Here is a 57,671-nt window from a genome sequence, read left to right on the forward strand (position 1 = left end):
TGATTATTCGCCAGGATAGGCAGGGCTTACCGGTGGCCGTATTTAAGGCGCCGCCACACCCTGTACCGATAAAAAGGATAACCTGATGAAAAACCGTGATTATATCCAGCGGCGGGTACCCGCCGACCTGAGCCGCATAGACATCCGGGAGCAATGGCAGATCACCTTCTGGACGCTGGAGCTCCGTACGACTCAGGAGCGTCTCACCCGGGCCGTGCGGGAGGCGGGCCCGGAAGCCGACCGCGTGCGGGCGTGGCTGGAGAAAAATCCCCCGCCGCGCACCACACGTTAATGATGCCCGAAGGCCACCCACTCGCCTTTGGATGGCGGGATAGCCCGTCTTAAGCTGACCGGCGGGGCGGACGCTGCGGCAGCCGTGTAGCCCTCTTCTTCCAGCACCTTAAACGGGTAATGGCACCGCCCAGCGCGGTCGTCTGCCCACTCAGGTTGCCCGCGGTGGCGGAAACTTCCTGTACCGGGGCGGCGTTCTGCAGCGTGATGCGGTTAAGTTCCGCGACCGCCAGCATGACCTGCGCTATGGCTTTGCTCTTCTATTACGGGGCCAGATCTATCTAGCCAATCAGCGCGCGTTGACCCCGCCGAGGCCGTGCAGCACCTCGTTCATGGTGGCATCGCCGCTGTCGGCGAGGCGGTACATCTCACGCAGCGTCATCGCGCCGTAGCTGCCGGCCCGCGCCACTGCTGTCAGTGAGAGGATCATCATCCAAAGCACGACGCGGCGGATGGTAAAGTGTCTAAGCAGCTGCATAAGGTTTCCCCAGTGTTGTTATTATTTTTTAAAAAAAACATTATCATTTATTTTTAATTGCGCGCGTGATTAAATTGTACGCTACATTTATTTAACAGGAGTCTGGCAGGAATAATTAAAAAAGGACACCCCCCAACGATAAAATTAAAGAATCGCGTTACTTGAAATAATTTTCTAAACAAAATAAGCATGACATCAGACCAGACAACGCCTATAGTAAGCGCCATAAGAAAGTTTTTAATCGTGTTTTCCTTTCGCAGTTACTGCCTTTTGTAACGGTTCGTTACCGTCCACTTTACCTTTATAATTTCGCACCGGAACCAGGCCGGGGCGGAGGAACCCATGCTGATGAATCTTAACGGCGACGACGATCGCCGCGCGCGGGCGCTGAAAGCGCTGCGCAGTCCCGATGAAAGTCGCGATGACGTGCTGCGCAAGTTTGTCCGGCTGGCCAGCCAGGCGCTCGGCATCCCCGGAAGCTTTATTTCCGTGCTGGACGACGAGCACCAGCACGTGCAGGCCGCACACAACTTCACCCTCACGCAGTCCTCGCGTGAAGACTCCCTTTGCCGCCACGCGGTGGATAATGATTGCGCAGTGGTGGTGCCCGACACCTGGCTGGACGCCCGCTTTGTGACGCACCCGCTCATCACCGGCGCGCCCTACATCCGCTTCTATGCCGGCGTGCCACTCAAAAACCGGGAGGGGATCGTGCTCGGCACGCTGTGCGTCACGGACACCGCACCGCACCCGTTTGGCGCTGAGCAAGTCACCACCCTGAAGCTGCTGGCCGCGCTGGTGATGTCGTTTCTGGAGGCCTGGCACTCCGCCGGGTTTGCTGACCCGGTCACTGCCCTGCCTAACCGCCAGCGCCTTATCCGTGACCTTCAGTATCTGGCGGTGGCGGGGGACAATACGCCGCGCCGGCTGGTGCTGATTGACTGCATCGACATGCCGCGCGCCTATGAGCTCGCACGTTCAATGGGCATGGGTCCGGTGGAGAGCCTGCTGAAGGACGTAGCCACGCTGCTGCCGCTGCGGCTGCGTCCTGCCACTGGCGAGCTGCTCTACACCGTTGCCACCGGCCGCTTTGCCGTGCTGACGCGTGACGACAGCCGGCTCACCGCGGACTGGGTGGCAGGACGACTGGAGGGGATCAGCGCCGACCTGGGCGACGGCATCGCCGTGGCGCTCAGCACCCACACCGGCGAGGTGGCCTTTACCACGGGCAGCATTACGGCGCAGGAGGTGCTACGCCGCGCGGTCAGTGCCCTGCACGAAGCCATCGGGCGCGGCGTTCCCGCGATGCGCTTCAGCCCGGCATCCGATGCCCGTCACACCCAGGACTTTACCCTGATAAACGATCTGGCAGCTGCTCTGCAGGAAGACAAAGGTCTGTGGCTCGCCTACCAGCCCAAAATCTGCCTGCAGAGCGGCCGCCCTGTGGGCCTGGAGGTGCTAGCGCGCTGGCGTCACCCTCAGCGCGGCGAACTCTCTCCCGCGCTGTTTGTGCCGCTGGCTGAGCAGACTGAGCTGCTCAGCACGCTTACAGCCTGGGTAACCGATCGCGCGATCGCGCGCCTTGCCCGCCTGCGCAATAGCTGCATCCAGCTCCCGTTGACCATCAACGTCAGTTGCAGAGACTTTTCGCGTGAGGGTTTTGCCGACGCACTGGAAGCAAAAATGATCAGGGCAAAGCTGCCCACTTCGCTGCTGGGCATAGAGTGCCTGGAGACCGAGCGCATTATTGAAAGCCCGGCGGCGATGCAGGGTCTGGAGATGCTGAAGCTCAGGGGATTTGGCATTTCGCTGGACGACTTCGGCACCGGCTACAGCAATATCAGCTACCTGCGGCGCATGCCGCTGGACGTCATCAAACTGGACCGCACGCTCATCAGCGAAATCTCGTCAGACACCGCATCGCGCATCATCGCGCGTAGCATCATAGCGATGCTGAAGGAGCTGGATTACACGGTGCTGGCAGAGGGGGTGGAGGATGCAGAAACGGTTAACGCACTTACGCAGTACGGCTGCGACCAGGCGCAGGGCTTCTTCTACTCCCGACCGCTGCCGGAAGGTGAACTCGACGAGTGGCTGGGCTGGAAGCTGCGTGGTCAGTGCTGACAACGGCCGCGCAGGAATGAGCTACCCTGCTGACGGAAGGCTGCCCTGGAATGCACAATGACCTCATCAACATGCCCTGGCTGTGCATGCTGCGCAATGCCTCTTCAGGCGCCTAAAGCTCGGCAATGATACGGTTGCCGGTATTAAGCCGGTAAGCGCGGATGTAGGCAACCGTGCTGATGGCCATTGATGGCGCAACGCGTTATCAGAACAGTCAGTAACACCTACAAGGGGAGCTGGATCAGATTCTGCGGGCTACCGAAGTCCGGACTCAACTTGCGACGCCGTTAATAGGCAGCAAAAGCAAAAAAGGGGCACTGACTCAGGGAGATGATAAAAAAGTCCCGCAACCTGACCAGGTATGTCGGGCGGAAAAAAGCAAAGAAATTCGCGACAAGGATGATCGCGGGATGACGGTAACATAGATGAAAAAAACATTTAATGATTTGTTTCACTCCTGACGATTAGAGTCTTAACAGTCAGGAAGGTGATTATTAGCATAAAAAAAACCGCGCTGATGGGCGCGGCATAGCAATGCGGATTTCATACTGCAGTTGTTATTAGAATCAGGAAAAGCTTAGTTCGTGTGAACCCTTCGTCAAGGGTGATGACTAGCCTATCTGTAAACCGTGCAGACAGATAACTTTACTGACTGTCATCTGTGGATAAGCGTTGTAGCAGTGGTTCTCTCAGGGTTCAGAGATAATGACTTCTTCTGCTCGGGAAAAATGAAAAGAAAAACGATTTTTATAAAAAAAAAGTTATTTACGTGGGAGCATGTGTGCAGTCCGGAACAAAGTTCGGCCTGCTGACGTATACTGGCTTAATTGCTGCCAAATTTTACGTTTTGTCAGACTCAGGTTTTTTCTCGCACCGCCTGCTGCTTCCCTGACATTTACTGCGTTGCTGGTCCCGCTTAATCCTGGCATCGTACGCCATGAGAACCCTTTTTCCCCTCGCCGTCAGGCGGTAGCGCTCACTGACCCTTCGCCATTCCTCGCCGTAAAAAAATTCGGCCAGCCGCAGTCTTATCAGCGTCGCCATTACGGCAGGCATTATGTCTGCCGGTACCGATTCTCTTTCCTGCATCAGGGAAAGAAGCCGAAAATGCTTCGGAGCCAGTTTTATCATAACCTTTTTACAGTGCTGTTGCTTATCCGGCGAATCAGGTCTTAGAGATGCAGATTATAACCGCAAAGGCTCTCTCTGTTAATGTATGGCGCTGATTGCAGCAATGCAGTTAAAGAACAGAGTCACTCCTCACACTATTTCAGATTGCTGAGCATCAAACAACAAAAACAGCGCAGAGGGGGCCCTCACAAAGAATTTTACATTGCTCTGGACCTTAATCGCGGGCCCCCAGCGACAGAAATGTTGCCAAAAAAGAAGCGTGCTCATGATCCCTGCTCTTCACGACGTCAGACACTCCAGGGATCTGCTACAATCACCGCGTTACGCCCTGCGCTCTTCGCCTGATAGAGTGCTTCGTCTGCCCGGCGAAGCATCGTATCCCTGTCTCCGGCACTGTCTGCCAGCGCGGCTACTCCTGCAGAGACCGTCATGACCCCCACGTACGGGAACGTTGTGGAGCTGACTAATTCGCGGATGCGCTCCGCTGTCCGGGCCGCATCTTCCACTGACGTCCGGGGCTGAAGGACAATAAACTCTTCTCCACCAAAACGGCTGACCACGTCACCCGCGCGGCAGGTCTGCCGCAGCAGGCCGGCAAGGCTTACCAGTACCGCATCACCCGCTTCATGGCCGTACCAGTCGTTGATTTTTTTAAAGTGGTCGATGTCAATGGCTATGACGCACTGAGTTGCGTCATCACGGTTCCTGTCTGCCAGCAGCGTAAAGCCACGGCGGTTGCAGAGCCCGGTAAGCGGATCGCTCATGGCCTCGTCGCTGAGCGCAGCCATGCGAGCCGCCACCGCGTGACGGTGATACTGTACGGCTTCCTTCAGGCTGTCGGCTTCATAATACCAGGCCGGTACCGAATCGAACGACGCTTCACTGCCTTCATTTCGCACCATACCGGCCAGCTTCTCCAGCGGATAGGCAATACGCCCGGCCACCAGGATCACCAGAGCGACCGTCAGGACAATGATCCCCAGAAGGAACCACAGCGCATTTTTTGCGGTTCGCACCAGGATATCCCGGACTGTTTCAGAGGTTCCTGCAATGAAAATGTTCCAGTCGGTATTATGCAGGCTGGCGTAACCCGTCAGGAACTTCTGCCCGTCAACTTCCGTGCTGAACCGCCCGCTATCCGTTGTGGCCAGTCGCTTCTGCAACGCTGAGTTTAACGCCATTCTGCTTCCCACTCGAGCCGGGTCGTGACTGAATATAATGAGGCCGTCATTGCTGACGACGGTAACGCTGGATCCGCGGGCGTAAAAATGCAGGCTGAGAATGTCGCTCAGCATGCTCTGCTTTTTGAGGTAGATAGTGCCGCCTATGTAGCCCAGATAACTTCCGTCCGGTGTAAACAGAGGCTGAGACAGGAAGATCACGTAGTTACCTGTAGCAGAGGTAAAGGGCGATGAGATAAACGGCTTCTGCGTGGTGATGGCCTGTCTGCTGGCGTCGGAATGCAGCTTTATGCCGATGAGACTAAGGCTTTCCGGCGAGGTCGCGGCGATAACGGCGTCGCGGTTAACCACCACTACAGTATTAAAAAAGCCCGACTGCAGCCGCAAGCGCTCGGTCTCGTCCCGAAGGTGTCCCGGATCGTTAAGCCCCTTAATCTGCCCGGCGCTCCAGGCGAGCTCACGCTGCGCCGTGCTCAGATAACGATCGGTGGTGTCGGCGAGCTTGCGCGCATAGGCGATATTACTCTCAAGCAGGCTGTCCTCGATGTTGCCCTTCTGAAAAATCAGCAGCGATCCGAGCAGCAGGCAGGCGGTCAGTATCACTCCGCCGACGGAAAGTAATATGAGCAACGTACGGAGACGTAATTTACCAGGAAGCATAGCGACCAAAGTCCGCAGGAAGTATTTTTACAATATAACGATAAACCACCTGATTGAAGCCGCAAGTACACCAGTAAAAGGCTGCCGTTTAGAGTGTTAGATAGCATGACCTGTACGATATAAACTGCCTCATATGGAAGAAGCTGGCTTCCGGAAGCCATCTCTGAAACGGGCTGATTTCATGTCTGCAAGGTAACCGACCTGATCAAAAGCCCGGTTATCTTAATTTGCAGGAATTTGTCAGGGGCTCAAATCAATGAGATATTACTGACTGGTCTTCAGGCCGAACGTTATGCAACATTGCTGTCACACCTCCACTCCAACTCAAGAGTTGAACCCCGCTCACCGGCTTTGGCGCGCGTCTTTCTGAGAGAAAGCTTTCACTGACCACACAGAAAAACAGCCCGCGCAAACGGGACCTTAGACTAAAGTAGGGATCTTCGGGGGTCTATCTAATGCTAATAAGCGCGATGGCCACTAAGCTTATGAAGCGCCTGAATAGCCATCAAGTATGAGCCGTTCTTTTACCCGAACGGGATACAAGAGCATTTTGCTTGTAGGATTTTATCCTTGAAAGGGCAAACCGGATGACATTAATCCAGTGCGGGTCAGCAGAGATTAAAAGAGACCTCTTAAGAGAGGTGTGCAGCTCACTCCATGTCGCAACCCGGTCTCCGGGATCTAGACCAATCTCTCCGCTCAGATGCATTAGTGCTGCATTTATATCAGATTTGATGATTTGATATTCCTCTCCTGATTGATGCAGACAAGCCAGTCTTTTTATCTGAACTTCATATTCAACCGTAAGTAAACTGTTCATCTGTACCCTCATCTGAATCCCGGAATTAACGATAAGTATAGGTTAAAGAAACTGTATAAATTAAAATCCCCAATAGATCCTCTCAAGGCCAGATGTGGTCATTCCAGTAAACCCCGGATCGCAAGGCATGCTGCCTCATGCGCTGATGATGACATTACCTCCCCACGGGACACTTTGATGATCCAGCAACCGGATAAAGGATTTATCTGACCTAAAATCGACTCCGTACTATGTCAGCGATACGGTAATGCTGAACTGTCCGGTGAGAGTTCGCAAAATTCTCTGATGTCAGGATACCCAGCAGTTTCTCTTTTCGGTAAAGTGAGATTTCGTACGCTGACAGGATGCCTTCAGCGCAACGCTTATCAGAGCCAGCTCTCATGTAAATCGAATATCCATGACAGCACGTGAGTAAAAACGGTTAAGAAATAAAAGGAAAGCGAAGCCTGAACACAGACAAGGCGGTTTTCCTGATGCGGCCGTTGAAAGTGTGTGTAACAAGGAAACCTCCACCGTTACGTTCAACAGAGATAACCTGCGTCATGAGTTTCTTATAAGATGAAAAACTACCAGAGAAATATTTCCCTACCATTTCGCATGGAAGAACGTCATTATAGTTCATAGCTGTCTGATGTGACCTGAATTTCCAGTAATGGGAAATTAATTTTAGCGTAAAGCGGACTTTTTTCACTTCCCGCTCGCAATTTTCTAATTCAATCACATACGGAGTGCAAAAACTTCTTTCGGCTAACAGAGTCAGACTAAATCTTCTAGGTACAGTAAGGCCTCTCAGCGGGATCAAAAACAAATTGAGTTATCCAATCTGATATAATAACCCCCCCTAAAAGGGGCTGTGACATTCAGAATATGTGACCCGATGAATATATTTGAGAAAGAATATTTTAATTAATTCATGGCTGTCAGGCTTGATAGGTAGCAGAACCTGCAGCTTTCATGATAGGTATAATTATGTGCACTGGCCACAAAGAGCTACTGACCTATCCGAGTCAGGCTACCTGATGATGATCCTGTCGTGGCAACTTTTTGTTGGGATTTTTTCTTTAATGACACAGTTAATCGGCTTAAATCAATCAGGAATTTGTCGACCGGCAAATGACAACCCACCTTATTGCTGAGAATTGTGGTATTTTCAACATACAGAGTCGTCGACTGCTTCAGAGCTATCGTACAGACGGTACGACGGTCATGGCTGAAAGGTGACGCGGCTGGCCCAGCAAATATTAACCGCCTGCAGGCCTTCCTGAACGTGCGGTTCAGCTCATGCGCGAGCGCTAACCTGATTTGTTCCGACGCTTAATAGCGAGAAGCTTGCCGGGCTGTGCGGCGTTGTATTGTTTAAAGATATTGTGCGAATACTGCTGACGCAGTCATCCCTCTGGATCTGCAGACAATGCGCCCTTAAAATTCAGCAACCGCGATATCAGCGCGTATGTTTGTGAGTTGACTGACCTAAAGATTTGCGTCACTGATTGTACCGCTTCGCTGGAATTTTTACGGGCTCACCCTAATATCAAAATGTCGCTTCTACTTCTCTGTATTAACGGCATACTCCGATTGATCATGATTGGCACCCTATGTGCAGCACGGACGCCATCAGTGCCGGGATTTTTTAATTACGAAACTATCACTTCTGAAACCGTACCAAATCGGCTAATCCATCCAGTAAATTCTTATCATGGAACTTTTCAAAACGCTCAAGTTTATGTTGCTATAATAGCGACGTATTCATATACACACAGCAAGCGTTATGCGTACGAAAAGAGAATTTCCAGTTGAACGAATTTTTTACCCGCCTCTGCGCGGGTTTTTTTGTGACTAACGATTGGACTATTCAGGAACCACCTCTATCATAAGAGCGTTCCGGTTCTCCTCGGAATTACCAACATTCTATTGTTATATCAGGAATTTAATTATGCCGCCCGGACTCACTTGCCCGGGCTTTTTTTTTGCCTCCAAAACTGTCACATCTGTATTCAGGTATAATCGGGACTTACTGTCTTAAGGATTTCTGATATTTACAATAAGATCCAAGAGTTAACACTTTACATACGTGGTTAATTCTTAATGCTAAAAATCATACCATTACATTAAATTCAGGTTATATAACGATCTCAGTTTTTTCTAATAGCGTTCCATATCCCTTCAATATGAGTGATGTGATGTTGTACATCACAAACCGCAGTTGAACGCCCGATCCATTTTCAGAAGCGGTTTATTTTCTTCGTCCAGTCGGCTCAGATTGCAACTTTTGTTGCTGGAAAGTGCATGATGGTAACAAACCAGAGGGTTCGATAGTTACCCCCAAAGATTGCCCGCGCTTTAGCTCACTCGCTGTGCGGGCTTTTTTACTGCTATGGTTTACATTAATTACCGGCGTGAAAGAATCGCCGCATGGGGCGAGTACCTCCGGCGCCGGCATCATCCGGCGTATCGATGTCGCTGGGGTGCCTTTCTGCCGCCGGCGCGATCGCTGCTGCTCAGTCCGGGGACATCAGGGCTCAATATCCGCACATCGGATGACAGCATGTCTGGCAGTGAAAGGGTCACGGCAGTACTGCACCCAGGGTTTTACGTGCTCCCTGACGACCCGGATGCCATGGGGTATCAGCGTCAGGGCTGTCGCGACCAGAATGAATGCCAGGATCCATCCGGGTACATGCTTCATTTTCTGGCAGGTTCCGGCATTTTTTCTCCCCTGTACACCGCGTTCAGCCGCTGCTGAAAAAGACGGGGATCGTGCTCTGCGCGTATGCGCCTTAATGAACCTGCTGACTTACTCTCAAGCTGGGCCCTGTTTTTCATGATATCCATAATTATCCTTTTAAGCTGTTCTACCATGCTTATGCGCAGCCGTTGTTTCTCTTCCTCAGACTTTACGCTCAATTCGAACGATCCATTCAGCGGGCAGCGTATCATCCAGCCCGCTTCGTCCGGATTAATCTCCGGTAGCGCCCGGATGTTTGTGGTGATCACCGGACAGGCGCACGCCTGCATTTCAAGGACGGAAAATCCGTAGGTGTCCTGCCACGTGGGCAGCAGCCCGACGTCAGTGGACCGGATAAGCTGCAGTACCGCGTTGTTGGCCAGAGAGGTGAATGGCTGAAAGACCGGCGTTTCGCGGAGCGCTTTTTCAATACTTCCCCGAAACGTCGCGTCGTCCTGAAAATTTCCGTGCCCCACGTTGTGCGTCCTGCTCGTATCGCCCACGATATTGACACGCACATCGTTCGCGCTGAGCGCGCCTTCCCTGAGCAGCTGACTGAAAGCAAGCACGACTTCAGCGCCTCCCTTCCGGTAAAACTCATTTCCCACAAAGGTAAAGGTCAGCGGGCCTCCCACCGTCTTTGCGATCCTCTCCTGCAGAACCGGCTGAGGTGGATGCAGGACGTGCAGTTTAGGAAGGATAGCCGACCGCTCAGCCGGAAAGTGCTCAAGTAACTGCAACTGGATTTGCCGGGTGGCTTCGGATATAGCGATGATACCCCTGCAGCCCGGTGAGCTGACATGCCTGAGCTCCCGGGACAGTTCGGGATTGGTGAATTTATCAATCCCCCTGATCGGAAGGACGCGGGGCAGTTCGGTTTCAAAGGTTGCCACCCAGCTGCCCGCACCGGTTGCGACCTCATTGAACAGATGAATGATGTCTGCGTCATCTGAGGAGAAAAAGGGAAATGGACGAAAGATAAACAACTTGTTGCGGCGCAGTAACTTCTGTCTGACAGCGTTGGCCCAGGTCCAGACATTCCTGAGTCGGTAGTCCTGATAGTCATGTAAACCATCAGTCAGGATGTTTCTTTTTTCAGGGTAACCCGTACCCCCCACGATGATTTTCATATTTCCCCCGGCGTGATACAAATCGGCAAAAGATGAACGCAACGTAAATTAACTTCTTATAACGTAAAGATATCTAAATGCGACTTTTGATCAGATGACATTAATTTTCCAGCGGCGGTTTCACATTCAGGGAACATTCAGAGAAATGCCCGAGCAGTGCAGATTGCAGGACAACCCGGTTTAACCCGGGCTCCGGGCCTCTACCGCGCAGAAAGGTATTTCTTAGGAACAGAATTTTTCAGAAAGTTCTGGTACTGATACTTGTTTCTGGAGGAACACAGTTCAGGCATACAGCCACGACGCAGGGGCCGAAACGTAGTATTCGGGAGGAAGTGATAGCCGCGCACCGGGAGGGTGGCGTTGCCTGATGACAGAACAGGTGTTTCGCGCGGAAGCGGGTGGGCCAGTTATTTACAGGCGAAATAATGGTGCAGCAACTCAGGGATTAAAGGGTGATGCTACTCACCTGAAACATTGATGTTTCCACCCGCAGGGCACTGATGCGCTCTTCTGTACGGATACCATTTTTCCCATGCAGCTTTTCAGCGCTCCTGCCGGGCTGCATGCGCTGCAGTTGAGTCACCCGTACACTCATCCGCTTCATCTCTCTGACGGATGGCAGGCTGGATGGAGAGCCTGTCTGTGACCCGGCTGATGCAGATGGTCGCGCTGGCTGCCATCACCTTTGTTTCTGAGTCAGGGTGGCATCCTAAGTCAGGTAATGGCGCCGCGATTCGGAAGATGACGGGCTCCAAGCACCATCCCGCCGGTCGGATCCCTGAGCCCCGCACTCGTGGCTGCGCTGGGTAACGGACTGACCCGCGTCTGTGTGCCGGTCGTGCTGCTGGCCGAGGTCACACAATGGCGTGAATAACCCCTCCCATCTTTATGAAATCCTTAATGATTTTTACGATACCTTAGCGACTTCCCGCAGGAAAAGATTTTCAGTCCGTATAAGCTTTATTTTTTTACATGTGAGCTGATGAATTGAAAGCATTGACCTCAATGCGCGGCATTCCATTGTTTGCCCTGAGCCTTTTTTCGGCGGGGGCCCCGGCCAGCGTAGACATTTTTACCGTTCCTGATGATCCTTCCACGGCTGAAAGTGATTTTGCAGGTAACGTTCAGGGCAGCTACGCCCATCAGGGAGGTAATTCCCGTACGTCCACCCTTTCGGCTGATTCAACGCTGACCTGGTTTGATAGGGCGAACGCTTACAGCCTCTGGGGAGAAGCCTACAACTACAGCTCTGATGACACCCGCTCCTCCGAGAAATATCAGGCGGGCCTGCGCCTGCGGCATAACCTGGACGGCAAAAATTTCCTTTTCGGACAGAGCGGGTGGTCAGGCGACAGATTCAACGGGTACCGAGGCCGCTACACCACGGTAGCCGGATACGGCAGGCAGATATTCAGCGGGCCGCTTCATACTCTGCGCGCTGAGGTCGGCCCTGGCGTCAGGCATGATGAGTTCACTGACGGAAACGAAACGACCAATGCGCTTGCCTATACTGCCCTCAGCTATTCTTACAAACTCACTGACGATGCTTATTTTATACAGGGCGTTTCAGTGCTTGCTTCCAGGGATTCCACTCTCAATTCCGAAACCGGCCTGAGAGTCGACCTAAATAAAAGGTTCGCCCTGAAAGTGACGTATAACTACACGCACAATTCCATGCCGCCTTCCACGGCGCCGGATAAAACCGACACAAAAACGCAGGTTTCCATTGTTTATAACATTCCCTGATGCAGCGATATTGCATTCCGGAACCGGGACATCAATTTTCGCTCCCCCTGGAGATACCTTATCAAACCACGCGTTCTGCCTGACATCCTGTCTGATACGCTGATGGCTTCTGAGGAGATGAAGATGAGAAAAATGGTTCTGCTGCTAGTGGCGTTAAGCTGAACAGTACCACTTTCCGACGGGATATGGCCCTAGCGGCGGGTCCGGAGGCAGGTCAGGCTGACGTTCAGCATCTGCGTAATACAGACAGCAGGCGGAGTCAGCGGCCTGCCTGAGGATGGACGTTCGGCGGACCTCAGACAGTAAGATTGCTCCCTGAGGCCAGGTGAACTTCAGCAGGGGGAATGATGCAGTACGTTTGCCCGTCTTCCGGGGGCACCGCCGAAAACCTTCCACTCCAGGGGCTGACACACAGTCACATGAACGATGTCAGATTGTTTCCAGAGCATCACTACCGTCCCGGAAAGCAGGGAGTTTAGACGCGCTTCAGCGGTGGCCACCTTCCGCTCAGTCGGCTGACCTCAGCCAAAAAAGTCCGGATAATAACAGTAGCTCAATGCCGGACATACAGCGCGCCGGCGACCATGTATATGCGCATTGGTAATCGGCCCGTCAGCGCAGCTTCAAATAATGGCCAGTAAGACCGTTCTGACGCCGGGATGATTTCTGGTCTTAACAGCTTTAACCGTATACGGCCTTATGGCGACTGAGTAGTGTCTCAGAGAAAAGGTCAGACTTCATGCTTCACGCAAAACTCGGTGTCAGGAATATTGTTCTGAGAAAAAATTTATCCGCGACAGCGGAAGTTATGTCAATTGTAAGCCTAATGCACTGAATATGAAATTCGGTGAAAAACCTTCAGGCCTCCCTGAACGGAAATGATTACCCGGACTCTTACCCTTCGTTAATCATTTCAAAAAGGTAATTTAAGGTGAAGATACTGGTCATCTGCAGAGACAACATAGGCGACAGCATACTTGCCACGCCGCTCATTGCGCACCTGTCCGCCATCCACGGAGCGACCACAGATGTGCTGACAAACAGCTATGCATCGCCGGTGTTCAGCCATAATCCGCATATCCGTAAGGTGCATGAGTACAGCAAATCCAAACACTGTAAAAACCTGATCAGCGTTATCATGGCTGCCGCCGTACGAATAAAAACCATATTCAGGCTGAGAAAGGAAAAATATGACGCGGTGATTATCGCTAAATCGTCCTGGGATTCGCATTCGGTCAAGTGGGCTGCCGGCATAGGCGCTAAGCGCGTTATCGCATTCGGGGATGAAGCACATCCGCTGATTGACAGGCTTGTGTCCCGGGCTGAGGGCACCCTGCACGTTGCTGAAAGGCTTTTCAGGCTAGCTGCAGCCGTAACGGACGTACCGCCGCTGCGCCGGTTTAACCCCGGGAAGAGCAGCGTCTACCCGGCCCCTGATCTGGTAAAGAAGTTCAGGATGACCTGTGGCGTTACGCCGGATGAGCGAATTATCGCCCTGCAGATAAGCGCACGAAAACCGCGCCAGCAGTGGTCCGCCGGTAACTTTATCACGCTTGCCCGCCTTATCGCTGAGCGCTACAGATGCCGCATGTTTCTATTCTGGTCACCCGGCGACAGCTCGAACCCCATGCACCCGGGCGACGACATTAAGGCGGAATACATCACCGGACTAGCGGCGGGCTACGGACTTGAGGCCGTGCCTACCCGCACACTGGAAGAACTCAAAGCCGCGCTCTCCCTGTGTTCAGCAGTGGTGAGCAGCGACGGGGGGGCCGTACATGTTGCAGCCGCGCTCGGATTACCGGTCGTGGCATTATATGGCAACAGCGATCCGGCACACTGGCATCCCTGGCATGTGCCTCATCAGACTCTGCGGGGCAGCCGTGAACACGTGAATGACATCAGCCCAGAAGACGTCATTCGTGCGATCGATCCGCTTATCAACTCGTCTGGTGAGCCAGGCACCGGTGCATGGATTTCTGCCTCGCCTGCCAGTGCCTGAACTCAGCCCATTATAAATCCGGACCGCCTGTGTGGGGCTGTCCGTCCTGCTAATACTAACTGTAGCGAGTAGCAATAGTAGAGCACTTCATCTGACCAGCAGTCGCTCACTTAGCAACAGGGCTGGCGGATACCATTACCAGAGATCACGGCGTCAATTCTGACAGCAGGTTGTCAGAGCATGCCGGTTGGGCCTGGCAGCTTGAGACTCCTGAAGGAAATTATCCCGTGCCACCCGTTAATGTGCAGGAGGTTTCTGCAGGTGTGTCCTGCACCATGCCCATCTGGTTAAAATTGAACGTAAAAATCGCGAATATAATTTGAAACGCTTCGGCCATCACAGGGACGAGAGAACAGATATCCCTGAAAAAGCCATACGCCTCGTTCCCGCAAATACTGGAATTGCGCGGGAGTTTCAATGCCTTCCGCAATTACGGGAATAGCCGTGATTGCGGAAATATGCAGCACGCTCTCCAGCACTGCTTCCCTGACCCCCCCTGCCATACTGTAGCCAGTAAAATCCTTGTCAATTTTCAGGTAATCCGGATTCAGCTGCGTGATGCTGGAGAGATTAGAGTATCCCGTTCCGAAATCGTCTATGGCAACATGTAGGCCGGCTTTGCGTAACAGGGCGAATTTTTCGGACAGCTGTTCTGTCAGGCTGAAGCTCTGACGTTCGGTAATCTCAACAAGCACGTCCAGTCCATAGCGCTGTGCATGTTCGGTAAACTTCAGTAATTCACTAAGGGTTTCGGGGTTTTCGACGATTTCGGAGGTGATATTCACGGCGAGATAGAGGCCTTTTTCTGACAACATAGCGAAGTCCTCCCGCACCTTCTCCAGCAGCTGCAAAGTCAGCTCCCCAATCATTCCACTCTGTTCGGCAAGCGGTATAAAAAGCGCCGGAGAGGCCTCATTCCCCTTTTTATTGCCGCACCGCATGAGGATTTCCAGCCCCGCCACCTTTCTGTCTCGCGTACTGATAACAGGCTGATACACCGGGTAAAAGCTTTTTTTGTACAGATAGTATTTCAACGCAAACCGCGGCGTGTTTATCAGACCGATGCTGACATAAGTCATCCAGCCCGCCAGCAGGCTGACGCCAAGAATGAAAATAATAACCGCGCGGCTGTGAAGAAGAAGCCTGCGGATATTCATGGAGTCAGATGAAACCAGCACAAAGGGATATTGTGAACTTTTCCAGGCATAACCCGCAGGACTCAGCTTCATGAAATCCTGCAGAGGATAGAAGGCAGCATCGGGGGAAATATAGCGAAGCGCGTCCCGAACAAAATAACCATTAACAGCTACGCCGGTTAAAGAGGCGGCCGATCTGAAATAAACCAGGTAATAAATGTGTCCGTCCTCCTGTTTCATTGTCGTGTAAAAAGGGACATGGCCTTCTGAATAGGAGACTTTCCTTTCCGGCAGTCGGCCTTCGAGTGATGAGCAACCCGTACCGTTCTCCGGATAAAGATTTACGGAGCGGATATGGGGATTCACTGCCACGATATGACGCAGCCGCGTGAGCACTTGATTCGTACAGTCACCTTCTTCAAAAGGCTCCGCGGCGCGGCTGACGGTTTCGGCTTCCCTGTAAAGAGAGGCGACATAGTCGCTGGCCCGCTGATTTTTGTCTTTCCGGGCCTGCTCTTCCGTTTTGCTGAAGTGACTCAATACGGTCATGACGCCCGCACACAGCAGCGCGAGCGTCATGATGACCGCTGCAGTCAGGCGCTCGTATGGCCGTATAACCGTGAGAAAATCACGTTTGGCTCCCATCCTGTTGACTCCATAGCCGGATGTTAATCAGCTATGTTAACCTCAAAGGCTGATATTACCCTTAAATTTCAGAGCGCGTGATTACATAACCAGTGCTGGGTCAGCCATTAAGCGGATACTGAATGGGGACATCACTGCGCAGACTCTGCATTTAACTGATTTTAACATTGAATGACTGAACCCGGGTTTTCAGGTCATTAATATGCTCAGCGCTGATATCTCTGAAGAAGTCACTGTCATCTTTTTTGCTTATCATCTGCGCCAGGGCTCATAGCCACGCGGTGCTGTCATCAGATCTCGCTATGATTGAAATCATCTGAGCCCGTTCTTACTGTGTGTCATGTGTTCCGGCGCTGATAAACTCAAGCTGCTGCTGAAAATATTGCTTGTCAGACTGATTACCGTACTGCCGGGCAATGTCCAGCGACCTGCTGATCATGTCACGCAGCAAATCATCCTGTGCGTACACTTTGGCGGAGATGAATTTATCAACTTCGCTGAAGCTTTGCGCCTGAGTGGCCTCCGGAACGAACGACTCAACGAGCTTACTGAGTATGTCTTTCGTGACTGCCAGATCCATTGATTACGTGGTGGCGTTTCCTGAGCCATCATACGACTGCAGCGCTTCAGCAATAAGGCCGGACATTTCTTCCCGGGAAAGGAATGAATCCGCCTGGAGCGATGGAAAGTATTCATCCACGTCATTACTGATGCCATTTACCTGATTTCTGCTCTGACTGATAATGCTGTTATGCAACTAGAGCAGGTCATTCATGTTTTTGTCGATCACTTCCTGACTCAGCGATGGTGTAAAAGTACCCTAACTGGCCTTCAGCAGGCTGACATCCTCTTCCGCCAGGGAGATATCATATCCGTCTCTTTCCGGTTTGACTGAAAGGTCCGCGGTGATACCGTAATTGATTACTGTACTGACCATGATCTTCTTCCTTAAGTTGAAATAAGTCCTCATTGGATATCGGCCGCCACTGCTCAGACACTAAACATTTTATGTCAGACTTATGGAAGCGGACGATCACGCCAGTCCGGGTACAGCGGTGTGCCCGAAAACGGATTGAGGAATACGCTTTTGCGAAGTCCAGTGGTAGTTAGCGGCTCCTGTATGTGCGATGAAGTGGCATTTATACTTTATGTCAGAACTCTGAAATACTTTCGCAGTCACTGCCCACTTTGCAGAAAACAATCCTGCACGGGCTATAATATCCCCACCGTTGTGCATTCCCGCGACCTTGAATGGGCTCACAATACAGAAAATGTCATTACCCGCAGTGGCGGCAGGAATACCGGCATGACTTTTTCCTGAGGTGTGGCAGTACCGAGCCTAAGGTTCTGCGTGAAAAACCTTACGTATGGGTGCCCGTGGGGCTTATTAAAGAGCGCTTCAGTATGACCTGCGCTGGCGATTTCTGTACGGGAGACGCTATGATATGGGATCTTGTTGACCCAAGCATCGCATACTGCGGCGCTCCTGAGGAGCTGAGCCATTCACTAAACTGGTGACGGGGCTCGCCAGCGTCTGGATGCAGGCCGTGCTCCTGCCCGTTGTCTAGGCCGTAAAGGCAACACAGAGACAGGACGGCCGGTATGTATGCGAAACGTGCGCCCGGTGGTAAAAATGGCGGTGGCCGCGGTAATGGCCTGATTGATAACTGCGCGTGATTACTCATAATTAAGGTCCATTTATCATCTGGATCTGACTGTATGCTTCTCAGGAGAAAAATCACCGTACTCACGGTGAGGATCGCCTGCTCGCCCTCACGCTTGCCACCACGGCGGGCGTCCTCAACGCCATGGCCTTCGGCGCATTTGGCTTCTTCCCCTCTCACATGACGGGTAATATCTCACAGCTGTCTGCTGAGGCGGGCCGCTGGGACCTGCAAGGCCTGCTTTTTCTGGCGATGCTGATTCTGGCCTTCGTGACGGGCGCCACGCTGGCGCGCCTCGCCGTGGCCTTTGGGCTGCGGCGTAACGTGCGCACGGTATTCTGCCTGGTAATGATGTGTGAGGGCGCGCTGCTGCTGGCCACCTCGCTGGTTGAAATCCGCTGGTACAGCGTCCGCAACAACGGCGAGGTGCTGTTCACGCTCGCGCTGCTGATGGTCCTGCATAACGCTACCTCCATGCAGCTTTCCGGCGGGCGGGTCATGTCAACGCACGTGACCGGGACCCTGACCGATGCCGGTATGGCGCTGGGCTCCTGGCTCCGGGCGTCGGTGAGCCGACGCGCCCGCGCACCGGGCGCTACTCGGCACGCACCTCGTGACCATCGTCTCATTTCTGTCGGGATGCGTGGCCGGCTATTTACTCTTCGTCCGGTTTGGCTTCAGCGCCATGGCTGGGCTGGCCGGCCTGCTCATCCTCACTGCGCTCGGTGGCATCACCCGCACGCTGCATCGCACCGGATGGCGTTTCTGGTAGTGGCCGGCACATTCAGAGACTGCGGTCGCTTGCAGATAACCCCCCCTGGCCGTTTCTCACACTGGATCCACGGACCGCTGCGTCAGACGATTGAGCAGCAGTAAGGGAATGCGATGGATCGCGCCGGCACCTGCTGAACGTCATTTTATCTGCCATCTTTAAGTCTGCCTGCTTACCTTTCCGGGGAAATTATGTCACTGCGCTCGCTTCAGGCTCTTTGCCTGGTAAATTTTTTTATGGCAGACGTCAGGGACGGCCTAGGGCCGTTTCTTGGGATCTTTATGACTGAGCATCACTGGAAGCCGGAGTCCATAGGCTGGGTGATGACGTCAGCAGGCGTGGCCAGCCTGCTTGTCACTTTACCGGCGGGCATGGCGGCGGACGCGGTCAGAAACAAACGGCTGATGCTGAGCACCGGCACCCTGACCGTAATTCTGGCGACGATCATGCTCTGGTATTTTCCCGGGCCTACCGTGACGGTGGTCTCTCAGGTCATGACCGGGCTGGCGGCCGCGTTCATTGCTCCCCTGATGACCGCCATGACGCTGGGCCTGACGGGGCCCGAAAAATTTGGTTATCAGACGGGAAGAAACGAAGCGTTTAACCATGCCGGTAACATGACGGCGGCCGCGGTGGCAGGCGCCTCTGTCTGGTACTGGGGAACCGGTGCCGTATTTTTGCTGATGACGGTGATGGCCCTGCTGGCCACGGCTTGTGTGATGGGGATCCGCGAGTGCGACATTAATAACCGGCTTGCCCGCGGGCTGAAAGCGGACGCCGGCAACGCTGCCCTTCCGCGCCTGTCTGTGCTCCTTCGCGAGCCCGCACTGCTCATCGGCGGCGTCACGGTTCTGCTGTTTCATCTGGGTAACGCGGCCCTTCTGCCCATGCTGAGCGTCCGGGTGGCGGCTTCACCGGAGGCGTGGATAAATCCGGGCGTGTTCGCTGCCGCCACCGTGATTATTTCTCAGGCAGTGATGATCCCGGTCGCGCTTTACGCCGCGCGCCGGGCGCAGAACACGGGCTACCTTCCTCTCATCACTGCGGCCCTTTGTATCCTGCCCATTCGGGCTGCGGTGGCTTCCCTCGGCGACGGCATAGCGTTTATGCCCGCTATCCAGATATTAGACGGGATGGCGGCCGGGCTTCTCGGAGTTGCCGTGCCGGGCTTTGTGGTCAGGGTGCTTGACGGTAAAGGGCACACCAATGCCGGCCAGAGCTTTATTCTGCTTATGCAGGGAGACGGCGCTGCCCTAAGCCCGGCCATGACGGGCACGCTGATTTCACACTACTCTTACTCCGCCGAGTTTGCCGTGATGGGTGCGATGGCCGTGCTTGCGCTAATCATCTGGGTGGGGGGGCAGCGTGCATCACTGCTGACGACAGCTTTGCCGGAATCTCTGTCCGGACAAGAAACCTGACCCGCGCTTGGCCTCGTATTTGCTGCAAAATTCGGAGGCGTGCATCTGTCGGCCAACGAGGATTCATGCAAGGGTCTACTACTCAGGATGGAGAGTGCTGGTCGGTGCTCTGTCTGCGCAGCCCGCCTGATCTTTTTCAGCCGGAGAAAGTCTGTCATTCCTCCGCTGAATTATGCCGTTAGTACCGGGCTATTAACTTGCTTCAAGAGCTGTCATCTGATTGATCAGGCTTTGCCCCTGCCTTTCCAGCAGACTGACTTTCTCCTGAAAGGCCAGACCTGCGATTCCTCCTTTGCAGCATGCTCCCAAACATTCGAGTAAAAATTCTGTTTTTTATCTGTTACATGATGCCTTGTCATAGCCCGCGCTGGCGCTGGTTGACCCTGCCTCGAAATCCTGCTCCATTCAGAAATAGATTTTCGGCATGATATTCACCCCCCTGAGCGGAGGTTGTGCCGATGAAAAATTCACGATTCACCAAAGAGCAGATTGTCTTTGCCCTGAAGCAGGTTGAACTGGGTACGCCCGTACCGGAAGTCTGCCGCAAGCTGGGCATCTCCGATGCCACGTTCTACATCTATGGACTACCTCTGTTTTGCAAGCACTGTTTCATGTTTAGGTTGTTGCTAACATCTATCCGGCATCAGGAATATGCCTGTGCCCAAATGGGAAATACGCACACAGTCGCCTCAACACTTGGACGGTCTCAGGGACCAGTATAAAAATCAGGTTCCGACTGTGCAGGTGCAACCTGTTACCATTTTCAGTACGCTGCAACTTTCATCAGGTAAGCCTTAATTCAATGCGGGTTGATATTCAGTTTCATGCCGGAGGATCGACCAGATAATCCGGGCGTTTTTGTTTGCTACCGCGACAGTAGTCTTATTGAAACCCCGTCGTTCTTTTAACTGATTAACCCATTGGTTTAGAGAACCATCATTGTTATTTGTTGCTACCCGGACAACTGCGCGGGCTCCGTGAATTAAAAGTGTTCGTAAATGCTTATCGCCTTTCTTAGTGATGTTCATCAGCACCTGTCGGTCTCCGCTCGAATGCTGCCGCGGGACAAGTCCAAGCCATGCCGCAAAATGACGGCCGTTTTTAAATTCCTGACCATTGCCGATCGCAGCAACAACAGCTGTAGCCGTTTTCGGGCCGATCCCTTTAACTTTGGCTATGCGCTGACATTCTGCTGATTGCCTGAACACAGTTTCGATCTCTTTATCAAAAAAATTAATCCGTTTCTCAAGATCGATGAAAAGCTCATAGAGTTCAGCAATTGTCTTTCGCATTCTTATGCTTAATCCATTTTCACCATCTTCAAGTATCAGTGGAACAGCACGGCGGGCTCTGGACATCGCTGTACCAATTGAGATGCCGCGATCAAGTAAAAGCCCCCGTATCTGGCAGATTGTTGCAGTACGGTGATTAACTATACGTTGTCTGGCTCGATGTAACGCCTGTATATCCTGCTGTTCCGGGCTTTTCGGGGGGACAAATTGCATTGTGGGTTGCATCAGTGCTACCGCGATGGCCTGTGCATCATTGCCATCGTTTTTCTGTCCGCGAATAAAAGGCTTAACATACTGGGGACTGATGATTTTCACTTTATGCCCCAGTTTTTCAAATTCCCTCTGCCAGTAAAATGCTCCAGTGCATGCTTCAATGCCAATCAGGCAGGCGGGTATATTGACCAGCGTCTGAAGTAAAATTTTGCGCTCAACACGCCGGGTATATACCGGCTTGCCTGCCTGATTCAGTCCGCAAAGCTGGAAAACATTTTTTGCCAGGTCGATGCCCATAAATACGATGTTCATAGTCAAACTCCTGCTGGATGAATTATGTTCAGTTAAGCGCAGAGGAAAGAGGTAGTCCATCCCATTACCTGGCGCAAAAAGTACGGCGGGATTTCTCCTTCTGAACTGAAGCATATGCGGTAGCTCGAAGAGGAAGACCTACGCCTGAAGAAGCTGGTTGCCGATCTGAGCCGCGAAAAGTCCATTCTGCAGGACGTGCTGGCAAAAAAGAGCTGTCGCTGACACGCCTGCGCGAGTGGGTCAGGGACTTGCAGACCCGCTACGGCGCCAGTGAAAGACAGGTATGCTTCGCGCTGTGCATCAGGGAGATAACCGAAACCCGCATCCACTATGGCTACCGCAGGATTCACGTCATGTTTAAACGGCAAGGCTGGCGCGATAATCACAAGCGTATTTACCGGCTTTACCGCGAGCAGGGACTATCGCTGCGGCTAAAATGCCCCCGCTGCAATAAATCTGTGCTGAAACGTCAGCCCCAGTCGCAGGGGCTGTATCCCAATCACGTATGGGGGATGGATTTTGTCTCCGATGCGCTGTTTAACGGTCGGCTGCTTCGCCTGCTGACGGTAATCGATCTCTACACACGCGAATGTCTGGGGATCTGCGTGGGTCAGAACCTTCGCTCTTCAGAAGTCGCAGAGATGCTGAATATTATCGCGTTGAGAAGTCCGTTACTGTATCTCCTGAAAACAGATAATGACTCTGAATTTTCGAGAAAAATGCTGGATAAGTGGATGTACGAACGTGATATCCGGATTGACTTTTAACGGCCAGGTACGCCCACGGATAATGCCACGGTGGAATCATTCAACGGCAGGTTGCGTCAGGATTGTCTGAACGAGAACTGGTTTATGTCCATTGAGGATGCCCGGTGCAAAATCGAGGCTTGGCGCATACACTATAACCAGAGTCGTCCCAATTCTGCGCTGGGGTGGATGACCCCATCCGAATTCGCCGAAAAATCTGCCGGTTGCCAGAATTAGCAACCAACCTGAAGCCGGTTATTCCTGATTATGCATGGATCATATTCGAGGTCAGGATCAATATGTAGACATTAATAACATCACGGTGTATTTATCAACGGGGAACAGGTCACAAAAGCGCACAGCAGACTTACCATTCAACATAACATCCGTTATGATCACTCTCATAATCTGCTGATTAATATGCATAAATATCATTTATTGCACCAACTTCAATTTTCCTGATATTCATTCTCCGATGCGGATGTTTTCCTGGGGGTCTTTGACGGGGGCGTCCCGGCATTCGCTTAAGCCTTATCTGCCGGGCACTGTGCTGGGTTTTCCCTGAGCGCAGCCACACGGTTTTCTTTACGCCAGACGCCGGGCGGCACGCCGTACCGACGCCTGAAAGCCCGGGTAAACGTATGCTGAGATTCGTAATGATAACGCTCAGCGATCTCCGCAATCGTTTTATTGGAATAAATGAGCTCTTCGGATGCCGACGCCAGCTTCCGTAGCCGGATACAAATACTCATTCCCATCCCCATGCGCTGGCTGAACAGGCGGTTCAGATAACGCTGGGAATATCCGGAGTATTCGGCAAGTTCGCGCATGCCGATCCTCCCGTCCTCATGACTCAGCGCCCATCGGATCAGTTCTGAAAAAAATTATCATTGGTCACAGCGATCACCAGTCAGTCACGGGTCAGAACACCGGCATAGTTACCCTGTTACCCGGTCGTTTTACCCGCCCGCAGTAATGAACAGATAAACGATAAAATACACCACGCCGTAGCCGGCGGTGGCCATCATCATGGGTATGGCATCTTTAACGGAATACATGACCCACCTTAAAAGGTATAGGTGACGGCGAACGTACCGGTCCCTTCATTCCGGCGAAGCACAACCGGGCTGCCGGAGGCTTTATCATCCAGCCAGGTGTACCCCGCGCTCAGCACGCTCCCCCAGTGGGCATCAAACTGATGGCTCCAGGTCAGGCTGGTGTTCGTGCCGTAAAATCCGCCGGCCGCGTCATAGCGTGAGTAGCCGCTGTTACGGCTCTGCGTCTGGCTGACGCCGTACCAGGTATTCATAAAACGCGCGTCGCCAAAGAGCGCCGCTGACTGCAGCGCCACCGTGTCGCTCTGCGACTGTAGCGGGACCAGCGTCACCGACGCCTGATAGCTCACACCCTGGTCGTCACTCAGCGGTAACACTGCTTTTCCCTCGACGCTGAACCAGGGGGTAACCGCCCATCCCAGCGCCAGCCCGGTATTGACGGTCGCCTTGATGTTGCCCATGCCCTTCAGATTGTCAGCACCGTCCCGCCAGGAAGCGTTCCTGTCGGCGCGCCCCAGTCCGTAACCCAGCGTATGCTCTAAATAAAAACCGCCGTCGCTCTGCAGGTCATAGCCAATGCCCTTTTGCGCATCCGCAAACAGGGCCCCTTGACGCGCCTGGAAGACCGGCACAGGCTGCAGGTTCATTTTGTCAGACCCGCTGTAGCGCGGAGCGTACTGCGCGCCCAGCCCGAGGGTGACGCCGTCCTGAGGCCCGCTGTCGTCGGCCTGCCCCGGGATCGATACTACCGTCAGTACCAGGCTGGTTATATACAACGCCGTTTTTCTGGTTATCATCGTGTCACCTCATCATCCGTCCGTATGCCACCCCTTGCCCGGGTGGTCACATCGCGAAACCGGAGTATCCCGTGGCTGTGTCAACAAACCGCCAGGGATTTATGAAGAAACTGTCAAGGTGAGCCATGCAGAACAAAAATATTCTGATAATCGAAGATGACGCCGACGCGGCGGAGGTGCTGGAAGCCTACCTGCGCCGGGAGAACTATACCGTCAGGGTCACGGCAGACGGTCTGAGCGGGCTGGAACAGGCGGAACGCTGGAAGCCGGACCTGGTGCTGCTGGATGTGATGCTGCCGGGCCTGAACGGCACCGAGGTGCTGGCAAGGCTCAGGCGCAGCAGCGACGTGCCGGTCATCATGGTCACAGCGATGGGCGATACGCCTGACCGCATAGGTGCACTGCGCTATGGAGCAGACGACTACGTGGTAAAACCCTATCATCCCGGGGAGGTTGTTGCGCGCGTGCAGGCCGTGCTGCGGCGCAGCGCAGCGGTGCGACAGGCTGATGAGGTGCTGCGCTGGCAGGGTCTGGAGGTCAACACCTCCGCCATGACGGTAACCGTCACGGCCAGTGAGGGGCCCGTCATCAGCGTGGAAACGACGCCCACCGAGTTTGCGCTGCTGGTCACGATGATGCGCGCGCCGGTTCGCGCGCTGAGGCGCCAGTATCTGCTGGAGCAGTGCCTGCCGGAAAGCGATGCGCTGGAGCGCGTGGTCGATACCCACGTTTATAATCTCCGCCGTAAGCTTGAGGCGGCGGGCATCCCCAACGTGCTGCTTAACGTCCGCAGCGTGGGCTACCGGTTCCGTCAGCCATGAAAGTAAAACGCCCTCAGACCCTCTGGCGCTGGCTGTGCCTGCGCATACTGACTCTCGCGATAGGGACCGTCGTTCTGATTGCGCTGTGCATGTGGTTGCGGTTCACCGTGCAGTATCTCTGGATCACGCACCATATGCCGCCTGCGCTGTTGCAGGAGTTCCTAGCCCTGCGCGAGCACCCGGAGGCGGATCCGGCGCGGTACCATGAAATCGTCGATGCCTGGTGGGGGATCCGTTATTCTGACCCTTCCATTGCCTCTTCTGACTGGATCACGGTCGGCATTCTGGTGCTGGTGACGAGTCCTTTTATCACGTATCTGGGGTTGCGCTACGCCCGGCCGCTGTCCCTGCAGTTCAGCCACCTCAGGCGAACCGCGGAGGCGGTAACGGCGGGACGTTTTGGTTCACAGTCCGCGCTGGTCACCGGTGCGCCGGCAGAAGTGCTGCACTTTGCTGGCGACTTCAACGCCATGACGCGTCAGCTGGCGCACTACGAGCGCGAGCTCCGTGCGTCCCACGTGGCGATGGCGCATGAGCTTCGCTCGCCGCTGACGGCCGCGATGGGCAGGCTTCAGGGCCTGATTGACGGGGTTTTTGACGCCGATCCGCGCCACCACGCGATGATCATGAGCCAGCTGCGCTACCTCAGCCGCCTGATTGATGATCTGCACCTGCTCTCTCTGGCGGATGCCGGTCAGCTTAGCCTGGACAGCGCCCTCTGCTGTCCTGCAGACCTGCTACGTGAACGCATTGCCTGGATAAAGCCCCAGCTCGATGCGGCGGACATGCAGGTCGGGCTGACCGTCTCCGGCCCGACGGCCGTGACGGCGGATGCCTTCCGGCTGGCACAGGTGTTTACCATTCTTCTTGAGAACGCCCTTCGCTATGCCGGAGCCGGATCCTGCCTGCGTATTCGTGTGCAGCAGCGTGCCGGGCGCTGCGTGATTGATTTTCAGGATAACGGACCGGGCGTTCCGGCTAACTTCCTGGCCGGTATGTTTGATCGTTTCAGCCGCGGGGAGACCTCGCGCGCGCGGCACTCGGGCGGCAGCGGCCTGGGGCTGTCGATAGCGCGGGCTGTCTGCCGCGCGCATGGCGGTGACATCAGTGCGACGCTTCCGGCCGGCGGCGGTCTGCGTATCCGGGTCGAACTACCGGCCAGATAAACCCGTTTTTTGCCGTCTTGATACGTTCTTGACCGTTTATCCGCTGAATCTCGATAGTCAGCGGATGTAATGGCGCAGTCTCTCTAAAGGAACTGCGCCATGACTGATGATTTCACCCGCCTGCTGAAGGAGGGAGCCGAACACCTGCTGGAACCCCGGCGCTTTGACCTGTTACTCCCCCTGCTTCCCTGCCTGCTTGTGCTGGTCCTGAGCGGGTGCGGCAACCCTCAGGGAGAGGCTGCGGCCCCGCCCCGCCCGGTCCGGAGTGTCACCGCCGCCGCTCCCGCCGCCCCCGCTGCTCTGAGCCTGACCGGCGAGGTGCGCGCCCACGACGAGACGGCCCTGAGCTTCAGGCTCGAAGGTCGGGTGCTGACGCGCCGCGCCGACATCGGCATGGACATTCACGCCGGCGAGGTGCTGGCCACGCTCGACAGCCAGACCGTGGCGAACCAGGCCAGCAGCGCGCAGGCGGATCTTGCCAGCGCCCGCGCAGCCGGGCAGCTGGCTTCCCTCAACCTGAAACGCATGCGGGCCCTGATGCCTTCCGGTGCCATCGCCCGGGCGCAGCTGGATTCAGCAGCGTCTGACTGGCAGACAGCGCAGTCCCGGATTCAGAGCAGCGAGGCAGCGCTGAAAACTGCGCAGGAAAACCTTCGCTGGACCTCGCTAACCGCACCGGAAGCCGGCGTGATCACCGGCGTCAGCGTCTCGGCCGGCCAGGTCGTCAGCGCGGGCCAGACGGTAGTAACGCTGGCTTCAGGGAACAGCCTCGATGTGATCGTCGACGTGCCCGATCCCGGCAGGATCCCGCGTGCGCCCGGCGACCTTTTCCGCGTCGCGCTGCTGACCGACCCGGCCGTGTCCGCGACCGGGCACCTGCGGGATATCAGCCCGCAGGCCGACCCGCAGACCCGCACCTGGCGTGTTCGTATTTCTCTTGACAGCCCGCCTGCCGCACTGACGCTCGGTTCAACCGTCACGGTCATGCTACCCGGTACCGGCTCACCGGTGATGGAGCTGCCGGCGTCCTCCCTGACGCGGCAGGCCGGTCGTCCGGCCGTCTTCGTCATCGATCCCGTGCAGAACCGCCTCCATATTCGCCCCGTGGTGATTGCGCGATTTTCAGCCAAATCCGTGTTTATCAGCGCGGGCGTCACGGCAGGAGAACACGTGGTGATCGCAGGCGTCAGTAGCCTGCGGGACGGCGAACGGGTCGCAAAAGATGAAGAAGGACAGTCCTGATGAAAAGCGCCTTTAATCTTTCAGCCTGGGCCCTGCAGCGTCAGCAGCTGATGGCGTTTCTGATGCTGCTGACAATGGCGGCCGGCATTTTTTACTATGAGCAGCTGCCGCGCAGTGAGGATCCAGCGTTTACGATTAAAACCGCTGTGGTTTCCGCGCAGTGGCCGGGCGCCACGCTTAACGATACGGTCCAACTCCTTACCGATCCCCTGGAGAAGAAGCTGCAGGAAATCCCGTGGCTCGATTACGTTCAGAGCGAAACGCACGCGGGCCGCAGCGTAATATTCGTGAACCTGCGCGATGATACTCCGCCAGAAAAAGTACCCGGTATCTGGTATCAGATACGTAAAAAAATGCAGAACCTTTCCCCCTCTCTGCCCCAGGGGATTCAGGGTCCGGCGGTGAACGATGAATTCGACGATACCTTCGGCACCATCTACGGCTTTACCGCCGACGGCTTTTCCCCGAGGGAACTGCGAGATCGGGTGGAAACGATCCGCCGCGATCTGATGAGCCTGCCGGACGTGGGCAAAATTCAGCTGCTGGGCGAGCAGGAGGAGCAGCTGGTTGTTGCGTTCTCCCCGCGCAGGCTTGCCGGGATGGGGCTGAGTCTGCAGCAGGTGACGGATGCCCTGCAGACGCAGAACTCGGTTGAGCCGGCGGGTACCGTCCGCACCGGCGATGACAACATTGCCCTGCGCGTCAGCGGCGCGTTCAGAAGTGAGGAGAGCCTTCGGGCGGTTACGCTGCACGTCAACGGGCGCTATGTGCCGCTCATCGATGTGGCCACTATCACGAGACAACCCGCGGAGCCCCCGTCGCCGCTGTTCAGGGTCAACGGGCGACCGGCAATCGGGCTGGCGGTATCCATGGCGCCCACCGGAAACATGCTGGATTTTGGCCAGGCGCTCAACGCGCGCCTGCGCGCCGAGGCGCAGCGTCTGCCGTACGGCATAGAGATGTCACGGGTGGCCGATCAGTCGGCTGTGGTCGGTGAGGCCGTCGGTTCCTTCCTCCACGTGCTGATCGAGGCGGTCATTATCGTGCTGGCGGTGTCGTTTGTTTCCCTCGGGGTGCGAGCGGGCCTGGTCGTGGCGGCCGCCATTCCGCTGGTGCTGGCGATGACGTTTACGGGCATGCACCTAGCCGGGATTGGTCTGCAGCGCATCTCGCTCGGTGCGCTGATTATCGCGCTCGGCCTGCTGGTTGATGACGCGATGATAACGGTCGAGACCATGGTCTCCCGGCTGGAGGCGGGCGACACGCGTCGGGAGGCGGCCACGTACGCCTTCAGAAACACGGCCATCCCGATGCTGACCGGCACGCTGGTGATGATCGCGGGCTTTATACCTGTCGGCTTTGCCGCCTCCAGCGCCGGAGAATACTGCTATACGCTGTTCGCGGTGGTCATGATTGCGCTGCTCTGCTCATGGGGCGTCGCCGTGCTGTTTTCCCCCCTGACGGGGAGCTGGCTGCTGCCCGCCCGGCTGCCTGCTCACACCGCAGGCCCCGGCAGGCTGGGCAGCGCCTACCGCCGCCTGCTCGGCGCGGTGCTCCGCCACAGGCTGGCCACGATGGCCGTCGCGCTGCTCGCCCTGCTCATGGCAGGTGCCGGCACCACCTTGATGCAGGGCGAATTCTTCCCGGCATCCGATCGCCCGGAGCTGCTGGTCAGCCTGACGCTGCCGGCCAGCGCGTCGCAGGATGCGACTCTCCGCCAGGTGCAGCGCCTTGAAGCGGTGCTCAGGGACAACAAACTTATCGATCGCTATTCGGCCTATGTGGGCTCCGGGGCCGTTCGCTTTTATCTGCCGATGGACGTACTGCTGGACGATGAAAACACCGCTCAGCTGGTCGTGGTCGCCAGAGACCTGCCGGCCCGCGAACAACTGCAGCAGCAGCTGAATGCAGTTCTCGCGCAGCATTTCAGTGAGTTTACCACTCGCGTGTCTCCGCTGGAGCTGGGCCCGCCTGTAGGCTGGCCGGTCCGCTACCGGGTCAGCGGACCGGACTATACGCGCGTCCGGGCGCTGGCCGGAGAGGTGGCGTCGACCCTGGGGGCATCATCACTCACTCGCGGGGTCAACCTGACGGCGGGCGATCCGGAGCGCGTGATAACCCTGGCCGTGAACCAGACCGCCGCCCGTGCGGCAGGGATTTCTTCCGAAGGCCTTGCGCAGTATCTCAACGCCATATGGTCCGGCCGCGTGGTCACGACGGTGCGCGACGGCAACCGAATGCTGGACGTTGTACTCAGAGCCGGCGAGGCGGACAGGCGCGATCTCAGCAGCCTGTCGGGGATGATTCTGACGTCGGATACCGGCGCGAAAATACCGCTTTTACAGATTGCGCAGCCTCAGGCAGGGCTGGAAGATACGGTGATATGGCGGCGTCAGCGGCTGCCTTTTATCACGGTGCAGACCGATCTTGCCCCCGGCCTCCGAGCCCAGGCGGTCTCAGCCGGACTGCGTCCTGACATTGACAGGCTGCGGGCGAAACTGCCGGCAGGCTACAGCATCAGCGAGGACGGCACGGCGGCTGAATCCGATAAGGGCAACAATTCAGTGATAAGCGTCCTGCCGGTGACCCTGCTGGTCATGCTGGTGCTGCTGATGGTCCAGCTGCAGCGGGTCTCCCGCATGCTCCTGGCGCTTTTAATGGCGCCCTTTGGCCTGCCGGGTATCGTCATGGCCATGCTGTCCACCGGTACCCCAATGGGATTCGTGGCGCTGCTGGGCATTATTGCGCTCGCGGGCATGATTATCCGCAATGCTGTCATCCTGATCGTTGAAGCAGATGGCAATGTCAGTGTCGGAATGGCCGCGGATGAAGCTGTTACGGCCGCAGCCCTGCACCGTGCCAGACCCATTCTGCTGACGGCCTGCGCCGCCATACTGGGCATGCTGCCAATATCTCACCAGGTATTCTGGGGACCGATGGCCTGCGCAATCATTGGGGGACTTCTGGTGGCGACGGTGGTGACGCTTACGGTCCTGCCTGCTGCACTGAGCGTAATGATTCAATATGAACAAAGCGGAACGCCAAAATGGAAGATTCTGCGCAAGGCTTAGAGGGTTTGACGGGCTACATGGCGAGCGCAACAAAACGGACTTTCTCTACGGGAGGTTAACAACATTGCTTGTGCTTGCCAGTTATCACCTCGATCCTTAGCACAAGACAATCCTACAAAAATCCCTATGACTATGTATTACAAGTGAAGCGTCCGGTTTGAACGGAGGCTATTACGGTGAGAATAAATGATCTCTGTTGAACGATTACCCAATAGGTAGACGCATTATTGAACTTAATATCTAATTAAAATCCTCTCAGTATCAAAAGTTCTTTCAATTTCTTTGGCTTAAGCGCATAGAACTTACGACTTCCGCTTCATGACCCAGAATGACCAACTGTGATAAATCAGCGTAAGCGGAACAATGATGGCCGATCCGATTAAAACAAAAACCTGAGCGGTTTGAGGTGCTGCACCCTGATAAATATCTAATTTATTCATCAAAATCCAGGGATGCATGCCAATACATCCACCCAGGAATATCAATGCGACCAACGCTTGGGTGAATACCAGTAACATTAGCGGATGTCCGCGCCAGAGTCCCCACACTTGAAGGCAAGCCGCGACAGTCGCCATCACAATCACCAGTTTCCCAATCAAAAGCGCCCAGCACTGATCCCACAGGTGCATATTAAACCGCAGCAGTACTGCAAAAATTAGCAATGAAACCAGCCACCATACCCAGCACCAGGCTCCTGCAAGGGGAACCGTTGTTTCCCCCAGCCGCCAGCGTACCCAACAGCAGGCCATGAGGAGATAAACAGCAATGAGACCCAAACCCGACAGGAATCCTGTCAGGCTTAGGATATCAGCCATCGCGTCCGGCTGCGTGCTCAGCACAGCATTCATACACAACCCCTGAATCATAGCCGCAAGCCCGGAGCACGTCATCATCAGGCGATCGAGCCAGCGTTTGAGCTTCACCCCAGCTTCGGCGCGATACTCCAGCGCCAGCGCGCGCAGAAACAGGCATAACAGCATGACAAAAACAGGCAAGGCCAGAGAACTCATCATCAGGCTAAAGGCAGCAGGAAAAAGCGCAAACATCCCCCCTGCAAGGAGCACCAGCCAGGTTTCATTTGCGTCCCACACCGGCAGAAGAGTATGCGTCATCTGTTCCCGCTGCTCCTCTGCCCTAAACCAGAAGAACAGCATGCCGGTTCCAAGGTCCGTTCCATCCAGCAGAATGTACATCAGTAAAGAGAAGCCCAGAAGAATCGCTGAGAGATCTGCCAGTAGCATGTTCAGCCTTCCTTAATGGGGTGTTTTCAGGGCAACGGCAACCATACCTGGCTTATCAGGGATTGGAGCAGAAGCGTGGCGCAGGAGATATCTCAGACCCAGCGTGAAACCAGAAGCGTAAACAACCAGGATGGCGACAAAGATGATGACAGTGGACGTCAGAGAAAGGGGTGAAACACTCTCAGAGGTGCGCAGGATGCCGTATACCGTCCAGGGCTGTCGCCCCACCTCAGTCACTACCCACCCCGCAATGAGGGCGGTAAAACCTGACGGTGTCATGCAGACCAGCCATCGCAAAAGTTTAGCGGAATGATTAAGCCTGCCACGCTTGAGTTGCATTAGCGCCACCAGCGAAGTGATCAGCATCAGCACTCCAAGCCCAACCATTATCCGGAACGCAAAAAATACGGGAGCAACAGGAGGTTGATCCGCTGGCGGGAATTCACTGAGGCTTTTAATGTGACCCGTGAGATTATGGCGCAGATAAAGCGAGGCAACCGACGGAACCAATATCTCTGCCCTATTACGTTGGGCCGTTTGGTCGGGCCAGGCGAAAAGACGCAGCGGCTCACCCTCCCCTTGCGGCGGCGGCTGCCAGCTTCCCTCAATAGCCGCCAGTTTGGCGGGTTGATACTTCAGCGTGTTCTCGCCGTGGAGATCACCGGTTACCATCTGCAACGGCACGGCAAAAAGCGTCAGGATCAGCGCGCTCTTCAGCATGAGTTGAGAAGACATTTCACCCGGAAAGCGCAGCAGGCGCCATGCCGCGATACCCATCATAAAATACGCGCTTCCGATTAGCGCAGCGGTCACCATGTGGGCAAAGCGCCAGGGAAACGAAGGTGCGCTGAGGAGAAGGATTATGCTTTCAGGAACAAAGTGCCCCGCGTCATCCCGGGTAAAGCCCACCGGTGTCTGCATCCAGGAGTTGGCGGCCAGGATCCAAAAGGCACTTAACAGCGCCCCAAAAGCCACCATGCAGGTCACGGCAAAGTGAACATGGGGGGGGATCCGCCCAAAGCCGAATAACATCACGCCAGTGAGTGCCGATTCCAGAAAAAAAGCGGTAAGCACTTCATAAAACAGAAGCGGCCCGATCATGCCACCCGTTTGCTGAGAAAAAGCAGCCCAGTGTGTCCCGAACTGAAACTCCATGACGACGCCAGATACGGCTCCCACCGCCACGGTCAGGGAAAATATCTTTATCCAGAAGTGCAGCGCATCACGCGCCGCAGTGTTTTTTTGCCACAACCAGCGAGCTTCAAACCAGACCAGCAGGGGCGCAAGGCCCATGGTGAGCGCTGCCAGCACGATATGCATCGCCATGGTCAGAGCAAACTGCACGCGCGCAATCAGCAATACCCATTCGGCGTCATTCACGCGTGGGCTTTCCGCTATAGCGTGTCACCGGGGGTTCTTCCTCACGTCGTATCTCCGTGACAAACGTTTCCAGCACCGCCATCAGCGGGCGGAGGCTTTGCCAGAGCTCATCGTCGTTGAGAAGTTTGAAGATGCCTCTCAGACCCGGCGCTTTCTGACCCTCATTCAGTTCACTGGCGGGTTTCGTCGCCATCACAGCCGCACGCAGCGCCAGAAGAATATGGTTGAAGCGTTCAGGTGGAATACTCCCTACAGCCATCACCATCAGGGACAGGTTCTGTACCGCATTACGCGAACCGGGTCGGTTGAGCCCGGCCACCAGAATTTTTCCTATTTCGCTGTTTGCCTTAACGATATCGTTGGCCAGTCGGATAAAACCGTGCTGGTGCAGATTTTCCAGCAGTTCACTGAGCGCGTCCTGTGCATTCTGCTCATCCTGAACTGGCGGTACGGTGTAATTGAGTCGCTCTGCCATTAATATTTCTCCGGATGATCGCTGTGTTCGGGCGGTTCGCGGTATCCCTGCTGCTGCCATTTTTCCTCAACCGCCAGATGGGAAACAGGGGTGCGTTGGCCGTAGCGGAAATTATGGGTGGGTAAAGGATTGGGCTGTGGGTGGCGGTCAATGCGCGTCATTTTCACCGCAATTTCTTTATAGGCAGGCGTGTTGACGTCGGGATCGTGATGGTCGCCGGTCAGGCTGTTGATCCCCTCTTTTCCATGGTGAATGGGAATAAACAGAACGTTTCCCGCTACGCGTGAGGTCACGACCACCGGCACCTCAATTTTACCGCGTCGGGAACGCAGACTGACCCATTCGCCTTCCGACAGCTGGCGCTCAGCGGCCAGCTCAGGAGAGATTTCAACAAACCAGTTAGGCGAAAGGGACATAATGCGGCCTCCCTGCCCGGTCTGATTCGTTGACTGGAAGTGTTCGAGCATGCGTCCATTATTCAGTAACAGGTCGTAGTCATCATTCGCCTCTTCCATGGGAGGCTGCCAGCTGAGCGGATAGAGCCTTGCTTTACCGTCGGGGAAATGGAAGCGCTCGGTGTAAAGCAGGGGTGTACTCTGCCCGTCAGGCGTAACCGGCCAGATCTGTGACTGCCAGCCCACGAGATTTTCATAATTCACGCCAGCAAATATCTCCGCGATACCCGCGGCTTCAGCCATAATTGCGCCGGGGTTGGGGTAATGCCAGTGGTGGCCCAGACGGGCTGCTACGTCGGTGAGAATAGCCCAGTCAGGGCGGCTGTCGCCCAGCGGTTTCAGTGCAGGGAAAAAATGCTGAATACGCCGTTCGGTGTTCACAAACGTCCCTTCTTTCTCAACGCTCGGGCACCCCGGCAGAACCACATCCGCAAACTCGGCCGTACGGCTCATGAAGATGTCCTGAACTACCATGAATTCCAGTTGACTGAAGGCTTCATGCACTTTGGTTGAGTCAGCATCAGAAAAAGCGGTTTCTTCCCCTATCACGTACATCGCCCGAATCGTGCCTTCATGTGCATGCTGAACCATCAAGAAGTTATCAGCACCGGGTTTATCGGACAGCGATTCCGGGGAGACATGCCAGGCGCGGGCCCATTTCTCACGGGAAGAAGGATCGCTGACCTTTTCATAACCGGGATAAACGTTGCTGAGGCAGCCAAAGTCACTTGCCCCCTGGACATTGTTATGGCCACGCATTGGATAGCCACCCGTGCCGGGTCTGCCGTAATTCCCCGTGACCAGCAGCAGGTTTGAAAGCGCCGTACTGGTATCCGCACCATGGCTGTGCTGCGTAATCCCCATGGCCCACAGAATACACACGCGTTTGGACCGACCAATTAACTCTGCCGCTTCCTGCAGCTCATCGACAGAAAGTCCCGTCACGGCACTGGCAAATTCCAGCGTAAACGGCGCAAGCGAGGCCTTATACTCCTCAACGTGATTAACCCGCTGTTCAAGGAAAGGCAGATCGGCATAACCCTGCTCAAAGGCATATTTCGCCATAGCAGATGCCCAGACCATATCTGTACCAGGGCGGATACGCAGGAAGCTGTCAGCGCGGTCTGCCATTTCATGTCGCCGGGGATCCACCACCATCAGCTTTTGACCCTGATGCTTGTGGCTTTGCTTAATATGGGCGGCGATGACGGGATGATTCTCAGCAAGATTGCTGCCCAGGGTAATGATGAGGTCTGCTTTCTGCAGATCCCTGATGGTGCCGGCATCTCCGCCGTATCCTACCGTACGAAACAGCCCCTCAGTGGCCGGGTTCTGGCAGTAGCGTGAAGAGTTATCGACGTTGTTTGTTTTGAAAATCAGGCGGGCAATTTTTTGCGTCAGATAGGCTTCTTCATTACTCGCTTTACTGGAGCCGATAAAGCCAATGGCATTTCCACCGTGACGACGTTCAACGTTGCGCAGCCCTTCCGCCACACGCTGCAGAGCCTCGTCCCAACTGGCCGGACGAAACTGACCGTTCTCACGTATTAAGGGTGTCGTCAGGCGGTGCGGGCTGTTAACAAAGTCCCAGCCGAACTTCCCTTTGATACAGGTTGAGATTCCATTAGCGGGTGCTTCTGCCACCGGCTGGATTTTCATGATGTGGCGATCGCGCGTCCAAATTTCGAAGCTGCACCCCACGCCGCAATACGTACAGACGGTTTTGGTACGCTTGATTTCTGCCTGCCGCATCGCATTATCAATAAGCGAAACGCCAGTAATGGGTTCCATGCCGATGCTGGGCTCCAGCGATTTCACAAAATCGATAAGCGGTCGCTTGAGGTCCGGCTCCATAGCCGTAAAAGGACCACTGTCAGGTTGCATGGTTTTCTCAAGCAGGGCATTACAGGGACACACCGTTACGCAGTGACCACAACTGACACAGCTGGAACCCGCAATTTTGGTCCCTCCATCCCACAGAACACGCGGATGAGGCGACTGATAGTCAATCGAGAGTGTTTCGTTGACTTCAACGTTTTGACAGGCTTCTACACAGCGCCCGCAGAGAATGCACTGGTCCGGATCGTAAGTGTAAAAAGGATTGGAGGTGTCTTTTTCCGCAGGCTTGCGTTCGTAGGGGTAGTACTGAATCGGAATATGCATATCGGCAACGGTATCGTGAAGCGTGCAGTCACCGGTGTTGTGTTCACAGACGGTACAATAGAGTTCATGTCGCTGAAGCAAGCGATCCATGCCCTCCTGCTGGGCCGCCTGCATCATTTCGTTCTGGCTATTGACCACCAGCCCGTCTCTTGTGGACAGCGTACACCCGCGCACTTTTTCACCGTCGGCCTCGACCCAGCAGACATCACAGCTCTTAAGCGGCGGCAACGCCGGGTGATAGCAGACATGCGGTAGCTTTTTCCCCTGGAGTTGCAGGAAATCAATTAAAGGTTGATTAACCGCTCCGGTCAGTCGCTCACCATTATATAAAATGCTGCAACTCGCTTCGCTCATTAATCGCCTCTCAACGGACGGGATGGAAATCCCCGTAATGAATACTCGTGTAATTGTAAAGTTATGTCTTCAGCTTAGTGAGCAAAGTGAATAATGCAATATTAATGGTTTCGCTTATATATCCATTAAGGTCAGGGTCAGAAAAAAATTAGCGCAGAAAGTCATTGATGTGAATTAATAATTTTATGTATGACTACTGTCCTTAAGCTTTGGGAAATTAAATTTATCTCGTCTCGCTTATATTACACCCACTGCCTTTACCATATTCAGGATGAAATGTATTTTGTAGATAACACACTACCCAGCAACACAATGAAAAACATTAACCAAATAAAATCAACATACTAAATGGCATTGTGTGTGGGAGGGGGGTGTTAGTTAACATTTGCATTTAAATAAGAACTTATAGCAATAATTTGTGTAGGGTTCTGAAGGTTTGGCTTCTCATTCTGCTCACCTTTTTGTACAGACTTGATAGCTATACCTTTCTAAACCTGACTGGGCCAATATAAAACAAATATCCCTACCTGTTTTTGCTTGATAAAAACCACTTAATTAATCGCTGCGATTAAATAGTTTAGCTAATTCACTCGTTCTTACGTGACAAACATCACATCTTTGCCAAGCTTAATTAACATGTTAATTAGTAGGTTAAGATGAATTCATTTACTAACAAAACACTTATTACTCAGGAATATCCAAAGCCGCCATTTAAACAACAACACCAGCCCATTCCGGGACTGGCCAGCAAGATGGAACCGCGCCCCGATCATGGTGAAACGAGCTATCGCGGAACGGGACGTCTTAACGGCCGTAAAGCGTTAATAACCGGTGGGGATTCGGGCATAGGTCGCGCCGTTGCTATTGCGTATGCCCGCGAAGGTGCAGATGTTGCCATTAACTTTCTTCCCGCCGAGGAGGAAGACGCGGCTGAAGTAGTGAAATTAATCGAAGCGGAAGGTCGCAAAGCTGTAGCGATCCCAGGCGATATCCGTTCTGAAGAATTCTGCCAGCAACTGGTGAAAGAGGCGGCGGAAAAATTAGATGGCCTGGATATTCTGGTGAATAATGCCGGTCGTCAGCAATACAATGAATCTATTCGTACACTTTCCACCGAAGATTTTGACGCTACGTTCAAAACCAATGTTTATGCGATGTTCTGGATAACCAAAGCGGCGTTGGAGCATCTGCCGGCGGGTTCTTCCATTATCAATACTTCTTCTGTACAGGCTTATGAGCCGAGCGCCATTTTGCTGGATTACGCCCAGACCAAAGCGGCGATCGCAACTTTCACCAAAGCCCTTGCGAAGCAGCTGGGTGAGCAACAGATTCGTGTCAACGCCGTGGCACCTGGCCCGTACTGGACGGCATTGCAGGTCTCCGGCGGTCAACCACCTGAGAAGATCGAACAGTTTGGGGCCACCGCTCCCCTGGGCCGTCCCGGCCAGCCCGCTGAAATCGCACCGCTGTATGTCACTTTTGCGGAAATCAACAACAGTTTCACCTCTGGCCAGGTCTGGTGCTCCGATGGCGGCACCGGCACGGTCTGATATTCATTCAAAATAATCAGAATGTGGTCGCCTGCGCGACCACATTCTTCCTCTGATGTTTGCGGCATATTAACTACTTGCAAAACATACCAATGAAGATCCAAGTGAAAGCACATTTTCATTGCCGCGGGTAAGGGAGGCCCTCTTCTGTGCTTACTGAACGGAAATACACTAAATACTATCTTCCTGCGTCCAGCGCCTTAAGACCGGATTAGCGCTGGCTCACCAGCAGGATGTCGATGCGCTTCACGCTCATAAAAATCTCCCGGGGTAATCCTCCTTGATCTCATGAACATCATCATAATGACCAAATAACCGATAGCGATTCTGTGCAATACGATTGTAAATAAAGTCAGTAATAAAATCAGGCAGAAAACGAATTAAAGACAACACCTTCCAGGGCCACGGCATAAATGCCATTGCCCGGCATATCGCCTGTGACCTGAGCCAGTGTTGATTCTGATTAATCAGAACGATTGTTCGAATATTTTCATCGGGCAAGCCGGCATATCTCAACAGCGTTTTACCCTTCTCACTCTGAATGGCTACAAAGCGTATTTTGCGATCGATGTGATGGCTCAGCAAAAAAATAACCCAGGCATTGCACAATTTACACACACCATCATAAATGATGACTTTATCCCCGGCATTGAGAAAGGGCGGCATCGACATAACGATTTTTCCATTCGATAAACAGTCAGTACGGCACATCTTACTCTTACGTCAAGCGATGCGGGAAAGTCTCAATCTAAGCGAGACGGTTTACTGCCCTACTCAGCCGTGTTTAAGCTGTTTTATTTCCCATTCTGCTTATCTCCAGGAAGGAAATAGCCCGGCCAGCCCGCAATGCTGAATTGACGTCTATGCTTAGTGTTTCCAAAAAACCTTATAAACAGAGGTGCCTTAGGCACCCAAATTTTCTGGAGGCTGGGTATGAGCACCCCACACGATGTCAACCACCAGCAGGCTAGCGTCAAAGAAGGCGCCAAAACAGCGAACAACGATTCATCTGCGACCGCGTCGAGCAAACACGCGTTAGCCACCACACCGCCACCCGCCTTGATGCCAGTAACCTTGAAAGTGAATGGTAAAGAGCAGTCCCTGCATCTGGATACCCGCACCACGCTGCTGGATGCTTTACGCGAACATCTGCATCTTACCGGGACCAAAAAGGGCTGCGACCACGGTCAGTGCGGTGCCTGTACCGTTATCGTAGATGGGCGACGCATTAATTCATGCCTCACGCTGGCGGTGATGCAGCAGCACGCTGAGGTCACCACCATTGAAGGCCTGGGGACGCCGGACAATCTGCACCCGCTACAGGCTGCATTCATCAAACATGATGGCTATCAGTGCGGTTACTGCACGCCGGGACAGATTTGCTCTTCCGTGGCCGTTCTGAAAGAGATTGCAGACGGGATCCCCAGCCACGTTTCCTCAGACCTGCTGGAGCAGCCAACGCGGCATGCAGATGAAATTCGCGAGCGTATGAGCGGCAATATCTGCCGCTGCGGGGCCTACGCCAATATCCTCGCCGCTATTGAAGACTACGCGGAGGGTCAGACATCATGAAAGCCTTCAGCTATGAAAAAGTCACCTCTCCTCTGGAAGCCGCCAGGCGTGTACAGCAAAACCCCGGCGCAAAGTTTATTGCTGGCGGCACCAACCTGCTGGATTTAATGAAGCTGGAGATAGAAACGCCCGCTCATCTCATTGATGTGAACGGATTGGCGCTGGATAAAGTTGAGCCCACCCAGCAAGGTGGGCTGCGTATCGGTGCGCTTGTGCGTAACACCGATCTTGCCGCTGACATGCGGGTGCGCAGGGATTACGCGGTTCTTTCACGTGCCTTGCTCGCGGGGGCGTCCGGTCAGTTACGTAATCAGGCCACGACCGCAGGAAATCTGCTCCAGCGCACGCGCTGCCCTTACTTCTATGACACCCATCAGCCCTGCAATAAACGTCAGCCCGGCAGCGGCTGTGCGGCGATCGGGGGTTACAGCCGTCAGCATGCCGTGGTGGGTGTCAGTAACGATTGTATCGCGACCCATCCCAGCGACATGGCCGTAGCCATGCGACTGCTGGATGCCACCATCGAAACCGTCAGCCCGGATGGCAGCGAGCGCGCAATTCCTATCGACGAATTCTACCGCGCTCCAGGTCAGACGCCTCACCTTGAAACGGTGCTTAACGCTGGCGAATTTATTACCGCGGTTTTACTGCCGCCGCCGGTGGGAGGCACGCATATCTACCGTAAAGTGCGCGACCGCGCCTCTTATGCTTTTGCACTGGTTTCCATTGCCGCTATCGTACACCGCGATAACTCAGGAAGGATCGCCGTGGGCGGTGTAGCGCACCAGCCCTGGCGGCGGACATCAGCAGACAGCGAACTGCCCAAGGGTTCTCAGCCGGTTTTCGATAAGTTGTTTGAGGATGCGCAACCTACGGCGGATAACCAATTTAAGCTGGTACTGGCGAAGCGCACCCTGGCTTCGGTGCTGGCAGAAGCGAGGGCAAAACCATGAAATTTGAGAAACCTGCCGGCACCAATCCTATTGACCAGCTCAGATACGTGGGACGCCCCTTAGATCGCATTGATGGTCCGCTTAAAACCACCGGTAGCGCGCCTTACGCCTATGAATGGCATGATGAAGCGCCCGATGTCGCGTATGGGTACGTGGTGGGCAGCCCGATTGCCAAAGGAAAAATGACTTCACTCATTACCGCAGCCGCTGAAGGTGCTCCGGGCGTCTTAGGCGTTGTCACGGCCAGAAACGCGGGCAAACTCGGTAAGGGAGAGATGAACACGGCAACGTTGCTGGCTGAATACCATATCGAACATTACCATCAGGCTGTGGCATTAGTTGTCGCTGAAACGTTTGAACAGGCACGTGCGGCAGCCCAGCTGGTAGAAGTTAGCTATCAGCAAGAAGAAGGGGTTTACAGCCTTGAGGATGCGAAACCCTCCGTCACCTCTCCACCCGAAGATACTCCGGATAAAATCGTAGGAGATGCAGAGCGTGCCCTGAGTGAAGCGGCGTTTGTGCTGGACCAAACCTATACCACGCCGGACCAAAGCCATATGGCCATGGAACCTCATGCTTCAATGGCCATGTGGAATAAAGACAGGGTAACGGTCTGGACATCAAATCAGATGATTAACTGGTGCCGATCCGATCTCGCGAAGACCCTGAACCTGCCGCTGGAAAAAGTGCGGGTGCTGTCGCCTTATATTGGCGGGGGTTTTGGCGGAAAGTTGTTTCTGCGCAGTGATGCCCTGCTGGCTGCTTTAGGTGCGCGTGTCGTTAAACGTCCGGTAAAAGTGATGCTGCCCCGGCCAATGATCCCCAATAACACCACCCATCGACCGGCGACGATCCAGCACATTCGCATGGGTACCGACAAGTCCGGGCATATTACGGGCATTTCGCATATTAGCTGGTCGGGTAATTTGCCGAACGGTACGCCTGAGACCGCAGTACAACAGACGGAACTCCTTTATGCCGGAGCCAACCGTCTGACGGGCCTGCGTCTGGCAACGCTTGATCTGCCGGAAGGCAATGCGATGCGGGCACCGGGTGAAGCGCCGGGATTAATGGCGCTGGAAATTGCCATTGATGAGATGGCAGAAAAAGCGGGCATCGATCCGGTGCAATTCCGCATACTGAATGATACTCAGGTTGATCCCGCCGATACCCAACGCCCCTTCTCACGCCGCCAGCTGATTGAGTGTCTGCGCACCGGCGCAGATAAATTCGGCTGGCAAAAGCGTAATGCATCACCTGCGCAGGTGAGAGACGGGCGCTGGCTGGTGGGCTTAGGTGTGGCCGCTGGATTCCGCAACAATCTCCTTGCCCCCTCCGGTGCACGTGTGCATCTGGATGCACAAGGCATCGTCACCGTCGAAACTGACATGACGGATATTGGTACCGGTAGCTACACCATCATCGCCCAGACAGCGGCAGAAATGATGGGCGTGCCTGTCAAACAAGTGACGGTGAAACTGGGAGATTCAGATTTCCCGGTCTCTGCAGGATCGGGCGGTCAGTGGGGCGCGAATACCTCAACAGCCGGCGTTTATGCCGCCTGTGTGAAGCTGCGTGAGCAGGTGGCGACAGCACTGGGTATCAATCCTGATGAAGCAGAGTTTGTAGGGGGCGAAGTGCGCTCAGGTCATCGCAGCGTGCCGCTGACTGCAGCGGCGGCTCAAGGCACTCTGACGGCAGAAGACACCATTGAGTTTGGCGATCTCGATCAGCAGTATCAGCAATCCACCTTTGCCGGGCATTTTGCCGAGGTAGCCGTGGATATCTGCACAGGGGAAGTGCGCGTGCGCCGCATGTTGGCTGTCTGTGCAGCGGGTCGAATACTCAACCCGAAAACCGCGCGTAGTCAGGTCATCGGCGCGATGACAATGGGCTTAGGTGGCGCACTGATGGAAGAACTCGCGGTGGATACCCGGTTGGGATTCTTTGTCAATCACGACATGGCGGCCTATGAAGTGCCGGTTCATGCTGATATTCCCGATCAGGAAGTCATCTTTCTTGAAGATGCCGACCCGGTCTCTTCGCCGATGAAAGCCAAGGGCGTGGGTGAACTGGGATTATGTGGTGTCGGTGCGGCTATAGTGAATGCCATCTACAACGCGACGGGAGTCAGGGTAAGAGATTATCCGGTTACGCTGGATAAACTCCTGAAGGCATTACCGCAGATCGCTTAATGCCATCCAGGCCTGTCTCAGTGGAGCTTGGACCGTATTCCCATTATCACAACAGCGCTGCGCGCGAATCACTACGCCATCGGTAAAACGGCTGGAGCGGAATGCGTTCGGGTTCACTGACGGCGTGCTGCTGGTCACCAGGTCAGCCATTAGCTGCCTGGCACCCCGCAGCAGGTTTTCAGTTCCCCGCAGCATAGCTACACGCAAACTCTATAAATATGGTTGATGCCGCACAAGCATTAGACCTCGCTTCGGATAAAGAGCGCGCCGCTAAGGTTCAATTGGTTTTTTGATACAGAGATTGTAGAGAAAAATAGACGCAATCGGGCGATGGAAAAACCGGGTAGGTGGGTTTTACATCGTCAGGTTCATACTTTCCCTTTGCTCCAGTACGCCATAAAGCTGACCAGAGTTTTCTCAATATTTCGCTCCCCAACCAGGTAGTGACGAATATGTTTTACCGTTGAAGACTCAGCCGCAACCCAACCATAAAACCGTTTATTCATGCTTTCTGCACTCTGCCACAGATCTTCCTGTTCGCTTTCATACGCGCAGTCATGGAACGTATTGATTGTGTCAGCAGGGATAACAGCTTGCTCTCTTACCGCGGCCAACAGTGCTTCGCCGTGAACGGTGTTTAGTTTGTCGCGTGGAAGCCAAAATACCTCAGCAAAGGCGTATTTGCTCAGGTCCACAACGTCTTTTTCTAATGGGACTTCCTGAAAGACTTGAGTTTGCGGCGGAGAAGGCATTTCAGCCATTTGCGCTAAAATCCCCTTAACCGCAGGTAGCGCTGTCTCATCAGCAATGATCAATGCTCGCTCCACCTCAGGATCGGGTTTCCACTCATATCCACCGCTGCTGGCTTCATGTTCACGATTAGGCGCAACAATCTGTAGAGAATCACCTGGGCTGGCAGATAACACCCAAGCCGATGCAGGTCCTTCTATGCCGTGAATGACAAACTCCACGTCCATTTTTCTCTCAGTCGCATTGACGTGTCGAAGCGTATAAGTGCGGAGTATTGGCCGTTGTTCAGCGGGGATGCTTTTAAGTTGATCCCACCATGCGCCGCTCTCAGTCAAATCTGAAGCAAGGCCGCTGGAAGAAGGGAGGAGTAATTTGATGCGCTGGTCCGGCCCATCCATCTTCATCTGCGCGACCTGGTCGCCAGTGAACACACAGCTCATCAGTGAAGGGGTCAGCCATCTCTTCTGCAAAAGTGTGACATTAAATATTCTATAACCGGGAACGGTGGCCATGCTTCTTTCCTGGCGCTCAGCGCTGACTTTCTGATTTAAAAATGACCACCAGCCAGAGGGTGATCATGAAGAAGAATATTGATGCACTCCATGCACCCGCCATTAAGTGGTCCTGTCCTGCCAGCCACGTAATCAAGGGTACCAACAGCGCACTGACGCCATAACCAAGCGTATGGCTGGTCGCGATCAAACCCGCTCCTTTGCCGATTGAGAGCTGCTGATTAAGCAGTAACTGATAGGCTGGCGTGGCCATGGCTGTGCCAAAAGAGGTGACGGCGATCCCGGCATATAACACCGGTAAATTGCCCATCACCATCATGGCTAAGCCTGCGATCATCAGCATGCCCGCCACAACCAAAAGCGACGTGATGCCCAGACGCTGCGGCCTCACCACCAGAAATTGAGCCAGCAAGGTACTTACCGCGGCCAGACTCAACAGCCATGCAAGATGATAGCTGACGGCATCAGGCAGCTGGATAGAATGATGCAATAGCGGTGCAAGGCCAATCTGCATCAGACTGATAGCGACCGCCAGCAGTAAAGCCAGGCAAAGGAATGGCAACAGTTTGCTGTGGAAACGTGTGGATTGATGCGGCATGACGCCAAGAGGAGGATCCGCATATTGTCCGCCGATCAGGAGTAATGCGAACAAAGGCGCCCCGGCCATTAACAATAAAGGCGCCATGGGACTCAGACCTAAAGCAAGTGCGGCTAAAGGGGGACCCAGCAGTCTTCCACAGCTGATGCCGGAACTGATAGTCGCTAAAGCGGCCATTCGCTGCTCTGGCCCCGATCGTTGCATGGCCCACGTTTGTGCGGCAGGCACCAAGCCCGATACAGTCAGGCCGTAAATGACGCGGGAGAGAATTAAGCCCATCAGCCCCAGACCCGCACCGAGAGCGTGTTGTGACATCAGACCTACCACAGCAGCCAGTGCGCCAAAGCTCAACAAATATCCGGTCAGAGCCGCGACGACCACGAACTTGCAGCCCCTCACTTCGGATACTTTCCCCCACCAAGGCGAAGCAGGCAGAAAGAGCATGGAACCAAAGAGCAGTAATCCTGCCCAGGTGGAAAGGGTGAGGCCCGTCAAGTCCACCAAATGGGGCAGAACAACTAATAAGCCATTCTGTCCAATCCCCAACAAACCGGCACATAAAGCCAGTGGCCAAGAGGATTTTCTTACCACCCTCAAACTAAACAAACCTGAAATGACTGACATTAATTTGTAAATACACCGTTAAATACAGGGATATATATGACTTAAGATGTATGTAAATATTGCAAAAACAGTTGTCAATGTAAATGAAATACTTATCATAACGATAATCATTATCAGTTGATCTGCGAGATTATCTTATGAATTATCTATCTCGGACGTCGGAAGTAGACGTGGCGGCGCAATGTTTTCTCAACGCACTTTTCCGTGAAACACGTGACTGGAAACATCTCACGGAGGCGCCTCCACTGCAAAATGAACACATCATTTTGCCGCTATCGTCTTCTCATACCCTCTGTTTTCCACTGCGTTATTTTTCCCCTACTCAACATCATCAGTATCAATTCCCAGCCCTGCTCATTAGCCCGGAATTCCCGGTGGGTGAGCCAGTCAGTTTTGAACAATGGGTGTCACTGATCCTGGCAAAACCGGCCATAAGAACGGAATTGAAAAGCAACGCCATTGAACGGTTCCAACATCGGGTGCAGGAAAGCCATACCAATACCTGGCATGCAATTAATCTGCGTCATCGCTGGCCAGCTTTGCGGCAACAACCGCTCTCATTTTCAGACGCCGAACAAGCGCTGCTGGTGGGACACGCTTTTCATCCTGCGCCTAAATCGCATGAGCCATTCAGTGAATCAGAGGCGCGGCGTTATCTGCCTGATTTTGGCTCACGCTTTCCGCTGCGTTGGTTATCCGTTGAAAAGCAGTACATTGCTGGCGAGAGCCTCGGGCTGACGTTACGCGCACGACTGTTTCGCTTCACCGCCCAAAATGCGCCAGATCTGTTACACCATTTCACCGATACGCATTGGCTGGTGCCGATGCATCCCTGGCAGGCACAGCATCTGCTATCGCAATCATGGTGCCAGCAACTGGTCGCGCAAGGGGCATTGGTCGATTTAGGGGAAGCCGGCAGCGAATGGTTCCCCACCAGCTCGTCCCGTTCGCTTTACTCTCCCGCCAGCAACGACATGATCAAATTTTCACTCAGCGTACGTCTGACAAATTCTGTTCGCACATTGTCGGTGAAGGAGGTGAAACGCGGTATGCGCCTTGCTCGTCTTGCTCAGACAGCGCAATGGCAAACGATGCAGATGCAACATCCCACGATGCGGGTCATGCAAGAAGACGGCTGGGCCGGTTTGCGCGATGTGGAAGGTGTCATCCAGGAAGAGAGTCTGATGGCACTGAGGGTAAACCTGCTTTTCGACACTCCGGAAACGCAGACTAATGTGCTGGTAAGTCTTACACAGGCTGCACCTGACGGAGGCGATAGCCTGCTGGCAGCGGCAGTGCGCAGGTTAAGCGTCAGGCTGGGATTATCTTTACCGCAGGCAGCGCAGTGCTGGCTCAACGCCTATTGCGATCACGTGCTGCTGCCCCTGTTTAGCGCTGAAGCAAACTTCGGTTTGGTGCTGCTGGCGCACCAACAAAACATTCTGGTGGAGATGCAGCAAGATCTCCCCATCGGCCTGCTTTATCGCGACTGCCAGGGAAGCGGCTTCACGGAAAATGCCAGCAACTGGCTCGCCGAAATTGATGAAACCGATGCCGAAAATCACTTCAGTTGGGATCAGGTGCTGCGTTATTTCCCTTATTACCTGTTAGTAAACTCGACCCTTGCCGTGACCGCGGCGCTGGGTGCTGCGGGTTTCTCCACTGAGCTTCTTCTGATGGAACAGGTGCGCGACAAACTGGCGGCGTTACGCAACAGCGTCAGCGATACCCGCACCCTGGATTACGTTCTCGATAGCAAACACTGGAACTGCAAAGGCAACTTCCATTGTTACCTCCACGATCATAACGAAAACACCATCGTCGATCCGGCGGTGATCTACTTCGATTTCCAGAATCCGTTTTACAGGGAGAAGTCATGATGCCGCAGGCAAACATTGTTCATGTTAATCAGGGGTTCTACTGTTCTCAAACCGAGCAGTTCTTACCCTTGATGCTGGGACTGGATAACAGCGCATCATTGCCGCTGATCCCCTCTATGCCTGATGGCTGGCTTGTTGACGTCATCGACCAGTTATTGGTCGCAGCGCCACAGCTAAGCGGTATCCACCTTCCCTGGGAACAGTGGCAACACGAAACGCAGGCGCAGAAATTATTTGACGCGGTCAACGGCGACTTCTTCTCGCGTGAGACTTTCTGGCAGCTGCCACTCTGGTGCAGAAGCGAACCCGCAGTAGCCCGCGGGAAGATGCAGTTTGACCAGGAGCGTCAGCTCTATTATCCCGTGCGCCCTGCCCGTCCGGAAGGCGAAGTTTATCGCCGTTACGATCCCCAGATTAAGCGGACACTCAGTTTCCGCGTAGCAGACATTGCACAAGACGCCGAGCGCTTTACTCGCTGGATGAACGATCCCCGTGTCAATGCCTTCTGGGAAATGGCCGCGCCGCAGCCAGAACTGGAAACTTACCTGCGTAAACAGCTTGATTCAGGTTACTGCTATCCGCTGATAGGTTGTTTCGACGATCAACCTTTTGGATATTTCGAAGTTTACTGGGCGGCTGAAGATCGTATCGGTCGCCATTATCGCTGGCAGCCCTACGATCGTGGCCTGCATATGCTGGTGGGTGAAGAAACGTGGCGAGGTGCGCACCATATCCGCAGTTGGTTACGCGGACTGACGCATTTTCTGTTCCTGGACGAATCCCGTACCCAGCGCGTCGTGGCTGAACCCCGCTTCGACAATCAACGTCTTTTCCGTCACCTCCCGGTAGCGGGCTATCACACCCTCAAGGAATTCGACTTTCCGCATAAACGCTCCCGTCTGGTGATGAGTGAGCGCCACCGCTTCTTTACGGAGGTGGGCTTGTGATGTGGGAGCAGGTCAATCGCGAGATGATCGCCAAAATTCTCGCTGAGCTTGAGTATGAGCGTGCGCTGCATGCCAGCGAAGAAAGTTCCGGCCGCTGGGCCATCGTCGTGGGTGCCGTGCGGTGGGACTTTACGGCCAGCCGCAGTATCTGGGGCTGGTTGCACATCGTGCCCGACTCACTCAGCGGCGGACCCGCGGAGGCCGATGCCCTGTTGCATCAACTGGCGACGGTGCTGGAGATGAGCGATGCCCAGACAGCTGAACACCTGGAAGACCTCTACGCAACGCTTCGTGGTGATATGCAACTAAGGGAAGCGCGTCAGTCTCTGACTGCGGACGATCTGATTGATCTCGATCCTGATGAACTACAATGCCTGCTCAGCGGGCATCCAAAGTTCATTTTCAATAAGGGTCGCCGCGGATGGGGAATCGATGCATTACGCGCCTATGCCCCGGAGTACCGGAATCGATTTCGTCTGCACTGGATAGCGGTGCGGCGGGATAAGTTCGTCTGGAGTCAGGACCAAAACTGCGATATCGCAGGGTTAATCTCCAGCGCCATGGACAGCGCCGAGCTAACGCGTTTCCGCCAATGCTGGCAGTCTTTTCAGCTCGACGATAGCTGGATTGCGGTGCCCGTTCACCCGTGGCAGTGGCATCAAAAAATCGCCATCCACTTCCTGCCTTATCTGGCTCGCCGTGACATGGTCGAGCTGGGGGAATTTGGGGATAGCTATCTGGCGCAGCAATCATTGCGCACGCTGACCAATGTAAGCCGCGTCGCGCGCTTTGATATCAAACTACCGCTGACCATTTACAACACCTCCTGCTATCGCGGCATTCCTGGTAAATACATTGCCGCCGGGCCGCTGGCCTCTGGCTGGTTGAAGCAGCAATTTGCACAAGATGAGACGCTACGTGCAACGGGCGCGCAAATCCTCGCCGAACCGGCCGCAGGGTATCTGGCGCACGAAAGTTACGCCGCGCTGGCTGGTGCACCTTATCGCTATCAGGAGATGCTCGGTGTCATCTGGCGCGAAAATCCCTCCTGTTATCTGCAACAAGGCGAGCAGGCGGTGCTAATGGCCGCATTGATGGAGACGGATAACGCCGGATATCCGCTAATTAGCGCCTGGATTGCACGCTCAACGCTGGATGCAGAAAGCTGGCTGAGCCGCATGTTTAAAGTCGCGGTGATCCCTTTCTATCACCTGATGTGTCGTTATGGCGTTGCGCTCATTGCCCATGGGCAAAATGTCACGCTGGTGATGAAAGACAACATTCCGCAGCGCATCCTGCTTAAAGACTTCCAGGGCGATATGCGTCTGGTCGACGACGCATTTCCGGAAGCGTCATCTCTGCCTGAATCCGTTAAGGAAGTGACCGCCCGACTCAGCGCTGACTACCTAATCCATGACTTACAGACCGGACACTTTGTCACCGTGCTGCGTTTCATCTCCCGACTCACGCTTCAGTCCGGTATCAGTGAGCCGAATTTTTACCGACTGCTTGCCAGAGTGCTTCAGCAATATATGGAGAAGCATCCGGCCATGGCTGATCGTTTCGCGTTATTCGACCTGTTCAAACCGCAAATCATCCGCGTTGTTCTCAACCCAGTAAAACTGACTTTTTCTGAGCATGACGGTGGCAGCCGCATGTTGCCAAATTACCTTACCGATCTTGATAACCCCCTCTATCTGGCCACCCGGGAGTCAGAATCATGAAAACCTACGATTTTATTGGCATCGGCATTGGGCCTTTCAACCTCAGCGTCGCCGCACTGGCTGAAGGCCTGGAAGGATTTACGTCTCTATTTCTTGAACGCAAACCCCACTTTGCGTGGCATCCCGGCATGATGGTGCCGGATTGTGCCATGCAAACCAGTTTCCTCAAGGATTTAGTGAGTGCGGTTGAACCCACCAATCGCTACAGCTTTGTTAACTATCTTGTCCAGCGGAAAAAATTCTACCGTTTCCTGACCACCGAACAGCGAACGGTGTCACGCGAGGAGTTTTCAGACTACCTCTCCTGGGCCGCGGCTCGCCTGAGCAATCTGGCATTCAGCCAGGCGGTAACGCGTGTCAGTTTTAATGACGCAACTCAGCTTTTCACCGTAGAAACCGCTCAGGATCGCTATCACGCACGCCATGTGTGCCTGGGGATTGGTAAACAGGCAAGTCTGCCTGGATGCGTTTCAGAGCAGAGCGATCGCTGCTTCCATGCCAGCGAAATGATGCTTCGCAGGCCGGACCTTAAAGGTAAACGCGTCACTATTGTGGGTGGAGGTCAAAGCGGAGCCGATCTGTTTCTGAATATCTTTCGCGGTGAATGGGGCCAGCCCGCCGCCCTGAATTGGGTTTCCCGCCGTAATAACTTCAACGCGCTGGATGAAGCCGCCTTTGCCAATGAGTATTTCACTCCGGAATACCTGGAGAGTTTCTCCACCTTAGGTGAAAGCGCTCGCCAGCAGATGTTGAACGAACAAAAAATGACATCGGATGGCATTACCACAGAATCGCTGCTCGCTATCTACCGGGCGATGTACCACCGCTTTGAAGTTCTGCGTGAACAGCCCTGGGCGCATCTGATGCCATCTCGTTCGGTCACCCATATTGCAAATCAACAGGATCACTCACAGCTGACACTGCGTCATCAGCTCGACCATGGCGAAGAGCAGCTGGCCACCGATGTGGTGATATTTGCTACCGGCTATCGCCCAGCTCGTCCCGCTTTTCTGGCGCCTGTTGCACATCGGTTGCAGCTGGATCCAGATGAGAATTTCCAAATCAACACCGATTTCACCCTTAACTGGGATGGGCCAAACAGTAACAGCCTTTTTGCCGTCAATGCCGGGATGCAAAGCCTGGGCATTGCAGAACCCCAGCTTAGCCTGATGGCCTGGCGAGCTGCACGCATTCTTAATCGTGCGCACCCAGATGAGCCTTTCGAGCTGGCTACAACCCCTGGCGTTATCCAATGGCGAACACAGCAGCCAGAGGTGCAGGGTCAGGAACCTCAACGTACCGTTAATTCAGTTCTGTATTGAACACTTCATCGGAAAAAAATAAAAAATGAAACAGCCGTATCTCTGGGTATTAAAACCGTGTTTGCTCGCTATGCTCACTTCAAGCGCCTGGGCTGAAGAGACAAAGGAAGATCAAATGGTGGTCTCCGCCAGCCGCTCCCACCGTAGCGTCGCGGAAATGGCACAGACCACATGGATTATTGAGCAGGCCGAAATTGAGCAGCAGGTTCAGGGCGGTAAAGAGTTAAAGGAAGTACTGGCGCAGCTCATTCCGGGCATGGATGTCAGTAGCCAGGGGCGAACCAATTACGGCATGAACATGCGGGGACGTTCAATGATGGTGATGGTGGACGGCGTTCGCCTGAATTCATCACGCAGCGACAGCCGCCAGCTTGATTCCATCGATCCATTTAATATTGAGCGTATTGAAGTGATTTCAGGCGCCACGTCACTCTATGGCGGCGGCAGTACCGGCGGCCTGATCAATATCGTCACTAAAAAAGGTCAGACGGGTAGCGAAGTTGAATTACAGACCGGTGCCAAAAGTGGCTTCAACAGCCATAACGATCATGATGAGAATATCGGTGCCGGGGTAAGTGGCGGGAATGATAAAGCATCCGGTCGGTTGTCAGTGGCGTATCAGCGTTACGGCGGCTGGTATGATGGCAAAGGCGATGAGGTGATCATTGATAATACCCAGACCGGGCTGCAGTACTCCAATCGTATGGATATCATGGGCACGGGAACGCTGAATATCGATGAAAACCAGCAGTTGCAGCTCACCACGCAGTATTTCAAAAGCGAATCTGATGGCAAGCATGGACTGTATCTGGGTGAAAATTTTTCCGCTGTAACCGGTTCTGCTAACGCTTACAACTCTGGCAATCTCAACTCCGATCGTTTGCCTGGCACTGAACGCCATCTGATCAACCTGCAATATTCTAATACCGATTTTCTCGGCCAGGATCTGGTGGCACAGATTTACTATCGTGATGAAAACCTCACGTTCTACCCCTTCCCTACGCTCAGCGGTGGCCGGGTAACCAGTATTGGCGCCTCACAGCAGAAAACCGATTTCTACGGCGGTAAACTGACCCTCAACAGTAAACCCCTGGATGCATTGACGCTGAATTACGGCGTAGATGCTGACCATGAAACGTTTGATGCCAACCAGCAGTTCTTTAACCTGAACACCGCGGCACAAAGTGGTGGAATGACCCTGGAAAATGCCTATAACGTCGGGCGCTATCCAGGCTACAGCATCACTAATCTGGCGCCCTTCTTGCAATCCAGTTATGACATAGATGCCATCACGCTCAGCGGTGGTGTTCGTTACCAATATACGAAGAACAAAGTCGATGACTTTGTTGGCTACGCCCAGCAGCAAGCCATTGCGACCGGTCGGGCAACCTCGGCTGATGCCGTTCCAGGTGGCTCAACGGACTATAATAATTTGCTGTTTAATGCCGGGATTTTGGGACGCATAACCGAGCGCCAGCAGGTATGGTTTAACTTCTCGCAGGGCTTTGAAATACCCGATTTGGCGAAATATTATGGTTCTGGCACCTACCAATTGGCTAACGGCCATTACAACCTGACTAACAGCGTTAACGTCAATGACTCCAAACTGGATGGCATTAAAGTTGATGCTTACGAGCTTGGCTGGCGTTATACCGGAGATAATCTGCGTACCCAGCTGGCGGCTTATTATTCGCTCTCTGATAAAACCATCAGCATTAATAAAACCGATATGACCATTAATCTGGATGACGATAAGCGCCGGATTTATGGTGTTGAAGGGCAAGTTGATTATTTCTTCAATGACAGCGAGTGGAGCACGGGTTCTAACTTCAACATTATAAAATCTGAAACTCGCGTCGATGGAAAATGGGAAAAGTTGACAATTGACAGTGCAAGCCCATCTAAAGTCAGTGCCTGGTTAAATTGGGCCCCGGGTGACTGGAGCCTGAGAGTTCAAAGCACCCAGACTTTCGATGTTTCAGATGCTGATGGCAAGAAGATCAATGGCTATAACACCGTTGATTTCTTAGGCAGTTACGCTTTGCCAGTTGGAAAGCTCAGTTTCAGCGTGGAAAACCTATTAGACAAAGATTATACCACCGCATGGGGACAGCGCGCTCCAGGGCTTTACAGCCCAACCTATGGCGACGCCGGACTTTATACCTATAAGGGCCGCGGCAGAACATTCGGTCTTAATTATTCAGTTATATTCTGATTTTTAAGCAGTCATTAGCGCGAGCTAATGACTTTTTATTTATCGTTTTAACTGATATTTATTTTACACAGAAAACAGCCGCCAATTTGACCAAGCTCAGTTGCGCCAACCGCAAGCTTGCCACTCTCATCCAAAGTCATTAGCCTTTTACTAACGCAAAGCCGCGAATTATTTTGTGAGAAAATTATGGATCCCTTATCTGATGTTCTTCAACTACTCGCTGCCCAAAGTTCTGTCACCACAGGACAGTCTGCAGGGTCTCACTGGTCTATGCGGTATCCTGGGTTTGAAGGCATGAAATTCATCTCGATCCGAAAAGGTCACTTGTGGTTTCGACTGGATGAGCACGTTAATCCTGCGGTCAAAGCGCAGAGAGATGGATGCAAAACGAAAGTTAAAAATACGCGGAGTAATCCGGCGGGCTAATACGATCAACCGGATGCACCACTTTAATTTCATCAGCGCTTATACATAATCCTAAATTTCCAGTTAACGACCAGCATGTCCTGATCCTGCCTACGCGTGCCGGTAATATTGATAAGATAGGTGACGTTCTTCCAGCCAGGGTGACACCTTTTGCCACGCTCTCAGACAGTTGATAACTTAGCCCCAGTTCGCGAACCCATTCATTCTAATTGCCACTGGCGCTGGATACGAGCTCATGACTACCCGAAACATAGCTGCTATTAAAACTGATTCCAGGAAAACCCAGCGTGTACAGTTTTGCAGTGGAACGTAGGACCAGCGCTCGCTCATGTGCAGTTTTAAATTTAGATAACGGCGACTCGCTCACAAGCTAATTTGCGCTGCCGGATGTTACAGTTGATACGCCATCAACCGACTGACCCGAATCGAGGTAAGGCTAGCCACTCGGCCCCGTTAGCTGCTGATAACCCACACCAAACGTGCTGCCCCACGCTGACTAAGATGCAATGCTGCCGTATGCGTTGTTATCAACACTTCCGCCGTACTCATTGCCATTACTCCGGCTGTTGAAACAGCGCAAATCTGCTTTCAGTTTTCCCGGGCCCGACGACAACGTCTTGGTCATACCGACATAATTCTGCTGGTGGAAATCACTAAGCTGCGTAAAGTAGCCACTAAGTTCTAGCTGTTTTACTTGCGTGTAACTGCCACCGGCATAATTGAAGCCAGAGCTGAATACACTCTATTTATCCGTGGCTTTCAATAGCTGATAATGACTTAGGTTACGTCCTCGAACACGATCAATAAAAATCGGCATCTAGTACCAGATTACAACGTCGGTAGAATGCTATTTATCAGGTTAGTCGTCAGGGGGCGGTTGTTAAATCGGCTCTATCTTGCCAGGGTGGGATAATGATTAACTTAAAATTAAAATCGATCAACACATGCCTTGAGGTGTTTTTAATCCAAAAAAGCAGTCTACTGCATGGTGAGATTTAGTCATTAACACTGATGACATTCCTTAAATTCAACCTAACACCCCCTGCTAAGTCATATCCACTTCAGGAAATGGATACAGGCGATGGATTTAAATGATGGATATGCTGCCAGACATCCCACTCTTCATAGGGGTCTGTTTTCCCTTTCCCTGCATAGAGAAATCGCTGGGGATTACGTGTCATTCTTCCCTTTAAAACAGCATGAAACCTGAACTTATCGAAACTTCCTGTCACAGGATTATAAATTTCAATATGAGTGCTGTTGCGGGATACTTTTTAATAAAGGGTTGCTTGCCCTCGCTAAAAATGATGCAATCGTCCATATATCCTCCCGTTGATTACCCTTGTTAAGTTTAATCTCTGTTTGATTAATGGCGATAGGGAATCATCCTATAATTTCACTGTCATAATGTATACAAGGGACATTATTGAGCCACATGCACCTTCGCATCACTGCCTCGAATTTAATGATTAACGTTCATGGAAAAGTCATTTATTAATGCCTTCCGTAACACTTTGTGAAATGTTGTTTACTCACAGAAATTAACTATCGGCATTGACCTCAATATAAATATCTCTCCCCAACAGCTAATTCTCCCTATCATACTTCACAGAAGCTATCCCTTAACTCCCCTCCTCAAACGCCGACTTAACCGCCACCACAATCTTTTCCGCCCTTGCAGCATCCTCCAACTGTGGATACTCCTTCCTCAGCTTCCCCGACACCTGCCAGCCATTTTCCTTCAATGACCGAATAATGCGATTTGCATCCTGATCCGGCATCTCCAGCACTTCCTTCAGTCTCTCCTGCGCCTGCTGGAAAATCGTCAACACTCTGGCTTCATCGGCCATTTCCACGCGTACGGTGTGCTCAATCACTTTAGCGGTGTACAGCACGTGCGAGGTTAAATCCGGATAGCGCCAGGCGAAACGGGCATCATCATAATCAGAGAAAGAGAAGTTGCTCGGTGTACCATCGTCATACATCACGATCCCACCGAAATGGCAGGAGGTCGCGTAGCGGCGCATCAGGCGTTTTGAAAACACTTCAAGTGTGCGGTCATAGCCCACGCGGAAATCCAGTGAGCTGGTGATACTGGCCGAGACCGGCAGAATAACGCCCTCAGGGATGGCGCCGTCGCGTATCAATACGTCATTAATCAGGAAGCGGTGAATACGACCATTCCCGTCGCGCATCGGATGAATATAGACAAAGCCGAAAGCAATCACGCCCGCTCTTGCCAGGGGCTCGGCGCCACGCGTGGAGAGCTCAAATTCTTGTAATCCACGCATAAACTGCGGCAGGTCTTCAAATTGTGGCGCCACGTAATGCACGATGTCCTCGCGCATCGTGGCCTGTCCGACAAAGACCGGCGAGCGACGCAGCCCTAAACCGAGGGCATCATGGCCAAGAATCCCTTTTTGTAGAATATGCAGGCTTTCATCACTGAGTGGATCGTCGATTTGGCCGCAATATTGCGCGATCACATGCGCGAAACGCTGAATACGATCGGCCTGTTCTGCCTCTTTCTCAATCAAAAAGCTGGCCCGGGATTCCTTGAAAGTCAGCCAGCTGGCGGTTCGCAGCAGAACATCTGCGCCAAAGGTATCATCCAGTTCATGCAGTGCTGCCCTGACATCAAAGGCAATGGCATTCTCAACCTCAGGCGTGCGGCGAATCACAGGACAAAAGTCAGGCGAGCCGGGTAAGTTATCGTTGATACGCCAGCGTTTATTCTTGATTGCTGCAGTTCGCGTCAGATAGTCCTTCGCGGAGATCGCCGCAACATAGCCGCCGTTAGCCAAATCAGGCACGTTAGTGAGCGTATTACCCGTCAGCCACTCGTAGAGAAAGCCGGTGCGGCGTGCGTACTGGCCAAAGGGTTCTCGCAGGCACCAGCTTTCAATCGGTTCAGGGCCGATGGCAGCGAAGAGGCGGGCAAAAAACTCCAGATGGATCTCTTCATATTTGAGGCCGAAAGCAAAATGGCCTGAGAAGCTATCATCAGGCTGATAGCTGGTAGGATAGCGCTTCTCGATGCGTCCCTGATTCTCATGAGTGGCGCGAACCGTGCTAATAGATGATTCCACCCGCAGTGGCTGAACCAGTTCAATGTGATAGCGCTTGCAGAGCGCCTTAAACCCCACCAGCATCAGCTGAATCCTTTAATTTCTAAGTGAAAACGATAATTTTAAACCACTTTAGCGCTAAAATGATAATCCAGCACGCGACTCTGATAATTTTCTCGCAAAAACACTAACAAAAGCACGAGGTAAAACGAAAATGATAATGACAGGGTGGCGAAGAAATAATCAGATGTAAGGCGCCTAGGATTGATGAGGTTTGAGGTTTGAACATGTTAGAGGACAGCCGCAGTCATTCCCGGCTGCCATCATAAACATTGCGGTCTTCGGACAAGCCATGATGCTACGACTGACACACTAGCACTCAACACTTAATCCCGGACGAGGTTGCTAAAATTCTGGAACGACTCTTCCACCAGAATATTGACGTGACAAAAGACTTCCTGATCAGACTGGCGGTCATAACGGAAAAAGCGTGATATCACGACGCCCCGAAAAGAGGAGAGACTTTCATCCTCATCTGGATTACCGCCGATTTCCACAAAGTCACCCACTGACGGAATGAACATGACCGGTGTTTCCTCACCGGAGGTGCGAATAACGCTGCCTGC

38 protein-coding genes and 4 pseudogenes (1 of these 42 running past the window's edge) are annotated in these 57,671 nt (G+C 53.7%); 23 read left to right on the plus strand and 19 right to left on the minus strand.

Annotation, left to right across the window (positions count from 1 at the left end; translation table 11 throughout):
- The first annotated feature begins 85 nt into the window (after nucleotides 1–85).
- On the plus strand, nucleotides 86–292 hold the full coding sequence (locus VI01_RS09510; protein ID WP_045814937.1) for a DUF3606 domain-containing protein: 207 nt from the start codon (nucleotides 86–88) through the stop codon (nucleotides 290–292).
- Nucleotides 293–580: 288 nt separating this feature from the next.
- Here VI01_RS09510 and VI01_RS09515 read toward each other — a convergent pair whose 3' ends face one another.
- A complete protein-coding gene (locus VI01_RS09515; protein ID WP_045814938.1) occupies nucleotides 581–769 on the minus strand; it encodes a hypothetical protein in 189 nt (62 codons plus the stop codon).
- Nucleotides 770–1,111: 342 nt separating this feature from the next.
- Between VI01_RS09515 and VI01_RS09520 the strand changes: the two genes are divergently transcribed.
- Nucleotides 1,112–2,893: a sensor domain-containing phosphodiesterase gene (locus VI01_RS09520; protein WP_045814939.1), complete on the plus strand. Its 1,782-nt coding sequence runs from the start codon at nucleotides 1,112–1,114 to the stop codon at nucleotides 2,891–2,893.
- A 1,418-nt stretch (nucleotides 2,894–4,311) separates the two neighbouring features.
- Here the strand turns inward: VI01_RS09520 and VI01_RS09530 are convergent.
- From VI01_RS09530 to VI01_RS09540, 3 genes are all read right to left on the minus strand, one after another.
- The gene (locus VI01_RS09530; protein ID WP_045814941.1) at nucleotides 4,312–5,865 is read right to left on the minus strand and encodes a diguanylate cyclase; all 1,554 of its coding nucleotides are present in this window, start codon (nucleotides 5,863–5,865) and stop codon (nucleotides 4,312–4,314) included.
- 505 nt (nucleotides 5,866–6,370) lie between these two features.
- Nucleotides 6,371–6,685, minus strand: coding sequence for a hypothetical protein (locus VI01_RS09535; protein ID WP_034823397.1), 315 nt, complete (start codon nucleotides 6,683–6,685; stop codon nucleotides 6,371–6,373).
- A gap of 2,682 nt (nucleotides 6,686–9,367) precedes the next feature.
- A complete protein-coding gene (locus tag VI01_RS09540) occupies nucleotides 9,368–10,540 on the minus strand; it encodes a glycosyltransferase family 4 protein (protein ID WP_045814942.1) in 1,173 nt (390 codons plus the stop codon).
- A 987-nt stretch (nucleotides 10,541–11,527) separates the two neighbouring features.
- Between VI01_RS09540 and VI01_RS09550 the strand changes: the two genes are divergently transcribed.
- A complete protein-coding gene (locus VI01_RS09550; protein WP_052696988.1) occupies nucleotides 11,528–12,286 on the plus strand; it encodes a YdiY family protein in 759 nt (252 codons plus the stop codon).
- A gap of 931 nt (nucleotides 12,287–13,217) precedes the next feature.
- The gene (locus VI01_RS09555; protein ID WP_045814945.1) at nucleotides 13,218–14,288 is read left to right on the plus strand and encodes a glycosyltransferase family 9 protein; all 1,071 of its coding nucleotides are present in this window, start codon (nucleotides 13,218–13,220) and stop codon (nucleotides 14,286–14,288) included.
- A gap of 287 nt (nucleotides 14,289–14,575) precedes the next feature.
- On the opposite strand, the gene VI01_RS09560 is transcribed toward VI01_RS09555, so the two are convergent.
- Both VI01_RS09560 and VI01_RS09565 read right to left on the minus strand, forming a co-directional pair.
- Entirely contained in the window at nucleotides 14,576–16,069 is a 1,494-nt protein-coding gene (locus VI01_RS09560; RefSeq protein WP_045814946.1) for an EAL domain-containing protein, read from the minus strand.
- A 328-nt stretch (nucleotides 16,070–16,397) separates the two neighbouring features.
- Nucleotides 16,398–16,649, minus strand: a complete 252-nt coding sequence (locus VI01_RS09565) for a hypothetical protein (RefSeq protein ID WP_045814947.1) — start codon at nucleotides 16,647–16,649, stop codon at nucleotides 16,398–16,400.
- Nucleotides 16,650–17,784: 1,135 nt separating this feature from the next.
- Between VI01_RS09565 and VI01_RS09570 the strand changes: the two are divergent.
- From VI01_RS09570 to VI01_RS09580, 3 genes and pseudogenes are all read left to right on the plus strand, one after another.
- Nucleotides 17,785–18,505: pseudogene (locus VI01_RS09570) on the plus strand (YoaK family protein).
- 191 nt (nucleotides 18,506–18,696) lie between these two features.
- Nucleotides 18,697–19,926, plus strand: a complete 1,230-nt coding sequence (locus tag VI01_RS09575) for an MFS transporter (protein WP_045814948.1) — start codon at nucleotides 18,697–18,699, stop codon at nucleotides 19,924–19,926.
- A 458-nt stretch (nucleotides 19,927–20,384) separates the two neighbouring features.
- Nucleotides 20,385–20,501 (plus strand): annotated as a pseudogene (locus VI01_RS09580) (transposase); the annotation flags it as partial.
- Between the two features lie 219 nt (nucleotides 20,502–20,720).
- On the opposite strand, the gene VI01_RS09585 reads toward VI01_RS09580, so the two are convergent.
- Complete coding sequence (locus tag VI01_RS09585; protein WP_045814949.1) at nucleotides 20,721–21,743, minus strand: IS110 family transposase; 1,023 nt, start codon at nucleotides 21,741–21,743, stop codon at nucleotides 20,721–20,723.
- Nucleotides 21,744–21,991: 248 nt separating this feature from the next.
- Between VI01_RS09585 and VI01_RS09590 the strand changes: the two genes are divergently transcribed.
- Nucleotides 21,992–22,510: a DDE-type integrase/transposase/recombinase gene (locus VI01_RS09590; protein ID WP_197079582.1), complete on the plus strand. Its 519-nt coding sequence runs from the start codon at nucleotides 21,992–21,994 to the stop codon at nucleotides 22,508–22,510.
- A 12-nt stretch (nucleotides 22,511–22,522) separates the two neighbouring features.
- Nucleotides 22,523–22,726, plus strand: a pseudogene (locus VI01_RS25915) (transposase); the annotation flags it as partial.
- A gap of 287 nt (nucleotides 22,727–23,013) precedes the next feature.
- Here VI01_RS25915 and VI01_RS09595 read toward each other — a convergent pair.
- Both VI01_RS09595 and VI01_RS09600 read right to left on the minus strand, forming a co-directional pair.
- Nucleotides 23,014–23,319, minus strand: coding sequence for a helix-turn-helix transcriptional regulator (locus VI01_RS09595; protein ID WP_052696989.1), 306 nt, complete (start codon nucleotides 23,317–23,319; stop codon nucleotides 23,014–23,016).
- Nucleotides 23,320–23,555: 236 nt separating this feature from the next.
- The gene (locus tag VI01_RS09600) at nucleotides 23,556–24,341 is read right to left on the minus strand and encodes a MipA/OmpV family protein (RefSeq protein WP_045814951.1); all 786 of its coding nucleotides are present in this window, start codon (nucleotides 24,339–24,341) and stop codon (nucleotides 23,556–23,558) included.
- A gap of 125 nt (nucleotides 24,342–24,466) precedes the next feature.
- Here VI01_RS09600 and VI01_RS09605 point away from each other — a divergent pair, with 125 nt between their 5' ends.
- The 4 genes from VI01_RS09605 to VI01_RS09620 all read left to right on the plus strand — a co-directional run bounded on the left by VI01_RS09605 (nucleotide 24,467) and on the right by VI01_RS09620 (nucleotide 30,641).
- Nucleotides 24,467–25,162, plus strand: coding sequence for a response regulator (locus tag VI01_RS09605; protein WP_045814952.1), 696 nt, complete (start codon nucleotides 24,467–24,469; stop codon nucleotides 25,160–25,162).
- On the plus strand, nucleotides 25,159–26,328 hold the full coding sequence (locus VI01_RS09610) for a cell wall metabolism sensor histidine kinase WalK (RefSeq protein ID WP_045814953.1): 1,170 nt from the start codon (nucleotides 25,159–25,161) through the stop codon (nucleotides 26,326–26,328). The genes VI01_RS09605 and VI01_RS09610 overlap by 4 nt, the downstream gene beginning before the upstream one ends.
- A gap of 99 nt (nucleotides 26,329–26,427) precedes the next feature.
- Nucleotides 26,428–27,570 (plus strand): efflux RND transporter periplasmic adaptor subunit, encoded by a 1,143-nt coding sequence (locus tag VI01_RS09615; protein WP_045814954.1) that lies wholly within the window; start codon nucleotides 26,428–26,430, stop codon nucleotides 27,568–27,570.
- Nucleotides 27,570–30,641, plus strand: a complete 3,072-nt coding sequence (locus VI01_RS09620) for an efflux RND transporter permease subunit (protein WP_045814955.1) — start codon at nucleotides 27,570–27,572, stop codon at nucleotides 30,639–30,641. The genes VI01_RS09615 and VI01_RS09620 overlap by 1 nt, the downstream gene beginning before the upstream one ends.
- A gap of 302 nt (nucleotides 30,642–30,943) precedes the next feature.
- Here VI01_RS09620 and VI01_RS09625 read toward each other — a convergent pair whose 3' ends face one another.
- Genes VI01_RS09625 through fdhF form a run of 4 tightly spaced genes read right to left on the minus strand, consistent with a single transcriptional unit; the run spans nucleotide 30,944 to nucleotide 36,709 of the window.
- A complete protein-coding gene (locus VI01_RS09625) occupies nucleotides 30,944–31,882 on the minus strand; it encodes a cytochrome d ubiquinol oxidase subunit II (protein WP_045814956.1) in 939 nt (312 codons plus the stop codon).
- A gap of 12 nt (nucleotides 31,883–31,894) precedes the next feature.
- Complete coding sequence (locus VI01_RS09630) at nucleotides 31,895–33,262, minus strand: cytochrome ubiquinol oxidase subunit I (protein WP_052696990.1); 1,368 nt, start codon at nucleotides 33,260–33,262, stop codon at nucleotides 31,895–31,897.
- Nucleotides 33,255–33,737: a DUF1641 domain-containing protein gene (locus tag VI01_RS09635; protein WP_045814957.1), complete on the minus strand. Its 483-nt coding sequence runs from the start codon at nucleotides 33,735–33,737 to the stop codon at nucleotides 33,255–33,257. Before VI01_RS09635 ends, VI01_RS09630 begins: the two co-directional genes overlap by 8 nt.
- Complete coding sequence (fdhF, locus tag VI01_RS09640) at nucleotides 33,737–36,709, minus strand: formate dehydrogenase subunit alpha (RefSeq protein WP_045814958.1); 2,973 nt, start codon at nucleotides 36,707–36,709, stop codon at nucleotides 33,737–33,739. Before fdhF ends, VI01_RS09635 begins: the two co-directional genes overlap by 1 nt.
- A gap of 656 nt (nucleotides 36,710–37,365) precedes the next feature.
- Between fdhF and VI01_RS09645 the strand changes: the two genes are divergently transcribed.
- Entirely contained in the window at nucleotides 37,366–38,259 is an 894-nt protein-coding gene (locus tag VI01_RS09645) for an SDR family oxidoreductase (protein WP_045814959.1), read from the plus strand.
- A gap of 252 nt (nucleotides 38,260–38,511) precedes the next feature.
- Here VI01_RS09645 and VI01_RS09650 read toward each other — a convergent pair whose 3' ends face one another.
- Nucleotides 38,512–38,931 (minus strand): DUF393 domain-containing protein, encoded by a 420-nt coding sequence (locus VI01_RS09650; protein ID WP_045814960.1) that lies wholly within the window; start codon nucleotides 38,929–38,931, stop codon nucleotides 38,512–38,514.
- Between the two features lie 261 nt (nucleotides 38,932–39,192).
- Between VI01_RS09650 and paoA the strand changes: the two genes are divergently transcribed.
- Genes paoA through paoC form a run of 3 tightly spaced genes read left to right on the plus strand, consistent with a single transcriptional unit; the run spans nucleotide 39,193 to nucleotide 42,979 of the window.
- Nucleotides 39,193–39,831 (plus strand): aldehyde dehydrogenase iron-sulfur subunit PaoA, encoded by a 639-nt coding sequence (gene paoA, locus VI01_RS09655; protein WP_045814961.1) that lies wholly within the window; start codon nucleotides 39,193–39,195, stop codon nucleotides 39,829–39,831.
- Nucleotides 39,828–40,784, plus strand: coding sequence for a xanthine dehydrogenase family protein subunit M (locus VI01_RS09660; protein WP_045814962.1), 957 nt, complete (start codon nucleotides 39,828–39,830; stop codon nucleotides 40,782–40,784). The genes paoA and VI01_RS09660 overlap by 4 nt, the downstream gene beginning before the upstream one ends.
- Nucleotides 40,781–42,979, plus strand: a complete 2,199-nt coding sequence (paoC, locus tag VI01_RS09665; protein ID WP_045814963.1) for an aldehyde oxidoreductase molybdenum-binding subunit PaoC — start codon at nucleotides 40,781–40,783, stop codon at nucleotides 42,977–42,979. The genes VI01_RS09660 and paoC overlap by 4 nt, the downstream gene beginning before the upstream one ends.
- A gap of 368 nt (nucleotides 42,980–43,347) precedes the next feature.
- On the opposite strand, the gene VI01_RS09670 is transcribed toward paoC, so the two are convergent.
- Together VI01_RS09670 and VI01_RS09675 are read right to left on the minus strand one after the other, a co-directional pair.
- On the minus strand, nucleotides 43,348–44,241 hold the full coding sequence (locus VI01_RS09670; RefSeq protein ID WP_045814964.1) for a siderophore-interacting protein: 894 nt from the start codon (nucleotides 44,239–44,241) through the stop codon (nucleotides 43,348–43,350).
- 16 nt (nucleotides 44,242–44,257) lie between these two features.
- Nucleotides 44,258–45,463, minus strand: coding sequence for an MFS transporter (locus tag VI01_RS09675; RefSeq protein ID WP_045814965.1), 1,206 nt, complete (start codon nucleotides 45,461–45,463; stop codon nucleotides 44,258–44,260).
- A 137-nt stretch (nucleotides 45,464–45,600) separates the two neighbouring features.
- Between VI01_RS09675 and VI01_RS09680 the strand changes: the two genes are divergently transcribed.
- The 6 genes from VI01_RS09680 to VI01_RS24865 all read left to right on the plus strand — a co-directional run bounded on the left by VI01_RS09680 (nucleotide 45,601) and on the right by VI01_RS24865 (nucleotide 53,977).
- Nucleotides 45,601–47,343, plus strand: a complete 1,743-nt coding sequence (locus VI01_RS09680; protein WP_045814966.1) for an IucA/IucC family siderophore biosynthesis protein — start codon at nucleotides 45,601–45,603, stop codon at nucleotides 47,341–47,343.
- Nucleotides 47,343–48,290 (plus strand): GNAT family N-acetyltransferase, encoded by a 948-nt coding sequence (locus tag VI01_RS09685; protein ID WP_045814988.1) that lies wholly within the window; start codon nucleotides 47,343–47,345, stop codon nucleotides 48,288–48,290. The genes VI01_RS09680 and VI01_RS09685 overlap by 1 nt, the downstream gene beginning before the upstream one ends.
- Entirely contained in the window at nucleotides 48,290–50,014 is a 1,725-nt protein-coding gene (gene iucC / locus VI01_RS09690) for an IucA/IucC family siderophore biosynthesis protein (protein WP_045814967.1), read from the plus strand. The genes VI01_RS09685 and iucC overlap by 1 nt, the downstream gene beginning before the upstream one ends.
- Nucleotides 50,011–51,336, plus strand: coding sequence for a lysine N(6)-hydroxylase/L-ornithine N(5)-oxygenase family protein (locus tag VI01_RS09695; RefSeq protein WP_045814968.1), 1,326 nt, complete (start codon nucleotides 50,011–50,013; stop codon nucleotides 51,334–51,336). The genes iucC and VI01_RS09695 overlap by 4 nt, the downstream gene beginning before the upstream one ends.
- Nucleotides 51,337–51,361: 25 nt before the next feature.
- Nucleotides 51,362–53,551, plus strand: coding sequence for a TonB-dependent siderophore receptor (locus VI01_RS09700; protein WP_045814969.1), 2,190 nt, complete (start codon nucleotides 51,362–51,364; stop codon nucleotides 53,549–53,551).
- 186 nt (nucleotides 53,552–53,737) lie between these two features.
- Nucleotides 53,738–53,977 (plus strand): cupin domain-containing protein, encoded by a 240-nt coding sequence (locus VI01_RS24865; protein WP_072050578.1) that lies wholly within the window; start codon nucleotides 53,738–53,740, stop codon nucleotides 53,975–53,977.
- A 205-nt stretch (nucleotides 53,978–54,182) separates the two neighbouring features.
- On the opposite strand, the pseudogene VI01_RS25920 reads toward VI01_RS24865, so the two are convergent.
- From VI01_RS25920 to VI01_RS09710, 3 genes and pseudogenes are all read right to left on the minus strand, one after another.
- Nucleotides 54,183–54,698: pseudogene (locus VI01_RS25920) on the minus strand (OprD family outer membrane porin); the annotation flags it as partial.
- Nucleotides 54,699–55,599: 901 nt separating this feature from the next.
- A complete protein-coding gene (locus tag VI01_RS09705; protein WP_045814970.1) occupies nucleotides 55,600–57,129 on the minus strand; it encodes a Fic family protein in 1,530 nt (509 codons plus the stop codon).
- A gap of 302 nt (nucleotides 57,130–57,431) precedes the next feature.
- Nucleotides 57,432–57,671, minus strand: partial view of a hypothetical protein gene (locus VI01_RS09710; RefSeq protein WP_045814971.1) — the 3' portion only. It continues 63 nt past the right edge of the window; the window shows 240 of its 303 coding nt (coding positions 64–303); the start codon falls outside the window, past its right edge; the stop codon is at nucleotides 57,432–57,434.

The organism is Pantoea sp. SM3, assembly GCF_000963995.1.
GTDB classification, from domain to species: domain Bacteria; phylum Pseudomonadota; class Gammaproteobacteria; order Enterobacterales; family Enterobacteriaceae; genus Pantoea; species Pantoea rwandensis_B.

What these genes read in the sequence shown, in the direction of transcription:
- VI01_RS09675 (WP_045814965.1), bottom strand. Translation starts at nt 45,463, where the DNA reads ATGTCAGTCATTTCAGGTTTGTTTAGTTTGAGGGTGGTAAGAAAATCC.
- VI01_RS09660 (WP_045814962.1), top strand. Translation starts at nt 39,828, where the DNA reads ATGAAAGCCTTCAGCTATGAAAAAGTCACCTCTCCTCTGGAAGCCGCC.
- VI01_RS09535 (WP_034823397.1), bottom strand. Translation starts at nt 6,685, where the DNA reads ATGAACAGTTTACTTACGGTTGAATATGAAGTTCAGATAAAAAGACTG.
- VI01_RS09685 (WP_045814988.1), top strand. Translation starts at nt 47,343, where the DNA reads ATGCCGCAGGCAAACATTGTTCATGTTAATCAGGGGTTCTACTGTTCT.
- VI01_RS09565 (WP_045814947.1), bottom strand. Translation starts at nt 16,649, where the DNA reads ATGGATCTGGCAGTCACGAAAGACATACTCAGTAAGCTCGTTGAGTCG.
- VI01_RS09635 (WP_045814957.1), bottom strand. Translation starts at nt 33,737, where the DNA reads ATGGCAGAGCGACTCAATTACACCGTACCGCCAGTTCAGGATGAGCAG.
- VI01_RS09615 (WP_045814954.1), top strand. Translation starts at nt 26,428, where the DNA reads ATGACTGATGATTTCACCCGCCTGCTGAAGGAGGGAGCCGAACACCTG.
- VI01_RS09510 (WP_045814937.1), top strand. Translation starts at nt 86, where the DNA reads ATGAAAAACCGTGATTATATCCAGCGGCGGGTACCCGCCGACCTGAGC.
- VI01_RS09695 (WP_045814968.1), top strand. Translation starts at nt 50,011, where the DNA reads ATGAAAACCTACGATTTTATTGGCATCGGCATTGGGCCTTTCAACCTC.
- paoC (WP_045814963.1), top strand. Translation starts at nt 40,781, where the DNA reads ATGAAATTTGAGAAACCTGCCGGCACCAATCCTATTGACCAGCTCAGA.
- VI01_RS09575 (WP_045814948.1), top strand. Translation starts at nt 18,697, where the DNA reads ATGTCACTGCGCTCGCTTCAGGCTCTTTGCCTGGTAAATTTTTTTATG.
- VI01_RS09540 (WP_045814942.1), bottom strand. Translation starts at nt 10,540, where the DNA reads ATGAAAATCATCGTGGGGGGTACGGGTTACCCTGAAAAAAGAAACATC.
- VI01_RS09520 (WP_045814939.1), top strand. Translation starts at nt 1,112, where the DNA reads ATGCTGATGAATCTTAACGGCGACGACGATCGCCGCGCGCGGGCGCTG.
- VI01_RS09595 (WP_052696989.1), bottom strand. Translation starts at nt 23,319, where the DNA reads ATGCGCGAACTTGCCGAATACTCCGGATATTCCCAGCGTTATCTGAAC.
- VI01_RS09700 (WP_045814969.1), top strand. Translation starts at nt 51,362, where the DNA reads ATGAAACAGCCGTATCTCTGGGTATTAAAACCGTGTTTGCTCGCTATG.
- VI01_RS09585 (WP_045814949.1), bottom strand. Translation starts at nt 21,743, where the DNA reads ATGAACATCGTATTTATGGGCATCGACCTGGCAAAAAATGTTTTCCAG.
- VI01_RS09680 (WP_045814966.1), top strand. Translation starts at nt 45,601, where the DNA reads ATGAATTATCTATCTCGGACGTCGGAAGTAGACGTGGCGGCGCAATGT.
- VI01_RS09620 (WP_045814955.1), top strand. Translation starts at nt 27,570, where the DNA reads ATGAAAAGCGCCTTTAATCTTTCAGCCTGGGCCCTGCAGCGTCAGCAG.
- iucC (WP_045814967.1), top strand. Translation starts at nt 48,290, where the DNA reads ATGTGGGAGCAGGTCAATCGCGAGATGATCGCCAAAATTCTCGCTGAG.
- VI01_RS09610 (WP_045814953.1), top strand. Translation starts at nt 25,159, where the DNA reads ATGAAAGTAAAACGCCCTCAGACCCTCTGGCGCTGGCTGTGCCTGCGC.
- fdhF (WP_045814958.1), bottom strand. Translation starts at nt 36,709, where the DNA reads ATGAGCGAAGCGAGTTGCAGCATTTTATATAATGGTGAGCGACTGACC.
- VI01_RS09560 (WP_045814946.1), bottom strand. Translation starts at nt 16,069, where the DNA reads ATGGGAGCCAAACGTGATTTTCTCACGGTTATACGGCCATACGAGCGC.
- VI01_RS09645 (WP_045814959.1), top strand. Translation starts at nt 37,366, where the DNA reads ATGAATTCATTTACTAACAAAACACTTATTACTCAGGAATATCCAAAG.
- VI01_RS09650 (WP_045814960.1), bottom strand. Translation starts at nt 38,931, where the DNA reads ATGTCGATGCCGCCCTTTCTCAATGCCGGGGATAAAGTCATCATTTAT.
- VI01_RS09705 (WP_045814970.1), bottom strand. Translation starts at nt 57,129, where the DNA reads ATGCTGGTGGGGTTTAAGGCGCTCTGCAAGCGCTATCACATTGAACTG.
- paoA (WP_045814961.1), top strand. Translation starts at nt 39,193, where the DNA reads ATGAGCACCCCACACGATGTCAACCACCAGCAGGCTAGCGTCAAAGAA.
- VI01_RS09605 (WP_045814952.1), top strand. Translation starts at nt 24,467, where the DNA reads ATGCAGAACAAAAATATTCTGATAATCGAAGATGACGCCGACGCGGCG.
- VI01_RS09600 (WP_045814951.1), bottom strand. Translation starts at nt 24,341, where the DNA reads ATGATAACCAGAAAAACGGCGTTGTATATAACCAGCCTGGTACTGACG.
- VI01_RS09625 (WP_045814956.1), bottom strand. Translation starts at nt 31,882, where the DNA reads ATGCTACTGGCAGATCTCTCAGCGATTCTTCTGGGCTTCTCTTTACTG.
- VI01_RS24865 (WP_072050578.1), top strand. Translation starts at nt 53,738, where the DNA reads ATGGATCCCTTATCTGATGTTCTTCAACTACTCGCTGCCCAAAGTTCT.
- VI01_RS09530 (WP_045814941.1), bottom strand. Translation starts at nt 5,865, where the DNA reads ATGCTTCCTGGTAAATTACGTCTCCGTACGTTGCTCATATTACTTTCC.
- VI01_RS09515 (WP_045814938.1), bottom strand. Translation starts at nt 769, where the DNA reads ATGCAGCTGCTTAGACACTTTACCATCCGCCGCGTCGTGCTTTGGATG.
- VI01_RS09670 (WP_045814964.1), bottom strand. Translation starts at nt 44,241, where the DNA reads ATGGCCACCGTTCCCGGTTATAGAATATTTAATGTCACACTTTTGCAG.